At 65.4% G+C, this 54,371-nt stretch carries 59 protein-coding genes, 1 tRNA gene and 1 CRISPR repeat array (1 of these 61 running past the window's edge); of the genes, 31 read left to right on the plus strand and 29 right to left on the minus strand.

The window, feature by feature from the left end; genetic code table 11:
* Positions 1-540 precede the first annotated feature (540 nt).
* On the minus strand, positions 541-1,176 hold the full coding sequence (locus DDZ14_RS10725) for a hypothetical protein (protein ID WP_109424980.1): 636 nt from the start codon (positions 1,174-1,176) through the stop codon (positions 541-543).
* A gap of 681 nt (positions 1,177-1,857) precedes the next feature.
* On the opposite strand from DDZ14_RS10725, the gene DDZ14_RS10730 reads away from it, so the two are divergent.
* The 10 genes from DDZ14_RS10730 (at position 1,858) to DDZ14_RS10775 (ending at position 13,718) form a co-directional block, all read left to right on the plus strand.
* Entirely contained in the window at positions 1,858-2,535 is a 678-nt protein-coding gene (locus tag DDZ14_RS10730; RefSeq protein WP_109424981.1) for a UPF0149 family protein, read from the plus strand.
* A 314-nt stretch (positions 2,536-2,849) separates the two neighbouring features.
* Entirely contained in the window at positions 2,850-5,330 is a 2,481-nt protein-coding gene (gene cas3 / locus DDZ14_RS10735; protein ID WP_158275505.1) for a CRISPR-associated helicase Cas3', read from the plus strand.
* Between the two features lie 74 nt (positions 5,331-5,404).
* Positions 5,405-6,880, plus strand: coding sequence for a type I-E CRISPR-associated protein Cse1/CasA (gene casA, locus DDZ14_RS10740; protein WP_158275506.1), 1,476 nt, complete (start codon positions 5,405-5,407; stop codon positions 6,878-6,880).
* On the plus strand, positions 6,877-7,353 hold the full coding sequence (gene casB, locus DDZ14_RS10745; RefSeq protein ID WP_158275507.1) for a type I-E CRISPR-associated protein Cse2/CasB: 477 nt from the start codon (positions 6,877-6,879) through the stop codon (positions 7,351-7,353). The genes casA and casB overlap by 4 nt, the downstream gene beginning before the upstream one ends.
* Positions 7,350-8,423: a type I-E CRISPR-associated protein Cas7/Cse4/CasC gene (gene cas7e, locus DDZ14_RS10750; protein ID WP_109424985.1), complete on the plus strand. Its 1,074-nt coding sequence runs from the start codon at positions 7,350-7,352 to the stop codon at positions 8,421-8,423. Before casB ends, cas7e begins: the two co-directional genes overlap by 4 nt.
* On the plus strand, positions 8,420-9,109 hold the full coding sequence (cas5e, locus tag DDZ14_RS10755) for a type I-E CRISPR-associated protein Cas5/CasD (RefSeq protein ID WP_109424986.1): 690 nt from the start codon (positions 8,420-8,422) through the stop codon (positions 9,107-9,109). Before cas7e ends, cas5e begins: the two co-directional genes overlap by 4 nt.
* Positions 9,110-9,111: 2 nt before the next feature.
* The gene (gene cas6e / locus DDZ14_RS10760) at positions 9,112-9,777 is read left to right on the plus strand and encodes a type I-E CRISPR-associated protein Cas6/Cse3/CasE (protein ID WP_233252550.1); all 666 of its coding nucleotides are present in this window, start codon (positions 9,112-9,114) and stop codon (positions 9,775-9,777) included.
* Positions 9,778-9,815: 38 nt separating this feature from the next.
* Positions 9,816-10,712, plus strand: coding sequence for a type I-E CRISPR-associated endonuclease Cas1e (cas1e, locus tag DDZ14_RS10765; protein ID WP_233252551.1), 897 nt, complete (start codon positions 9,816-9,818; stop codon positions 10,710-10,712).
* A complete protein-coding gene (cas2e, locus tag DDZ14_RS10770; protein WP_109424988.1) occupies positions 10,709-11,002 on the plus strand; it encodes a type I-E CRISPR-associated endoribonuclease Cas2e in 294 nt (97 codons plus the stop codon). Before cas1e ends, cas2e begins: the two co-directional genes overlap by 4 nt.
* Before the next feature lie 84 nt (positions 11,003-11,086).
* A CRISPR array of direct repeats spans positions 11,087-13,311; the repeat unit is 29 nt; unit sequence CTGTTCCCCGCACCCGCGGGGATGAACCG.
* Positions 13,312-13,415: 104 nt separating this feature from the next.
* Complete coding sequence (locus tag DDZ14_RS10775) at positions 13,416-13,718, plus strand: transposase (protein WP_109424989.1); 303 nt, start codon at positions 13,416-13,418, stop codon at positions 13,716-13,718.
* A gap of 45 nt (positions 13,719-13,763) precedes the next feature.
* On the opposite strand, the gene DDZ14_RS10780 is transcribed toward DDZ14_RS10775, so the two are convergent.
* Positions 13,764-13,840 (minus strand) — tRNA-Met (locus DDZ14_RS10780).
* Positions 13,841-14,030: 190 nt separating this feature from the next.
* Here DDZ14_RS10780 and DDZ14_RS10785 point away from each other — a divergent pair.
* Positions 14,031-15,665 carry a GMC family oxidoreductase gene (locus DDZ14_RS10785; protein WP_109424990.1) on the plus strand — a complete coding sequence of 545 codons (1,635 nt, stop codon included), beginning with the start codon at positions 14,031-14,033 and terminating at the stop codon, positions 15,663-15,665.
* A 48-nt stretch (positions 15,666-15,713) separates the two neighbouring features.
* On the opposite strand, the gene DDZ14_RS10790 is transcribed toward DDZ14_RS10785, so the two are convergent.
* From DDZ14_RS10790 to ffh, 18 genes are all read right to left on the minus strand, one after another.
* Complete coding sequence (locus DDZ14_RS10790) at positions 15,714-16,490, minus strand: glycosyltransferase family 25 protein (protein ID WP_233252552.1); 777 nt, start codon at positions 16,488-16,490, stop codon at positions 15,714-15,716.
* On the minus strand, positions 16,487-17,545 hold the full coding sequence (locus DDZ14_RS10795; RefSeq protein WP_109424991.1) for a glycosyltransferase: 1,059 nt from the start codon (positions 17,543-17,545) through the stop codon (positions 16,487-16,489). The genes DDZ14_RS10790 and DDZ14_RS10795 overlap by 4 nt, the downstream gene beginning before the upstream one ends.
* On the minus strand, positions 17,542-18,297 hold the full coding sequence (locus DDZ14_RS10800) for a glycosyltransferase family 25 protein (protein ID WP_109424992.1): 756 nt from the start codon (positions 18,295-18,297) through the stop codon (positions 17,542-17,544). Before DDZ14_RS10800 ends, DDZ14_RS10795 begins: the two co-directional genes overlap by 4 nt.
* A gap of 75 nt (positions 18,298-18,372) precedes the next feature.
* Complete coding sequence (locus tag DDZ14_RS10805) at positions 18,373-19,137, minus strand: sulfotransferase family 2 domain-containing protein (RefSeq protein ID WP_109424993.1); 765 nt, start codon at positions 19,135-19,137, stop codon at positions 18,373-18,375.
* Complete coding sequence (locus DDZ14_RS19685; protein WP_158275509.1) at positions 19,121-19,756, minus strand: FkbM family methyltransferase; 636 nt, start codon at positions 19,754-19,756, stop codon at positions 19,121-19,123. Before DDZ14_RS19685 ends, DDZ14_RS10805 begins: the two co-directional genes overlap by 17 nt.
* 128 nt (positions 19,757-19,884) lie before the next feature.
* Positions 19,885-20,928, minus strand: coding sequence for a glycosyltransferase family 2 protein (locus DDZ14_RS10815; RefSeq protein ID WP_233252553.1), 1,044 nt, complete (start codon positions 20,926-20,928; stop codon positions 19,885-19,887).
* A gap of 10 nt (positions 20,929-20,938) precedes the next feature.
* Positions 20,939-21,670 carry a sulfotransferase family 2 domain-containing protein gene (locus DDZ14_RS10820; protein ID WP_109424996.1) on the minus strand — a complete coding sequence of 244 codons (732 nt, stop codon included), beginning with the start codon at positions 21,668-21,670 and terminating at the stop codon, positions 20,939-20,941.
* Complete coding sequence (locus tag DDZ14_RS10825; RefSeq protein WP_109424997.1) at positions 21,667-22,731, minus strand: glycosyltransferase family 4 protein; 1,065 nt, start codon at positions 22,729-22,731, stop codon at positions 21,667-21,669. Before DDZ14_RS10825 ends, DDZ14_RS10820 begins: the two co-directional genes overlap by 4 nt.
* Before the next feature lie 92 nt (positions 22,732-22,823).
* Positions 22,824-23,633: a division plane positioning ATPase MipZ gene (locus DDZ14_RS10830; protein WP_109425123.1), complete on the minus strand. Its 810-nt coding sequence runs from the start codon at positions 23,631-23,633 to the stop codon at positions 22,824-22,826.
* Between the two features lie 246 nt (positions 23,634-23,879).
* A complete protein-coding gene (gene rpmE, locus DDZ14_RS10835) occupies positions 23,880-24,101 on the minus strand; it encodes a 50S ribosomal protein L31 (RefSeq protein WP_109424998.1) in 222 nt (73 codons plus the stop codon).
* Between the two features lie 11 nt (positions 24,102-24,112).
* Positions 24,113-24,496 carry a 50S ribosomal protein L19 gene (gene rplS, locus DDZ14_RS10840; RefSeq protein ID WP_109424999.1) on the minus strand — a complete coding sequence of 128 codons (384 nt, stop codon included), beginning with the start codon at positions 24,494-24,496 and terminating at the stop codon, positions 24,113-24,115.
* Between the two features lie 269 nt (positions 24,497-24,765).
* Entirely contained in the window at positions 24,766-25,569 is an 804-nt protein-coding gene (gene trmD / locus DDZ14_RS10845) for a tRNA (guanosine(37)-N1)-methyltransferase TrmD (RefSeq protein WP_109425000.1), read from the minus strand.
* On the minus strand, positions 25,562-26,098 hold the full coding sequence (gene rimM / locus DDZ14_RS10850) for a ribosome maturation factor RimM (RefSeq protein ID WP_109425001.1): 537 nt from the start codon (positions 26,096-26,098) through the stop codon (positions 25,562-25,564). The genes trmD and rimM overlap by 8 nt, the downstream gene beginning before the upstream one ends.
* Positions 26,095-26,235 carry a hypothetical protein gene (locus DDZ14_RS19875; RefSeq protein WP_199221333.1) on the minus strand — a complete coding sequence of 47 codons (141 nt, stop codon included), beginning with the start codon at positions 26,233-26,235 and terminating at the stop codon, positions 26,095-26,097. The genes rimM and DDZ14_RS19875 overlap by 4 nt, the downstream gene beginning before the upstream one ends.
* Before the next feature lie 60 nt (positions 26,236-26,295).
* Positions 26,296-26,712 (minus strand): 30S ribosomal protein S16, encoded by a 417-nt coding sequence (gene rpsP, locus DDZ14_RS10855; protein WP_109425002.1) that lies wholly within the window; start codon positions 26,710-26,712, stop codon positions 26,296-26,298.
* 46 nt (positions 26,713-26,758) lie between these two features.
* On the minus strand, positions 26,759-27,055 hold the full coding sequence (locus tag DDZ14_RS10860) for a chorismate mutase (protein WP_109425003.1): 297 nt from the start codon (positions 27,053-27,055) through the stop codon (positions 26,759-26,761).
* The gene (locus tag DDZ14_RS10865) at positions 27,052-27,576 is read right to left on the minus strand and encodes a GNAT family N-acetyltransferase (RefSeq protein ID WP_109425004.1); all 525 of its coding nucleotides are present in this window, start codon (positions 27,574-27,576) and stop codon (positions 27,052-27,054) included. Before DDZ14_RS10865 ends, DDZ14_RS10860 begins: the two co-directional genes overlap by 4 nt.
* Positions 27,573-29,063 carry a signal recognition particle protein gene (gene ffh / locus DDZ14_RS10870; protein WP_109425005.1) on the minus strand — a complete coding sequence of 497 codons (1,491 nt, stop codon included), beginning with the start codon at positions 29,061-29,063 and terminating at the stop codon, positions 27,573-27,575. The genes DDZ14_RS10865 and ffh overlap by 4 nt, the downstream gene beginning before the upstream one ends.
* 286 nt (positions 29,064-29,349) lie before the next feature.
* On the opposite strand from ffh, the gene DDZ14_RS10875 reads away from it, so the two are divergent.
* The gene (locus tag DDZ14_RS10875) at positions 29,350-30,231 is read left to right on the plus strand and encodes a LysR family transcriptional regulator (RefSeq protein WP_109425006.1); all 882 of its coding nucleotides are present in this window, start codon (positions 29,350-29,352) and stop codon (positions 30,229-30,231) included.
* A gap of 5 nt (positions 30,232-30,236) precedes the next feature.
* Positions 30,237-31,142: a DMT family transporter gene (locus DDZ14_RS10880; RefSeq protein ID WP_109425124.1), complete on the plus strand. Its 906-nt coding sequence runs from the start codon at positions 30,237-30,239 to the stop codon at positions 31,140-31,142.
* 8 nt (positions 31,143-31,150) lie between these two features.
* On the opposite strand, the gene DDZ14_RS10885 is transcribed toward DDZ14_RS10880, so the two are convergent.
* Positions 31,151-31,486: a metalloregulator ArsR/SmtB family transcription factor gene (locus tag DDZ14_RS10885; RefSeq protein ID WP_109425007.1), complete on the minus strand. Its 336-nt coding sequence runs from the start codon at positions 31,484-31,486 to the stop codon at positions 31,151-31,153.
* A 230-nt stretch (positions 31,487-31,716) separates the two neighbouring features.
* Between DDZ14_RS10885 and DDZ14_RS10890 the strand changes: the two genes are divergently transcribed.
* The 5 genes from DDZ14_RS10890 to DDZ14_RS10910 all read left to right on the plus strand — a co-directional run bounded on the left by DDZ14_RS10890 (position 31,717) and on the right by DDZ14_RS10910 (position 34,308).
* Entirely contained in the window at positions 31,717-32,094 is a 378-nt protein-coding gene (locus tag DDZ14_RS10890; protein ID WP_109425008.1) for an AtpZ/AtpI family protein, read from the plus strand.
* A gap of 28 nt (positions 32,095-32,122) precedes the next feature.
* Positions 32,123-32,833 (plus strand): F0F1 ATP synthase subunit A, encoded by a 711-nt coding sequence (locus DDZ14_RS10895; protein ID WP_233252559.1) that lies wholly within the window; start codon positions 32,123-32,125, stop codon positions 32,831-32,833.
* Between the two features lie 50 nt (positions 32,834-32,883).
* Positions 32,884-33,126, plus strand: a complete 243-nt coding sequence (locus DDZ14_RS10900; RefSeq protein ID WP_109425010.1) for a F0F1 ATP synthase subunit C — start codon at positions 32,884-32,886, stop codon at positions 33,124-33,126.
* An 85-nt stretch (positions 33,127-33,211) separates the two neighbouring features.
* Complete coding sequence (locus DDZ14_RS10905; RefSeq protein ID WP_109425125.1) at positions 33,212-33,739, plus strand: F0F1 ATP synthase subunit B'; 528 nt, start codon at positions 33,212-33,214, stop codon at positions 33,737-33,739.
* A gap of 5 nt (positions 33,740-33,744) precedes the next feature.
* Positions 33,745-34,308 (plus strand): F0F1 ATP synthase subunit B, encoded by a 564-nt coding sequence (locus DDZ14_RS10910; protein ID WP_109425011.1) that lies wholly within the window; start codon positions 33,745-33,747, stop codon positions 34,306-34,308.
* 72 nt (positions 34,309-34,380) lie between these two features.
* Here DDZ14_RS10910 and DDZ14_RS10915 read toward each other — a convergent pair whose 3' ends face one another.
* Positions 34,381-34,959, minus strand: a complete 579-nt coding sequence (locus DDZ14_RS10915) for a TetR/AcrR family transcriptional regulator (protein ID WP_109425012.1) — start codon at positions 34,957-34,959, stop codon at positions 34,381-34,383.
* A 207-nt stretch (positions 34,960-35,166) separates the two neighbouring features.
* Here DDZ14_RS10915 and DDZ14_RS19690 point away from each other — a divergent pair, with 207 nt between their 5' ends.
* The gene (locus DDZ14_RS19690) at positions 35,167-35,343 is read left to right on the plus strand and encodes a hypothetical protein (RefSeq protein WP_158275511.1); all 177 of its coding nucleotides are present in this window, start codon (positions 35,167-35,169) and stop codon (positions 35,341-35,343) included.
* A 35-nt stretch (positions 35,344-35,378) separates the two neighbouring features.
* Positions 35,379-35,843: a nuclear transport factor 2 family protein gene (locus DDZ14_RS10920; protein ID WP_109425013.1), complete on the plus strand. Its 465-nt coding sequence runs from the start codon at positions 35,379-35,381 to the stop codon at positions 35,841-35,843.
* A 146-nt stretch (positions 35,844-35,989) separates the two neighbouring features.
* Here DDZ14_RS10920 and DDZ14_RS10925 read toward each other — a convergent pair whose 3' ends face one another.
* From DDZ14_RS10925 to DDZ14_RS10935, 3 genes are all read right to left on the minus strand, one after another.
* Positions 35,990-36,757, minus strand: coding sequence for an FCD domain-containing protein (locus DDZ14_RS10925; RefSeq protein WP_109425126.1), 768 nt, complete (start codon positions 36,755-36,757; stop codon positions 35,990-35,992).
* A gap of 82 nt (positions 36,758-36,839) precedes the next feature.
* On the minus strand, positions 36,840-37,490 hold the full coding sequence (locus tag DDZ14_RS10930; RefSeq protein WP_109425014.1) for an OmpA family protein: 651 nt from the start codon (positions 37,488-37,490) through the stop codon (positions 36,840-36,842).
* 78 nt (positions 37,491-37,568) lie between these two features.
* Positions 37,569-38,423: a bifunctional helix-turn-helix domain-containing protein/methylated-DNA--[protein]-cysteine S-methyltransferase gene (locus tag DDZ14_RS10935; protein WP_109425015.1), complete on the minus strand. Its 855-nt coding sequence runs from the start codon at positions 38,421-38,423 to the stop codon at positions 37,569-37,571.
* A 121-nt stretch (positions 38,424-38,544) separates the two neighbouring features.
* Here DDZ14_RS10935 and nth point away from each other — a divergent pair, with 121 nt between their 5' ends.
* Both nth and DDZ14_RS10945 read left to right on the plus strand, forming a co-directional pair.
* A complete protein-coding gene (nth, locus tag DDZ14_RS10940) occupies positions 38,545-39,189 on the plus strand; it encodes an endonuclease III (RefSeq protein ID WP_109425016.1) in 645 nt (214 codons plus the stop codon).
* The gene (locus DDZ14_RS10945) at positions 39,186-40,181 is read left to right on the plus strand and encodes an adenosine kinase (protein WP_109425017.1); all 996 of its coding nucleotides are present in this window, start codon (positions 39,186-39,188) and stop codon (positions 40,179-40,181) included. The genes nth and DDZ14_RS10945 overlap by 4 nt, the downstream gene beginning before the upstream one ends.
* A 9-nt stretch (positions 40,182-40,190) precedes the next feature.
* Here DDZ14_RS10945 and DDZ14_RS10950 read toward each other — a convergent pair whose 3' ends face one another.
* The gene (locus DDZ14_RS10950) at positions 40,191-41,009 is read right to left on the minus strand and encodes a sulfotransferase family protein (protein ID WP_109425018.1); all 819 of its coding nucleotides are present in this window, start codon (positions 41,007-41,009) and stop codon (positions 40,191-40,193) included.
* 145 nt (positions 41,010-41,154) lie between these two features.
* Here DDZ14_RS10950 and DDZ14_RS10955 point away from each other — a divergent pair, with 145 nt between their 5' ends.
* Both DDZ14_RS10955 and DDZ14_RS10960 read left to right on the plus strand, forming a co-directional pair.
* Positions 41,155-42,732, plus strand: coding sequence for a DUF5928 domain-containing protein (locus DDZ14_RS10955; protein ID WP_109425019.1), 1,578 nt, complete (start codon positions 41,155-41,157; stop codon positions 42,730-42,732).
* 8 nt (positions 42,733-42,740) lie between these two features.
* Positions 42,741-43,115 (plus strand): HIT domain-containing protein, encoded by a 375-nt coding sequence (locus DDZ14_RS10960; protein WP_109425020.1) that lies wholly within the window; start codon positions 42,741-42,743, stop codon positions 43,113-43,115.
* 19 nt (positions 43,116-43,134) lie between these two features.
* On the opposite strand, the gene DDZ14_RS10965 is transcribed toward DDZ14_RS10960, so the two are convergent.
* Complete coding sequence (locus DDZ14_RS10965; RefSeq protein WP_109425021.1) at positions 43,135-44,082, minus strand: ABC transporter ATP-binding protein; 948 nt, start codon at positions 44,080-44,082, stop codon at positions 43,135-43,137.
* Between the two features lie 105 nt (positions 44,083-44,187).
* Between DDZ14_RS10965 and DDZ14_RS10970 the strand changes: the two genes are divergently transcribed.
* The 4 genes from DDZ14_RS10970 to DDZ14_RS10985 all read left to right on the plus strand — a co-directional run bounded on the left by DDZ14_RS10970 (position 44,188) and on the right by DDZ14_RS10985 (position 48,747).
* Positions 44,188-44,379 (plus strand): zinc-finger domain-containing protein, encoded by a 192-nt coding sequence (locus tag DDZ14_RS10970; protein WP_109425022.1) that lies wholly within the window; start codon positions 44,188-44,190, stop codon positions 44,377-44,379.
* 82 nt (positions 44,380-44,461) lie between these two features.
* On the plus strand, positions 44,462-47,269 hold the full coding sequence (gene polA, locus DDZ14_RS10975; RefSeq protein WP_109425023.1) for a DNA polymerase I: 2,808 nt from the start codon (positions 44,462-44,464) through the stop codon (positions 47,267-47,269).
* 43 nt (positions 47,270-47,312) lie between these two features.
* On the plus strand, positions 47,313-48,221 hold the full coding sequence (locus DDZ14_RS10980) for a cation diffusion facilitator family transporter (protein WP_109425024.1): 909 nt from the start codon (positions 47,313-47,315) through the stop codon (positions 48,219-48,221).
* Between the two features lie 115 nt (positions 48,222-48,336).
* Positions 48,337-48,747: a universal stress protein gene (locus DDZ14_RS10985; RefSeq protein WP_109425025.1), complete on the plus strand. Its 411-nt coding sequence runs from the start codon at positions 48,337-48,339 to the stop codon at positions 48,745-48,747.
* Between the two features lie 79 nt (positions 48,748-48,826).
* Here the strand turns inward: DDZ14_RS10985 and DDZ14_RS10990 are convergent, their stop codons facing one another.
* Positions 48,827-49,528 carry an SDR family NAD(P)-dependent oxidoreductase gene (locus DDZ14_RS10990; RefSeq protein ID WP_109425026.1) on the minus strand — a complete coding sequence of 234 codons (702 nt, stop codon included), beginning with the start codon at positions 49,526-49,528 and terminating at the stop codon, positions 48,827-48,829.
* Positions 49,525-50,127, minus strand: coding sequence for a DUF1285 domain-containing protein (locus DDZ14_RS10995; RefSeq protein WP_109425027.1), 603 nt, complete (start codon positions 50,125-50,127; stop codon positions 49,525-49,527). The genes DDZ14_RS10990 and DDZ14_RS10995 overlap by 4 nt, the downstream gene beginning before the upstream one ends.
* A gap of 79 nt (positions 50,128-50,206) precedes the next feature.
* On the opposite strand from DDZ14_RS10995, the gene DDZ14_RS11000 reads away from it, so the two are divergent.
* The 3 genes in view from DDZ14_RS11000 to DDZ14_RS11010 are tightly spaced (at most 2 nt apart) and all read left to right on the plus strand, a layout consistent with a single transcriptional unit that may run on beyond the window.
* The gene (locus tag DDZ14_RS11000; RefSeq protein WP_109425028.1) at positions 50,207-51,229 is read left to right on the plus strand and encodes a MoxR family ATPase; all 1,023 of its coding nucleotides are present in this window, start codon (positions 50,207-50,209) and stop codon (positions 51,227-51,229) included.
* Positions 51,226-52,113, plus strand: coding sequence for a DUF58 domain-containing protein (locus tag DDZ14_RS11005; RefSeq protein ID WP_109425029.1), 888 nt, complete (start codon positions 51,226-51,228; stop codon positions 52,111-52,113). The genes DDZ14_RS11000 and DDZ14_RS11005 overlap by 4 nt, the downstream gene beginning before the upstream one ends.
* Positions 52,114-52,115: 2 nt before the next feature.
* Positions 52,116-54,371, plus strand: the 5' portion of a protein-coding gene (locus DDZ14_RS11010; RefSeq protein ID WP_109425030.1) for a DUF4159 domain-containing protein. Its footprint extends 510 nt past the window's final position; 2,256 of the gene's 2,766 nt are visible here — the first part of the coding sequence; its start codon is at positions 52,116-52,118; the stop codon falls past the right edge of the window.

The following is a 54,371-nucleotide window of genomic DNA, read 5'->3' on the forward strand; positions in this document are numbered from 1 at the left end:
CGGTAAAGGCCCAGATCGATGTCCGGCTCCAGCAACATCCGACCCGCATACAAGGGCTGCTTGTTCTTATGTGGAGAGATCGAATATCCACATTCCGGTGGCTCCAAGTCGGAGGGCCAGTCGAAAGATTCCCCGAACTTCAGCGGGAAGGTTTCACGCGAACTGCTCGTCATCTGTGGTTATCTCCAGCATCCCTGAATGGCTTCAGATTAGCGCCACAGAGCGGCGCTGCGTATTTTGGCTCGTCACGGGTCCCGGCAGCCCCTCAACGCCCTCCAGCGCGCCCTACAGGGGCGCTCAGGGCACGCCTGTCAGTCATCGTAAGGAAGGCCGGCAGTATCGACCGGAAAAGGCGGCGTTCTGCGATCCTTGATGGACCCCGAGATCGTTCGACGGACGCCGTCGAGCGCGGCTATGGTTCAGGGCCGCATGGGACCGGCCTTTTGCCCTCGCTGCCCATATTTGATTCTCTTGTCGGATAGTTCATCGCGTCACAGGATTTGGACGCAGGCACGGAAATCTGTGAAGCCGGCATGGAGACTACAGCCCCGTGATCCACGGATCCGATGTGCCGGATATTCTCCTGCAGGCTGCGCTCCAGAGCATGCTTGTGCACTCTATGGCTTCCCTGGACCTGTAGCTTTTCGCGCCGGCATTCATGGCGTGCACCGCCCATCTCAATGCGTCCGCAGGTGTACTGATCAGCTCGAACCCGACGGCCTGGCCTGGTTGTGTGTGGAAGGTGCTGAAGCCCTGGAAGGCAGATTGCACCCGTGCTTCGTATTCGGGGCGGAATGCCACCATGCCACGGAGGCAGGGGGCGAGCTCGCTTCCGTCCCGGCATTGGAGGTCGAGCACATTCCAGTGGATGCCGGCAATGTCTTCTTCCGTGTCACGTTGCAGGTTTCGTTTCAGCGTCCTTGCCAATTCCTTTCTAAGCGCATGGGAATCGAGGTCCCCATCGCCGTCGGTGTACTTTCCGAGGCGTTCGGGCGCTAGCCGGACGGAAAACGCGTAGATCGCATCCGGATGATCCTCGGTGAGCAACTCGGACGTCAGCTCAGCACTGAGAAACGCGATGCGGTTTGCATCCCCGATATCCTTGACGCGTCTCCCTGCCTGAAGGTTGACCTGGATGTCCTTCGCGACGCGGGTCGCCTCTTTCGCAAGTCTCATGCTCCGGTTCCAGCCCGGATTGGACGCGCATCTGCCATGAGCGTATGGACAGCATCACGACATGGGGACCCACGCCGCGCCGTCCCTTGAATGCCTGTCCCCTTGGTCGTCATCGCACCTGCCTGTCCGCTGTGATTTGTTCGTCCGATCGAGATAGGGTCAGGTGCTCTGCTTGCAATGCCCAGGATGCGGGAAATGTTTGCCAACAAAAGGGAATGTTCTTGCCGGTACAGTTTGGGGACATGCTCAAAGGCGCTGTACAGCGTGAATCAGCGAGACATTCGCGGATCCGCCGCAGTTGCACGAAGTCCTAGGGCCGGCAGCGAACTATAGGGTGCATAGCCTCGGAAGAAATCCGCCAAGGACGTCTATCCTTATAGAGGCGGTACTCTGACCTTGGTCCGGAAAGGGCGGGAGCGGGCGCTTGACTTCCTTTCAGTTTGGAACGCCGCGGTGCAGCTTACGCACAGCAGCCCTTGGTGCGCAACGCAGCACCCCACGGCCGACCTCCAATCCCGGCATTCGCCTGAATAATGCCATGAAGCTATTCAACCGGAATGACCGGGGCTTAGCTAGTGGTCGTGACGATCACCGTGAACGTACAGGACTCTTGAACGGTGGCTGGATTGCGATTTGGCATTTGTGCGGATACGCAAAGGTTCGAAATGAAGGAGACGCGCCATGAGCAGTTCGGATCAGGACCTCGATCGCCTCGACGAGTGCTTGTCGGCTTTGCCGCAGGAAAATCTGCCGATGACTCTGAGCGAATTCGATGGCTATGTCACCGGCATCCTTGCCTGTCCCGATCTCATCCCGCCTTCCGAGTGGCTTCCACATGTCTGGGGAGAGATCGGTGATGCCTGTTTCCCTGATTTGACGACGGCCGAAGCAACGATCGCGGTGGTAATGGCGCATTATAATTCAGTCGCCTCGGAGGTGACAAAGACCCCATGGATCGAACCGATCTACGAGGTGGACCCGAGCAGTGACGAGACGCTATGGGAGCCGTGGGTCGATGGATTTACCCGCGCGATGCGCTTGCGTCCCGAAGCCTGGCAAGTGGTGCTCGAACAGGCCGATGACGAGACGAAGTCATCGTTGATATTCTTGATGTCCCTGCAGGAACTCAACGAGGGGATAAGCAGATTCACCGAGGAAGAGATCGACGAGATCGACATCCAAGCCCCTGATCTGATCCCCATTTGCGTTGCTGCGATCCTGCTTGTGTCGCGCCCGGAGCTTGTCATGGAGGTCGACAACATCTCCCGCGCGCCCATCCAGAGCAAACGCCCCGGGCGGAATGATCCCTGTCCCTGCGGTTCAGGACGCAAATTCAAGCAATGCTGCGGGAAGAACTGACAAACCCGCAAGGCCCCACATTCTACGAGATCGGCCCAGAACTGACTCGGGGACCGCGAGCATAACCGTGGTGCAGCTACGCCAGACCGGACCAGTTTGCACCCTAGATCATGCATATGTCAGCCTGCAGATGCCGGAAGCGGCAGCGGAATAACCAAGGCGGCAATCCACTTGGGAACCGCCCAGAAGCTGTCCCAACAAACCGAACACTGCTCTTGGCTGCCTCAGCCCGATGGAGTTCGAGGCCCGTGCTATGCTAGCTTTACCTGTTGTCCGCGAAATCGGCAGCATCTCACTTGGGACGACAATAGAAAATGGTGGTTAATCTCGAAGTCATTGGGCGTTGGCCGGGAAAAAGTGCGGATTGTTTTGGCACTGAGCACCCTGCACTTTATCACATGCTGGATGTGGCTGCGGTCGCTGAACATCTGTTGGAAGCAGTTCACTTACCGGCTCCGCAGTACCAAGCGCTTGTCTTTCTGACGGCCCTGCACGACCTTGGAAAAATTAGCGCTACTTTCCGGTCAATGTTGCGCGGGGCAGGGCGTCAGACCTACAGGCACTGGGAACTGACCGAGGTTCACTTGAACGCAAACATGTCTCTCCTTGCCTCGATACTAACGCCGGAGAGAGACAACCGCTTGCCCCCATTGATCGGCGCAACCGCTGGCCATCACGGTCGCCCGTCAACGCTTGACCAGAGCAAATTGGGGCGAGCTGCGCTGACGCTCACAACCGAGGCGAAGGCAGACGCGCAAGATACGATCAAAGCGTTCGCTTCCCTTTGGCCGGAGGCTTCGATCGCCGGCCTGACCTCGAAAGATGTCATGCGTTTGTCCTGGTGGCTTTCGGGACTGGTGACGACGGCGGATTGGATCGGATCAAACACCGATTGGTTCCGGGCCCAAAGCAATCAGTTGTCCTTGGCTGACTACCTGACCCAAAGCCGTGACACTGCCGAAAGGGCGCTCGTGGGTACGGGTATCATGGCGCCGCTCCCATCAGACAGGCGCATCTTCAACTGGCCAGAACTCAGGCCCATGCAGAACGCCAGTGCCGCGGTTCCCCTGCCAGACGGATCGACTCTTGCCATCATCGAGGATGAGACTGGCGCTGGAAAAACCGAAGCTGCCCTGTTGCTTGCCCAACGGATGCTGTTGGCCGGAAAGGGGCGAGGTTTATACTTTGCCCTGCCTACAATGGCAACAGCGGATGCCATGTTTTCGCGTGTCAGCCAGAGCATCGGAAAGATGTTCGATTCGACGCCTTCCGTGACGCTCGCGCATGGGCGCGCGGGATTGTCCGAAGACTACAGGGACATTGTCGAAGGCAGCCCGAACGCGCCCGAGGATATCAGTTGCACCGAGTGGCTGGCCGACAACCGGCGTCGGGCATTGTTGGCAAATGTAGGGGTAGGCACCATAGATCAGGCGCTTCTGGCGGTGCTGCCGGTCCGGTTCCAGACACTGCGGCACTTCGGCCTGTCTTCGAAAATCCTGATCGTGGACGAAGTTCATGAGTTGGGCGAAGGCTATGTCGCTGAAACGCTCTGTCACCTGCTTCGGATGCATCGACAAGCGGGGGGATCGGCCATTCTATTGACCGCGACCTTGCCGCTCGACCTTCGGCGAAAGCTGCTTGCGGTCTATGACGGCGTTGACGATGCTGATCTAGCCTATCCGGCCTTGACCATTGCAGGCGGCGAGAGGCGTCGCGACCTGCCGCAGGACACCGGCCCGAAAGGTACGGTGCGGGTGGAGCGGCTGACAAGCCCGGATGCAGCGATCGATCTGATTGCAAAAAAGACTGGGCAGGGCGCGGCCAGCGTCTGGGTGCGCAATGCGGTGGACGATGCGATTGCGGCTGTTCAGGCGCTCCGAGCGGCGGGGATCAGGGCGGACCTTCTGCATGCGCGCTACACTTTGGGGGACCGGAAACGGATCGAGAAGACGGCACGCGAAAGATTTGGCAAAGGCTCAACTGACACGGCGGGGCGCGTGCTGGTCGGAACGCAGATTTTGGAATCCTCGCTGGATATCGATTTCGATGTGATGGTTTCCGATCTCGCTCCGATGGCGGGTCTGGTGCAACGCGTGGGACGGCTATGGCGGCATATGGACAAACGACCCGCCGCTGATCGCCCAGTGTCTGAACCAGTTCTCCATGTTCTGGCGCCCGATCCGGCGCAGGTGGAAAACAGTCGCTGGCTTTCTGACACACTGGACAAGGGCGCTTATGTCTATTCAGCCGATTTGATGTGGCGGACTGCGTGTCACCTGTTCGATGAAGGCCGGATCGTCGCCCCATCCGGTATTCGGTCCTTGATCGAGCGCAGCTATTCAAATACGCCCGCCCTGCCCGAAGTTCTGGAGACGTTTGAAATGGAGCGTCTAGGGGTTGAGGCCAGTCACGGGGCTCTTGCGTCCCAGAATGCCGTCAATCTCGACGAAGGGTATCGCGCGGGCGGACGAGCAAATGACGATGCCTCATACCCGACACGGCTGGGGCCAGAGGAACGCATTCTTGTCCTCGCGCGGGAACGGGGTGGAGGCCTCGTCCCCCTGATCGACGGCGCCGATGGGTGGGCAATGTCCGAAGTCTCAGTTGCGCGACACAAGCTTGAAAAGCTGGACCTTCCTGATCAAGGTCTGCCCGAGATAGCTAGTGTTACGGATACCTGGCCGGACTGGAAAAAGGCATCCCACGTTATTTGCCCGGTTTCCGATGATGGAAAGATTTGCGCTGACTTGCGGTATGATTCTGACATCGGTCTGGTTTTTGCGACTGCAGATTGAAAGCCTTGATACAAATAGAACTCGCTCCTAGTGTGGTCGAATAACGGTGTTTTGTTCGTAGACTGGATTTTCTAGTGACCCTGAATCTAATTTCCGACCCATGGATTCCGGTCGTTGATAGATCTGGCCACAGACGGGTGATTGCGCCCTGGCAGATGGCGGACGAGGCTATCCTGGGGCCGGACTGGCCGCGCGCGGATCTGAATATCGCCTGTTATGAGCTGTTAATCGGCCTCGTCCACATGGCCGACCCGCCGGAAGACATCGATGATTGGGAAAACCGCGAAGCGCCTGACCCCGATCGCCTTCGCGCGAAGCTTACAGCGTATGAAAATGCCTTCAACCTGACCGGTGATGGCCCGCTTTTCTTGCAGGACCTTGAGCCTCTGGAGGGCGCCCCGAACCCGCCAGACATGCTGTTCATCGACAGTGCTGGGGCCAATACCGCCAAGAACAATGCTGACCTCGTGGTGCATCGTGGCCGCTATCGCGGGCTTGACCTCCCTCTGGCGGCGATGGCGCTGTTCACGTTTCAGGCCCACGCGCCTTCGGGCGGGAAGGGGAACCGAACCTCTATGCGCGGGGGCGGTCCGATGGTGACACTTGTCGATCCTCAAGACGGGCTTTGGTCGCTTGTTTGGGCGAACGTCCCTTATGGCGTGTCCGCATCCCTGACCGAACTGCCTTGGATGAACCCGACCCGCGTGTCGGATAATAAACAGGAAGCTCACCCTCCGCAGGGTCAGACCTTTTCTGTCGAAGCGTTTTTCGGTGCGCCACGCCGACTACGGCTTGTTGCGGAACATGACGTGGTGACGGGCGTCATTCAGAAACCCTATGGCGCCAATTACGCGTCATGGGTGCATCCACTCAGCCCTTACTACCGACAGAAAGCCGGTGACGTGGCGCTGCCTGTCCACCCCAGAGCGGGGACATTTGGTTATCGCCATTGGTTGGGCATCCTTACTCAGCCCCACGACGCCGAATTGGCGCAAAGGGCTGCTTGTCTGGACACTTGGGAAAATGGACGTTCAGGTCAACGACCTGCGCATGTCATCGTTGCCGGTTGGGCGATGGACAACATGAAACCCCGCGATTTTGTCTACTCCGTCCAACCCTTCATCGAACTGTCCGAGGATAGTCGCCTCGTTCTGAGCGGCCTGGTTGATGCAGCTGACAATGCGGCCGTCGCCTTGCGCAATGCCCTGACCCCGATTTTGGCCAGAGGGGAAGCGCGAGAGGCAGAGCGAGAAGCCTTTTATATCGCTACTGAACCGGCATTTCTCGCCCGTCTGGAGGCGCTTAAATCCGATGTTGACCCGTCAAAGGTTTGCGCAGGCTGGCGCGATGATCTCAAATCCGAAGCCCTGCGCCGATTTGATGCCTTGGCTCTGCCGGCGCTGGCTCAGCGCCACAGCACTGATATCCAGAAGATTGTCACCGCGCGCCGGAACCTGACAGGAACATGCGCGGGCTACGGGAAATATGGAAAACAACTCTACCAGGCGCTCGGACTGGATCTCCCTTCGACCAAAGGAAAAGCAGCATGAGCGATAAAGGTAAAGCAATCCTGTCGTGGTGGAGCAGGGCGCTCGACCGCAAGACCGCGCGGGGCCGGGCGCTTTCGGCCCGATTGCGGCGCGCAAGCCCGATCGAGCTGCTGTGTGAACCCGAGGTGCACGAGCTGGCGAAGGATTTGGAGACAAGGGACGCAGAGCGGCTTGTCCGCATCGTCACTGTTCTGGCCGAAGTGCGCGAAAACAGCGGTGCCCATTTGGCGCGCGTTCTTGGCGGGTCAGAGCCGATTTTGTCCCACCTGCGGTTTCAGCGCCTGATGCGGTCAAACGACAATGAACTGGCCAGCGGTCTGCGCCGCGCAATCCGCATGGCGGACCACCGGTGCAATGTCGCGGCCTTGGGCGAAGACCTCATGTTCTGGAATGAACGCACGCGCACGCGCTGGTGTTTCCAGTATTTCGGCGCCGATGCGCCCCAGTCGATTTCCGAGGAGAAAGTCGAATGACCACCTTTGCGCAATTTCACGTGCTGACCAAATACGGTCCATCCAATCCGAACCGTGATGACCAGGGTCGACCCAAACAGGCCAATGTCGGTGGTGCACCCCGGCTCCGCCTGTCGTCGCAATCGGTCAAGCGGGCGATCCGTGAAAGCGCGTTCTTTGCGCTCGATCTGGCCGATCATCGGGGAACGCGCACCAAGCGACTGTTTGGTGGATTGCGGGACACTTTGGTCGCGGAGGGGGCAGAACCCGGTGCGGCGGTCAACGCGGCGGAACAGGTGGCGGCCATTTTCGGCAAGCTGGAAACGCCGGACAAAAAGGCCCCGGAAAGGATGATCGGAACAACGCTTGCGTTCATTTCACCAGATGAATGGAAACTGGCCGAGGATCTCGCCCGGAAAGTTCTGGTTGGCGAAGAATTTCCCAAGGACAAGGAACTCAAGAAACTGGTTCTGCGCAAGGCGGATGGGGCGATTGATATCGCGATGTTCGGGCGCATGTTGGCGGATGACGCTGATTTCAACCGCGACGCTGCCGTTCAGGTCAGCCATGCAATCACGACCCACACGGCCGTGGCCGAGGATGACTGGTATTCCGCCGTCGATGACCTGAACAAGGCCGAAGACAGCGGTGCCGGGCATCTTGGCGAGAGCGCGTTCGGGTCTGGCATCTATTATCAATACGTCTGTGTGAATGTCGATCTCCTGGTCGAGAATTTGAACGGGGATCGCGATCTTGCCGCCAAAGGGGTCGACGCTTTGGCCCGCGCCATTGCTGTGGCCACACCGACCGGCAAACAGAACAGCTTTGCCCACCGGCCGCGCGCCTATTACATTCGCGCTGAGATCGGTCCGCAGCAGCCCCGCGACCTGACGGGCGCCTTCTTTGCTCCGGTTAGGACGCAGCCTTGGGAAGAGACATCGGTGCAGGCACTGGAAAATGCCGTCGAGACCATCGACCGTGCCTATGGTGAAGCCTATGCGGAGCATAAAGTGATGAACATTCCGGCAGGCGTGGGTACGCTCGATGACATCGCCGCGTTCGCAGCAAAGGCGGTAAAGGCGGGCGCATGACCGACTATTTGGTCTTCACCTTGTCGGCCACGATCGGTGCAATGGGCGATTTGGCCGGTCACGAACGGCGCGGGTCTCACCTCTGGCCGGGACGATCGGCGGTGACCGGATTGCTCGGTGCCGCATTGGGATTGCGTCGAGAGGATGATTTCTCCGATCTCGATGAGCTTGGGCTGGCAGTGGCCCCTTTTGTTTCAGGTTCCGAACATGTGGTTCGGGATTATCACACTGTCGAAACCGTGCCTTCGGCCAAGGCAAGGCACCCAAATTCCCGCCCCGAAGCCCTTCGCATGGCTGGGCGCACCACCAACACCACGATCACCTTGCGCGACTACAGGACCGGCCTGCTGTTCGGAGTCGCCCTCTGGGGCGGTGGAAAGCTTGAACATCTGCGCGCGGCATTGGAAGAACCGGTCTTTGCGCTCTATTTCGGTCGAAAATCCTGCCCCTTGTCGGCCCCGGTCGCGCCGCGGCTCATCTCCGAGCGTTCTCCAGAGGCGGCTTTGGCTCATGTGCGGCTCCCTTATTGGCAGGACGGGGCGTTTGCGACCCACCTCATCACCGATTTCGAAGAGGGCGACACCCATATCGAGACCCGCCACGATTGCGCCGTGGATCGCGAGAAATGGCACTTTGCAGCGCGCCGTGTGGCCTATCGCCCCGTCGATATCCGACCGGAGACCTGATCATGTATATGTCTCGTGTCACGCTGTCCCGTCAGCCCTCGGTACAGGCCCTGAACGCGCTGCTGCTGCCCCAGGATGCCGGCGCACGAACGGATGCGCATCACCGCGTGCTCTGGACCTTGTTCGCCGATGATCCTGATCGCCGCCGCGATTTTCTTTGGCGCGAGATCCGTGAGGGCGAATTCCTTGTTCTGTCCGAACGGGAACCGGTGCAGACCGATCTGTTTTCGCGCGTTTCTACAAAGTCCTATGCGCCGAAAATCTCGCCCGGGGATCGGTTGTTCTTTTCACTCCGTGCCAATGCCACCCGTACCAAGAAAGGCGGAAAACGCGTCGATGTGGTCATGGACGCCCTCTACACTGTCCCTAAGGACGAACGCTCCGCCCGGCGAATGGAGATTGCCGGGAGCGTGGGATCTGCGTGGCTCACACGTCAGGGCGAACGGACCGGGTTTTCGGTGAATGAGTGCGCGGTGACGAATTACTCGGTTCATGCGCTGCCGTCGCACCAAGGGCCGCGGGACCGTCAGCCGCAATTCGGTATCCTTGATTTTCAGGGTGAGATCGAAGTCACCGATCCCGTTGCTTTCCTGCAAGGGCACACCAAGGGGCTGGGACGGGCCAAGGCCTTCGGATGTGGCCTGATGCTTGTCCGTCGCGCGAGATGAGCAACCTACCCGGTCTTCCGCCGCCACGTCCCATTCCAATGAAGGATCGCGCGCAGCTCGTTTTTGTCGAACGGGCCCGGCTTGATGTGGCAGATGGGGCATTCGTTGCTGTGAATGCGGATGGGACCAGAACCCAGATTCCGGTTGGCGGTCTCGCGGGTCTCATGCTTGAGCCCGGCGCGCGTATTTCACATGCGGCCATTTCGCTTGCAGCCCGTGTCGGCACCCTGATCACATGGGTGGGGGAGGGCGGTGTGCGCCTTTATTCCGCAGGTCAGCCCGGTGGGGCGCGCTCTGATAAACTCCTTTGGCAGGCCTCAATTGCCCTTGACGACGCCGCCCGTCTGCGCGTCGTGCGTAAAATGTATGAACTACGCTTTGATGAGGACGCCCCGAACCGCCGGTCGATCAACCAACTGCGCGGGATCGAGGGGGTGCGCGTGCGTGAAACCTACGCCAAACTCGCCCAGCAATATGGTGTCACCTGGAAACGACGATCCTATGACGTGACGAATTGGGAGGCCGGCGATATCCCCAATCGCTGCCTGTCTGCCGCCACTGCCTGTTTGCATGGCCTGACCGAGGCTGCAGTGCTTGCTGCCGGATACGCGCCTGCGATCGGATTTCTCCACACCGGAAAACCTCTGTCATTCGTCTACGACATCGCCGATCTGTACAAACTCGCCACCGTCGTGCCGGAGGCGTTCCGCATAGCGGGCCAAGCCGCCAGGGGTAAACTTGACATGTCATCCGACCGGGCGGTGCGGTTGGCCTGTCGGGACATGTTCCGCCGTACCGGGCTGCTCTCCAGCATCATTCCGCGCATCGAAGAGGTTCTCGACGCCGGAGAAAAGCCCAAACCGGACCCCCCTCCCGAGGCTCTCGGGCCCGCCTTCGAAGACCCAAAGCGGTCCGGTGATGAGGGGCACAGATGATGGTCGTTGTCATCTCAAATGGCCCGCCCCGGTTACGTGGCCGGTTGGCGGCATGGCTGGTCGAGGTTCGGGCAGGGGTCTATGTTGGCAATTACAGCGCTCGCACCCGTGAGATGATCTGGGCGCAGGTCGAAGCGGGGATCGACGGCGGTGACGGCGTGATGATTTGGAAAGCGGCGACTGATCAGGGCTATGATTTCGCCACCATTGGCCGAAACCGCCGAATGCCGGCGGATTTCGGTGGGTTGAAGCTGGTGAGCTTCTTTCCGCAAGGCCATTCGAAGCCCTGACGAGACCTCTTTGCCCGACGAGAAAACACCGGTGCGCTCTTTGACAATTGAAAAACTACGGTAGATCAAGCATCTACAGCAAGTCTGTTCCCCGCACCCGCGGGGATGAACCGGAGGCAGCCGAGAGAATTCTGCATGAAGCGGGCTGTTCCCCGCACCCGCGGGGATGAACCGCGGACTTCAGTCCGGTTGTTAATCTCTGAACCCTGTTCCCCGCACCCGCGGGGATGAACCGATGTCCCGGCTGATTTCCTCGCTCATGTCATGCTGTTCCCCGCACCCGCGGGGATGAACCGCGGCAGGTGGCTTTCCTCGAAGATCGTGCCCTCTGTTCCCCGCACCCGCGGGGATGAACCGGGACGGGATTGAAACCCCAATGGAGGATTTCACTGTTCCCCGCACCCGCGGGGATGAACCGAACCTGCGGTATTATCCGTGGTACGGGCGCGGCTGTTCCCCGCACCCGCGGGGATGAACCGTAGCTGCCGCGTTTGATCGACTTGATCCCCGTCTGTTCCCCGCACCCGCGGGGATGAACCGATCGCGAGCGAGGCGCGGGAACGGGAAGCGAGCTGTTCCCCGCACCCGCGGGGATGAACCGCCCCAGCTTCACGTCTCCGCCTCCGCCAGCTCCTGTTCCCCGCACCCGCGGGGATGAACCGGCCAGGCGCTTCCACCAGACGCTGGACGCCACCTGTTCCCCGCACCCGCGGGGATGAACCGGAGGCAGTCGGCTTCGAGATGCTGGCGCCGATCTGTTCCCCGCACCCGCGGGGATGAACCGGCCGACGGAAACTTGTGGTACTTGCGCAGATGCTGTTCCCCGCACCCGCGGGGATGAACCGAGGCGTGCGGGCATCGCATGTACCGGGAGGCCCTGTTCCCCGCACCCGCGGGGATGAACCGTGTCATGATTTGTTACAGGTAACAGGTTAAGTCTGTTCCCCGCACCCGCGGGGATGAACCGCTGCCTGTCGGTGGGCCAGTCTGCCATGGCTACTGTTCCCCGCACCCGCGGGGATGAACCGGCAGGCAGAACAGGCAGTTGCGGGGCAGACATCTGTTCCCCGCACCCGCGGGGATGAACCGGCGGACGGCAATCCCTACGAGGCGCTGCCCGACTGTTCCCCGCACCCGCGGGGATGAACCGATTGATCCAGGTGCTTGAGCCAATAGGCCGAACTGTTCCCCGCACCCGCGGGGATGAACCGTTAGGAGGCAGGTTGAATCGCTGAAGTATGGACTGTTCCCCGCACCCGCGGGGATGAACCGGCTGGAATGACGGTCGGTCAGGCGGCGGAGTTCTGTTCCCCGCACCCGCGGGGATGAACCGCTCGACGCCTACGCGGTTTTGATCGCGGCCACCTGTTCCCCGCACCCGCGGGGATGAACCGTCGTTGTTATTCTTGGCTATCGTCTTCAATAGCTGTTCCCCGCACCCGCGGGGATGAACCGACATAACCCACCGGGTTGGTGCGGGGCGAGGCCTGTTCCCCGCACCCGCGGGGATGAACCGTCCAGGTCGGTGCCAGAGATCGTGACACGGCCCTGTTCCCCGCACCCGCGGGGATGAACCGGCCACGAAGAGCGTGCCGTAGACGATGGCGCGCTGTTCCCCGCACCCGCGGGGATGAACCGCAGACGGACAAGCCTATCAACGCGGCGATGCACTGTTCCCCGCACCCGCGGGGATGAACCGCAGAACCGATGCCGCGTTTCCGACCAGAACGGCTGTTCCCCGCACCCGCGGGGATGAACCGGGCGTGGTCTGGGAAGAGTACCTGGCCGAGGGCTGTTCCCCGCACCCGCGGGGATGAACCGAAATTTGCCGTCTTCGTAGGGATCGCGCTGGTCTGTTCCCCGCACCCGCGGGGATGAACCGGATGGTGGCGGGCTGGATGGCGCTTATAACGCCTGTTCCCCGCACCCGCGGGGATGAACCGGGATGCGCGATGGAGATGGTTGCCCTCTGGGCCTGTTCCCCGCACCCGCGGGGATGAACCGCTGACGACCGCGCAGAGCGGCATCGCCTCGACCTGTTCCCCGCACCCGCGGGGATGAACCGGCCCCGAAACAGGTCATGGACGATCTCTGCACCTGTTCCCCGCACCCGCGGGGATGAACCGCTGCAGGTTCTCCGCGACGTCTTCATGGACACCTGTTCCCCGCACCCGCGGGGATGAACCGCTCTCCTCGCTGTGCCCGCGACGCAGCCACATCTGTTCCCCGCACCCGCGGGGATGAACCGATCAGCCAGGCGGGATATTCCTGCACCACCACCTGTTCCCCGCACCCGCGGGGATGAACCGTGAGGGAACGTCAGGCGATTAGGCCAGAATTCCCTACAACAACATGGCCGGTTCGATGGGTTTGCCAGCAAGGTCAAGACGAAAGGCCGCACGGAGGCCTCACCATGAGGGTGCCCGCCGAAGCCTATGCGCCTTCTTCAAGACCCTATGACGGCCTGCCGGATGTGGAATACCCCTTCCACGACCGCGACATCATCGTCACCGCATGCGGGCGCATCTGCATGCAGCGAAAGAAGATCAACGTCTCGACCGTGCTCGCCGGTCAGAGACTCGGAGTGAAGGAGGTGGACAATGGCATTTGGATCGTGAGCTTCATGCAGTACGATCTGGAATATATCGACCTGGAACAGAGAACCTTGCAAACCATCGACAATCCGTTCGGCACGAGATTGTCACCCATGTCTTAGGTACGATCTGTTACCCATGTCTCCGGGTCGTACACATTGGGAAACTGGTAGCGGAGGAGGGACTTGAACCCCCGACACGCGGATTATGATTCCGCTGCTCTAACCGACTGAGCTACTCCGCCACAGGCGAAGGCTAGGTAAGCGACCGGGCGCATGCCGTCAAGTGCGAAGATCAGGGCTCCGGCTTGGGTATTTCGTGCGGCCCGTCGCGGCGTGCGGAAGGGGCCGTTCCGCTGACCTGCGTGAGGGCAGCATGCCCCTTGGACTTCCCGCATCCCTGGGGCAGTCTGTGGCGCGAGGGAGGATCGCGCGATGCTGGATGCGGGCGAATACGACTACGTGATTGTCGGCGCAGGTTCGGCGGGTTGCGTGCTGGCCAACCGGTTGACCGAGGACGGCGCAACGCGTGTGCTGCTCTTGGAAGCCGGCGGCCGCGACGATTACATCTGGGTGCATATCCCGGTGGGCTATCTCTACTGCATCGGCAATCCGCGCACCGATTGGGGCTTCACGACGCGGGCGGAGTCGGGACTGAACGGGCGCGCGTTGGGCTATCCGCGCGGGCGCATCCTGGGGGGCTGCTCCTCGATCAACGGGATGATCTACATGCGCGGACAGGCGCGTGACTACGATCAGTGGCGCAAAATGGGCAATACCGGCTGGGGCTGGGACGACGTGCTGCCCTGGTTCCGCAAGTCCGAGGATCACTACCGGGGCGCGGACGGGATACATGGCGCGGGCGGCGAGTTTCGGGTGGAGAAACAGCGCCTCTCCTGGGAGATACTCGACGCCTTCCAGGCCGCCTGCGTGGCCGCGGGCATTCCCGCCACTGAGGATTTCAACACCGGCACGAACGAGGGCGTCGGTTACTTCCAGGTCAACCAGCGCGCGGGCTGGCGCTGGAGCACGGCGCGTGCCTTCCTGCGTCCGGCGCGGGGCCGGCGCAACCTGCGTGTCGTCACCCATGCGCAGGCCGAGCGTCTGGCCTTCGACGGGCGGCGCGCCACCGGTGTCGTCTTCAGCCGAAAGGGTGTGCGGCACGCGGCGCGGGCGCGCGGAGAGGTGATCCTGGCCGCGGGCGCCATCGGTTCGCCGCAGATCCTGCAGCTCTCGGGGATCGGGCCGGGCGCACTTCTGCAGGCTCATGGCGTTGAGACCCGCCACGAATTGCCGGGGGTCGGCCAGAACCTGCAGGACCACCTGCAACTGCGCTGCGCCTTCCGGGTCTCGGGGGTGAAGACCCTGAACCAGCAGGCGGGCAGCCTGGCGGGCAAACTCGGCATCGCGCTGGAATACGCGCTGAAACGATCCGGCCCGATGTCGATGGCGCCCAGCCAGCTCGGCGCCTTCACCCGGTCGGACCCGGCGCTGGAGACGCCCGATCTGGAGTACCACGTACAGCCGCTCTCGCTCGATCGGTTCGGCGAGCCGCTGCACGATTTCCCGGCCTTCACGGCCTCGGTCTGCAACCTGCGACCCGAAAGCCGCGGGCATGTGGCGATTACCGCGCCCGACCCGTTCGCGCATCCGGAGATCGCCCCCAACTACCTGTCGTCCGCGCGCGACCGGCAAGTGGCGGTGCGCGCCATCGAGCGCACCCGCGAAATCGTTTCGCAGGCCCCGCTGGCGCGCTACCGCCCCGAGGAGTTCCGTCCCGGCCCGGAGTACCGGACGGAAGAGGAACTGGTGCGCGCGGCCGGCGAAATCGGTACGACGATCTTCCATCCGGTTGGCACGGCGAAGATGGGTGACGACCCGCAAGCGGTCGTCGATGCGCGGCTTCGCGTGCACGGCATGGCGGGGCTGCGGGTGGTGGATGCCTCGGTCATGCCGACGATCACCTCGGGCAACACCAATGCGCCGGTCATCATGATCGCCGAGAAGGCCGCGGCGATGATCCGCGCGGACGCGCGGCAGGCGCAGGAGACCAGCGTCGGCACGGGCTGAGGCCGTGGGTCCAATGAGTATTTGTGGAAAGATGAAGGGTTCGGACGGTCAGGGAGAGAGGCCGGGCGCGCGGGCCATATCGGGGGTGGGCGCGATCAGGCGTCGCTCCGCGCCGGGCAGGCGGGCGAGCTGGCGCACGCCCATGCGGATCTGGGCGGCCAGCCTGCGCAGCGGATAGGCCCGTTTGCCGGGGCGGCGCTCGCGTCCGATGGCGGAAGCGGTCGGGATGGGCGGCGTCAGCCCGTGCGCGGCGCATTGGTCGAGCTGGATCGCCAGCGCCGGGTCGGCCTGCCAGGAGCTGAGGTCATAGGCCGCGCAGAGCACCGCATCGGCCAGTCCCGGCCGGCGGCGCGTGCGTTCCAGGAGTTTCCGCGCCCCGGCGGGCCAGAGAAGGTAGGCCGCGGCCCCGGTCCGGTCCTGCCAGAGCCTGCGCATCGGCGCCGCGGGATGGGCGCGGCGGGCCACGAGCTTGCGGCGGCCGCGCGTCTCCAGCGTGATGTGGTCGATTCCCGCGAGCGGCGCCACGCGCTCCAGGAAATCCGCGGTGCCCGGCGCGAGCAGCGCGTCGTCTTCGAGCACCAGCATCGGCGCGGTTCCCGTGGCGATCCGTTCCCAGGCCGCGCGGTGGGAGGCGAAGGCGGCCATCTCGGTCTGCCGGAGCGGCCGTTCCCAGCCGGTCCAGTAGCGCGCATCGGCGGGCGGGGAAAGCGTTGCGGGCGTGGCCGCTTCCAACCGTTCAAAGGCCAGGCCGAGCGCCGAAAGCTGCGCCGCCTGAAATGCCATGCGGGCGGTCTCGGTGTCCAGATTGATGACCAGCGCCTTCACTCCGCGCGCTCCAGCGGGTCGGTGAAATCCCCGGCGAAGAGCGCAAGATAATTGCGCACGACCCGGTCCTCGCTGAAGAGTTCTCCAAGCCGTGCGCGCCCGCCTTCGGCCAGCCGCGCGCCCAGGGTACGGTCGGCCTGAAGTCCGGCCAGGGCGGCGGCGAAGGCGTCGAGGTCGTCGATCTCCACCAGGCGGCCGTCGATGCCGTCGCGCATGTACCAGCCCGGCCCTTCGGAGCGGGTGGAGACGACCGGCACGCCGGCCTGCCAGGCCTCCAGCACCACGTTGCCCAACGGCTCGTGACGCGAGGCCATGCCAAGCGCGTCGGCGGCGGCGATATGATGGATCGGCTCGTCTACCCAGCCGATGAAGCGGGTGCGATCGGCGATGCCTTCGGCGCGGGCCAGATCTTCGAGCGCCGGGCGTTCCTTGCCGTCGCCGATAAGCCAGAGCCAGGCGCCGGGCAGGCGGGCGGCCGCGCGGATCACCAGATCCATGCCCTTGCGATGGACGAACCGGCCGGCGGCGGCGATGAGGAAGGCGTCCTCGGGCGTGTCATGGGCGGCGCGGCGCACCGGACTCGGCGGCACCGGGCGGGCGAAATTGCTGATTGTGAGCATCGGCTTTTCCCAGCCCAGCGCGCGGCAGTGCCGGCCGATATCCGGCGTGTTTCCGACCAGCGCGTCGCAATGGCCGAAATGGTCCAGGTGGCGCGGGAAATCGCCCAGGCGGGTGAATTTCACCGCCTCCGGCCAGTCGGGGATCAGCCGCGCGGCGCGTGGCATCCAGGCCATGATCGCATCGGGGTGCCAGGTTCGGCAAATCCGGCGCACGTGCCATTGAAGGATCAGGCTGGAGATCGAGAGATAGCGGTAGTTGTTCTCGACGATCAGGCCGAAGGGCGCGATCTGGTCGCGCCAGCTTCGGTTCGGGCGGATCACGAAGCGCTGCTCGACGCCGCGCGCGCCGAAGGCCCGCACAAGGTTCACGAAGAAGCGTTCGGCGCCGCCTTCCTTGCCGAAATGCAGGTGCAGGACCTTGGGCGCGGCGCTCATGACCCGGTCCCCCGCGCCCGGTGCCAGTGCAGCGCCGCGCGGTAGTGGGCCTGGTATCTCAGCCCGCGCCAGAACCGCGCCAGCCCGCCCGCCTCTCCGGCGCTCCGGCGGGCCTTGCCGATCGTGCCGGTCACGGTCTGCTGATCGCCCACGCTGACCGGCGGGGGCAGCACCAGCGCCACGCGCAGCCCGGTTTCCCAGAAGAATTTCTGGTCCTCGTCCACGGGGCGGAAGAAGGGCCGGGCGCGCGCCGCCAGGTGCCGCGCCGCGTCGCGCGTCAGCCCATAGCCGATCAGGCAGGTCGGCACGCGGTAGGGGATGACGAGTTCATGCGCGCGGTCGAGCGCGCGGCGGCGCACGCATTTCGGGGCGCGATCGAAGGAGAAGAGCTTGACCATATCCCAGTCGCTGCCGCTGTCCTGCGATAGCAGGCCGAGCACAGCGGCGAGATCATCGCCGGCCTGAAAATCGTCCTCGAAGACGAAACCGCCCGCGGCCTCGGCCTCCGCGATCCGCTCCCACGCCGCGATATGGCTGAGATAGCAGCCGATCTCGGGGCGCACCAGCGGATGACGGGCGCGGCGGCGGTTGGCGGCGGCGTCATAGACCTGCACGACCTCCGCCTCGTCCATCTGCCAGCCGTTGACGGCCTCGATCCGCTCGAAGGGCAGGCCCTGCGCGGTGAGCGCGGTGGCGCTGTTCTCCATCCGTCGGGTATTATCGGCAAGGTTGATGACGAGCGAGGGCCACATTGCGCCCGCTCCGGCCATGTGCCCGCCATCTGTGTGGCAGGAAATTGATGCAGGATTGCCCATCACGCCGTAGCCCTATCGCATGCAATATCCGAAGCGTAGGAAATCTTCACGGTAGATGCGATTGATGAGTGAAATCTCCTCGGACGTGAGCGAGACTGCGCCGCCCGCTCCGGTCCCGGTCGCATGGCCACGCAGGACGGTCAGATTGCTTGCCGGAAGATTTAACCGGTCGAGCACCTTACCAAAATCGCCATCGAAATGCTCGAACTTGCCAATGAAATCCATTGGCAACGAGGGAGGCAGCAATCGTGCTTGCGGACGCCAATGCCGGTTCATGGCGCCCGGACGTTGCCGGGCAATGGCTTTCAGGAAGGCGGAGAATGCCACTTCGCCGGTTTCTGGCAAGCCGAGGGCGCGGCGGAACCTTTCCGCGTTCTGAGCCTGCACGATTTTGTCCTTGTAGCAGGACAGAAGCCGGGAATAGGGGTCGCGCACGAAGCTGAACTTGAGTACGGCCGGATCGTTCAAGGCAGACCAGAACGCCATTGGGTCATGTTCCGAACTGATCCGCCTGCGTGCCGCGAGGGTGTTGAGATCTCCCAGTTCCCGGGCAAGGTCAGGATCGTCGCTGCGCACCAGCGTGCCGATGATGGTGGAGCCCGCGACCTTTGGATTGCAGAAATAGATCACCTTGAGTCGCGGTGAGAAAACCGACCGCAGGGCCAACTCGTTTCGCAGAATACGAAACAAAATGGCGATGCGCCATCGGTAGTAACTTTCAACCGCTTTCCGGGACATTGCCTGGAAACGGTCGGTCCCATCAGGCTCTACCGGCATTGTCCCGCACGAAGAGCGCGTTCTTGTGGCGGCTGCCGTCCAGCCGGAAGCCTTGGCCCAGGATATGCTCTTTCAGCGCCTCGATCTTTTCGGCCCCGACGATATGGGGGTGAAGTTCCACGAGTATGCCCGACACGCCCGACAGGTGGGCCGTGGCAAGAAGGTCGATCTCGGCGCCCTCGACATCCATCACGATGACATCGGGCCGGTGCGATTCGATGACGTCGTGGATCGAAGCGCTTTCCACCTCGATCTCTTTCGCCTCGATATCGCGGGCCATCAGCGAGGAGGAGATGATGTTGTCGTTCTGGAAGAACCGGATCGGTTTGCCGTCGGTCGTGACGGCCTTCATTTCCAGTCTGGGGCGGACCCCGTTGAGGGCATAGTTTTCCTCGATCACGCGGCGCAGCGCCGGGTTCGCTTCGAAGGAGAGGACGTTTCCTTCGCCCGCGATCCGGGTGCAGAGCAGGCTGATGAAGCCGATCCCGGTGCCGATTTCGAGGACCCGGCTGCCGGGTTTCACGATCTCCTTCACCAGCAGCCGTTCGCCCAGTTCGTAGGTGCCCTTGAACAGGTAGTTGCGTACAGAATCCGGCAGATCGTCCGGTCCGCAGCGCAACCGCACACCATCGATGGAGATGATCCTTGTGCCAATCGACCGATGCCAAAGTCTCCGGAGGGTTCTGAATCTGGGTTTAATGGCTCTTCTCCTGTCGGCGAGGCGGCGGCTAACGCGCTTTGTACCCTCTAGCGCAATAGCATGCCAAGGGAATCCGCCCCGGTGAAGCGGCGGGTGTGTGCCGATATCGGTGATGCCGTCAAGATATCCTGGTTTTCCAGGATTTTGCGGTAGTAGCGCCCGCCACCAGCGTGCTGGCCACGCTTCGCGATGTATTCCAACCCGGCCTCGCCGCGTGTGAACTTGAAATGCAGCAGGACCGCCGACCGCTCGGACAGTTTCAGCCTGCCGGTCACGGCATGCGAGCCGCCGGAGAATGTCATACCCTTGCGCCACTTGATCAGGGCGAGCTTGGTGCATGTGAACGGATCGCGCGGAAGATGCGCGCGCGCCGCCCGCCGGGTGACTCTGGCCAGCACCCGGCGGGCCGGACCAGGGTTGAACGGGGCGTTGAGGCCCCCGAAACGCTCCATGAGCAGCCTGGGAAACCGGCCGGCAATGCCATGCCGGCCGAAGAAGAGCCGGTCCCGCATGCCGCCATACGCCATCATGAACGGGGTCGGGTATTTTCTGCGAAACCGGCTGGCGGCGGGGAGCATGAAGTAGGAGTCCGGTCCGTCGAAAAGCGGAAATGCCTCAAGCAGACCGCCGCCACGATATTCGTGCTCTGACAGCGGCAAGTCCGCATACATGTCGACCATGGTGCAATGTAGCGCTTCGGCCCCTTCTGCATCGAGGGTGTCCACCAAATCCGCTAGCGCGGACGCGCTGGAGCACCGATAGACGAAATGCTCATCGATATCCGGTGCGATGCACCAGCGCCCATTCGCGAAATGATCCAGTAGCTCGCAGCGCCACTGTTTCTTATGTGCAGCGTAGGTCGATCCGTCGCGCGGGCAGAACAACGTGACGCCATTTTGTTCCAGAAGGAATTCACGCGTGCCATCATCGGATCGGTCATCAACCATCAAAAAGCGCCGGACCCCGAGTCCGCGGTAATGCGCCAGGAAGTCGGGCAGAATATCCAATTCATTGTGAGCGAGTGCCACGCAGGCCAGATCCTGCGGCGGCGGCAGATCAGGCGAAAGGCATTTCAGGTACTCGAAGGACATACCGGTCAAGTCACTCTGAATCCGGGAGAACAAGGTTCCGCCGCGCGGGCGTGTCGAAATCGAAGCCGAACATCTCGATATCCGCGGCATACCAGTCCGCGACGATCTGGATCGTCCGGTCGGTGTAGAACTCGCGGTAATCGGTGCGCTTCTTGGTGCTCACATTACGTTTGCGCACCGGCTGGTCGAGGCCGAAATAGCGCATGCTGTCCTCGGCCAGCGACTCGAAGCGCAGCAGGTCGACCCGGACCGTGCCGGCCTCGTCGGTTACGTAATCGGCCTGCGGGTACCAGCCGCGGATGACGCGGTGCCAGTAGAAGGGTTCATGGCCGTAGATGTGGCGTTCCTCCAGGAACTCCTCCAGCCGCATGTCGCGGTAGCGCGGGTCGTCCTTGCCCTGGGTTTCTGCCAGCCGCGCGAATTGCCAGCGCGACACGGTGCGCGCCCAGGGGTTGCGGAGGATGCCCACCGCGGTCAGCCGCGATGTTACCTTGGGATGAATATCGCGCCAGCGGGCATGCTGGAAGCCGTGATGCTCGCCGCCGGCGCGCATCTTGGCGGCCACGGCACGGGTATAGGCGCGGCTCTTGTGGAAATAGGGCTCGGCCGAGATCATCCGCCCCGACAGCGCCGGCGCCTTGCGCAGCGACACGCCGGCGTTCTTGGGGATATGGATGAAGAGCCACTCCGCCCGGCCGGTATGCCAGTTCAGGATGGCGCGGGCTTCGCGCAGCGTCGTCATGGCCGGGCCTCCAGAAGGTCGCGATAGATGGCGGTCAGAGCGGCGGCCTCGCCCTCGATCCGGAAATTCTGCTCCACATGGCGACGGGCGGCGGCCGACTGGCGCGCCAGCGCGGCGGGATCGTCGAGCAGCCCGGCTATGGCGCGGGCCATGCCCTCCGCGTCGCCCGGCGCGATCAGGTGGCCCGTCTCGCCCTCGGCGATCAGTTCCTCGAAGGCGCCGACGCGGGTGGCGACCACCGGCACGCCGCAGGCCATCGCCTCCAGCGGGGTGAGCCCGAAGCCTTCCCAGCGCTGCGGCGCCACGAAAAGGTCGAGCGCCTGGTACCAGCGGGCGATCTCATGCACCGGCACCTCGCCGCAGAAGCGCAACCGGCCGGCCAGCCCCGCCGCCGCGACCTTGTCGCGCAACTCACGCTCGAAGCCCTGGTGTTTCTCGGTAGCCCGGCCCAGGATCACGCCGCCCGCATCCGGACGGTTGCGCAGCACCTCGATCATCGCCTCGATGAAGACATCGGTCCCTTTCTGCGCGCGGATACGCCCGAAACAGCCGACCAGCGGCCCGGCGGGCAGGCCGAGTTCGGCCTTCAGCGCGGCGCGGTCGGGGGCGGGGTGAAAGGTGTCGGTGTCGATGCCGTGACGGATCACCTGCGCGTCGCGCTCCAGGTATTGCGCGGTCTTGCGCGAGGTCGCCACGATCGCGTCCATGCGCCGGATCAGCCATTTCGTCAGCCCGGTATGCCGACGCTGCGACGCCGATGTGAAAAGCAGCCGCAGCTTCTTGCCCAGCAGGTATTTCAGCGCCAGCCCGCCCAGCATCTCGGTATTGCGGCGCGCGTGCCAGACGCGCGTGCCCGACGGACCGCGCCGCGGCATGGTCACGAGCGCCAGCAGGCGGATCTGCGGCACATGGCCGGGCAGGACGGGACCGGCCGCCGCGATGGCGATCTCGCGCGCCTGAAGCGGCACCAGCCGGACGATCGTGGCCGTCACGCCCGACAGGCGGCGCTTGAAATTCGGCGCGATAACATCGACCCCGGCAGGGTCAAGATAGCTGACCATGGGCGCGGGGTTCCTTCACGCGGACGGCAGACTTGCGCCCGGATACCGAATTGCCCCCCGCCGCGCAAGACGCGCGGGTCCGGCGCAGGCGGTCAGACGGTGACGCTGACGCCCGGCAGGTCGAGCGCCTTCATCAGGTCGCGCAGCTCCTGCCGGGCGGCGATGTTCGACAGGTTCAGGCTGGTGACGCCAGTATCCTTGAGGTCGAGCAGCGTCAGCCCGCTGGGGAAAAGCTCGCGGAAGACGACGCGCTCGGAAAAGCCCGGCGCCACGCGGAAGCCGATCCGCCGCGCCAGATCGGTCAGCGCGGTGCCCACCTTGCGTTTGTTGTGCATGTTCTGGCTGCCCAGCCGATTGCGCAGCACGATCCAGTCGATCGGCTTGAGCCCGGCCTCGGCGCGCAATTGCCGCGCGTGCCAGACCATCTCCGAATAGACCGACGGCCCCGTGACGCGCCCGGTCGCCCCGTCGATCCGCGCCAGCATGTCGAAATCCACGAAACTGTCGTTGAGCGGCGTGATCAGCGTGTCGGCCAGCGAATGCGCAAGCTGGCTGAGCCGCGTATGCGATCCGGGGCAGTCGATGACGATGAACTCGGTCACCGGCTCCAGCCCGCGGATCGCCTCGCCCAGCCGGCGGTCCCAGATATTCTCGCCCGGCGCGAGATCGGCTTCGCTCAGATCCGGCAGGGCGCCCATCAGCGGGGTCGGCAGATAGATGTCGCGGCGCGCACCGAAGGCCAGGCGGTTTTCCACATAACGCGCGAAGCTGCGCTGGCGCACGTCCAGATCGAGCGCGCCGACCCGGTGGCCCATGCGCGAGAGCGCGGTCGCGACATGCATGCAGGTCGTCGATTTGCCCGAGCCGCCCTTCTCGTTTCCGGTGACGATGATATGGGGCACGCGCAACCCTCCAGAGCGGAACGAAAAAGCGCGCCCCGCGGGGCGCGCTTCTCTATAGGCATTTGGAAACGGCCCGAAAAGGGGGCGTGTGTCCGGGCGCGGATCGGTTTCGAGGGTCGCGGACAGCAACTCATTGCAAGACGTGTTTCGCGCAGGCATGCGCGCCCCGCAAAGAAAAAGGCCGCACCGCCATCCGGCGGCACGGCCCTTGTTTCGTGTCCAGTCGTCAGACGTGCAACGCCGCGTTCAGAAACCGAAACCTTCGTATTTCTTCTTGAACCTCGAAACGCGCCCGCCGGTGTCCATCAGGCGGTGGCCGCCGCCGGTCCAGGCGGAATGCACGGTCGGGTCGATATCGAGCTGCAGCGTGTCGCCATCCGCCCCGTAGGTGGAGCGCATCTTGTAGACGGTGCCATCGGTCAGCTTGACGTCGATGAAGTGGTAGTCGGGATGGATATCCTTTTTCATCGCTCTTCTCCTCAGGCCTCGGCGCCGGATTTGGGTTTGTAATTGGTCTGTTCGGCGATACGGGCCGATTTGCCCCGGCGCGCGCGCAGATAGTAGAGCTTGGCGCGCCGCACCTTGCCGCGCCGGATCACGGTGATGCTGTCGATATTGGTGGAGTAGAGGGGGAACACGCGCTCCACGCCCTCGCCGAAGGAAATCTTGCGCACTGTGAAGGAGGCGCCGATGCCGCTGCCGCCGTTGCGCGCGATGCAGACGCCTTCGTAGTTCTGCACGCGGGACCGGGTGCCCTCGGTCACCTTGTAGCCCACGCGGATCGTGTCGCCGGCCTTGAAATCGGGGACCGTCTTGCCGAGTTCGGCAATCTGTTCCGCCTCGATCTGTTCGATCAGGTTCATGTCGTTCGTCCTTTCAGCTCACGGTTTTCCCGTGAAGGTGTCGTGCGGGCTCAGAGCTCTTGGTCTTCTTCCGGGTCCGCGTGCCGCGCCCGCCAGAGATCAGTCCGACATTGCCTTTCAAAGCCGCGCCGTTTTCCCTGCCGCGCCCCGAAGAAAGGGTGCCATGCGGAAAAAGACGACGGGTCCGGACGGCCGATTCAGCCGCGGACGGGCGGGGTATAGGTCCAATCCCGCCCGCGATCAAGAGCCGATGCGTCGGCGCGGTGGCGTCAATCGTCCTTCTTGTCCGCGTTACGACGCCGCCACAGGTCCGGGCGCCGCTCGCGCGTCAGCTTCTCGGACATCTCGCGGCGCCATTCGGCCACCTTACCGTGATCGCCGGAGGTCAGCACCGCGGGGATACCACGGCCCTTCCATTCGGCGGGGCGGGTGTATTGCGGATGTTCCAGCAATCCGGCGGAATGGCTTTCGTCGGCGGCGCTCTCGGCATTGCCCAGAACGCCCGGCAGCAGGCGCACGGTGGCGTCGATTACCGCCTGCGCGGCGATCTCGCCGCCCGTCAGGACGAAGTCGCCGAGGCTGACCTCCGCCACGCCGTAATGGTCGAGCACCCGCTGATCGACGCCTTCGAACCGGCCGCAGAGCAGCGTGATCCCCGGCGCTTCGGTCCAGCGCCGCGCCATGGCCTGATCGAAGGGCTTGCCGCGCGGACTGAGATAGACGATGGGCCATCCGGGCGGCGTGCCGGCCTGGACCTCGTCGATGGCGCGGCCCACCACGTCGGCGCGCAGCACCATTCCCGCACCGCCGCCCGCCGGGGTGTCATCGACATTTCGATGCCGGCCCTCGCCGAACTGTCGCAGGTCCACCGTCTCCAGCGCCCAGAGCCCTTCCTGCAACGCCTTGCCGGTCAACGACAGGCCCAGCGTGCCGGGGAAGGCTTCGGGGAAGAGCGTGATGACCTTCGCCGTCCAGGCGCCGCTGAGCCGCGGCGGCCCCTCCATCAGGCCGCGCGGACGCGCGGAGGCCGAGATCGACAGCCGGCCGTGGGATTTGCGCGGCGTCTCAGTCATCGGCCCGGTCCGGGAAGAGCCCGTCCGGCGGGTCCGCGACGATCCGGCCCGCGGCCATGTCCACGGTCGGCACGGCTTCGCGCGTGAAGGGCAACAGCACGGTATCTTGCAGCCCCGGCCCGCCGATTTCCAGCAGGTCCGTGGCGCCGTGGTTGAGCACCGCGCGCACGGTGCCAAGCGCGGTCCCGCCGGTATCGAGTACCGTCAGCCCGATGAGATCGGCGTGGTAGAACTCGTCCTCGCCCAGATCGGGCAGCAGGGCGCGGTCGGCATGCAGGCGCACCCCGCGCAGCGCGTCCGCGGCCTCCTTGCCGGTCACGCCCGAAAGCCGCGCGGCGAAGCCGTTCTTGACGGGGCGCGTCAGCGTCACGGTGAAACTGCGGCTGCCGTCCTCGGTCGTCAGCGCGCCATAGGTGGCGATGTCGGCGGGGTTGGCGCAGAAGCTCTTGAGCCGCACCTCGCCGCGCACTCCGAAGGCGCCCGCGATCGCGCCGACGCAGACCCGGCCTGTCTTGGTATCCCCAGTCATGGCAGCCCCCTGCAAAGGCCGCTTTCGGCGACGCGGCCCCCGGCATCCTGGCAGCGGTCGGCGGCGACGGCGCGCTGGAACTCGATTCCGGCATAGAAGGCCGCCGCGATCAGCGCGGCACTCACCGCGCGTCGCATCAGGCCCCATCCCGGAATCATCGCCCAGAGCATCGCGTCACCGCCGATGGCCGCGGCGGATCACTCCGCCGCAGAGTCTTCGGTCTCGGGCTCCTCGGCGGGGGCTTCCTCAACCGGTGCGGCGGCGGCTTCGGCGGCGGCGGCAGCCTTGGCGGCCTTCTCCTCGGCGCGCTCGGTGGCTTTCTTGCCTGGCACGGCCTTATTCGGGTTGTTGCGTTCCTTCTTCTCCAGAACGCCCGCGGCTTCCAACATGCGGCTGATCCGGTCGGTCGGCGTGGCGCCTTCGCCCAGCCAGTATTTCACCCGCTCGAGGTCCATCTTCACGCGATCCTCGCTGTCCTTGGGCAGCAGCGGGTTGTAGATGCCCAGCTTCTCGATATAGCGGCCGTCGCGTGGCATGCGGCTGTCGGCCGCGACGATGCGGTAAAAGGGGCGCTTTTTCGAGCCGCCGCGAGCGAGACGGATTTTCATTGCCATGGTTTGATCTCCTTGTGTCCTTGGCTTGGGGCCGGGAAAATCCCGGTCATTTCTGGTGTTTCTCGTGGTGTTGGATGACTTCGCCGATGATGAAGTTCAGGAATTTCGCGGCGAACTCGGGATCCAGGTCGGCCTCCAGCGCCATGCGCTGAAGCCGGGCGATCTGCTGTTCCTCGCGGGCCGGGTCCGAGGGCGGCAGGTCGTGCTCGGCCTTCAGTCGGCCCACGGCCTGCGTGTGCTTGAACCGTTCGGCCAGCGTGTAGACCAGGATCGCGTCCAGCCGGTCGATGCTGTCGCGATGTCCGGCCAGGATCCTGGCGGCGCGGGCGGTCGGGTCGATCATGCGAGTGCCTCCAGGTCATGCCGGATGACGACGTCGCCGGGGCCACTGCCCGGCAGGCTGTCGTCGCGCACCCCGCCCAGACGCAGCGCCAGCGCGATGGAGCGCGCGTTGCCCGCGTCGATGTAATTCACCAGCCGGGTCCAGCCCAGCGGGTCACGCGCCCAGGCCATGACCGCGCGCGCGGCCTCCCCCGCGATACCGCGGCCTTCGGCCTCCGGCACCACGAACCAACCCAGTTCGGGTGCGGGATAGGCCGACGGCTCGTAGATGCCGACCTCGCCCAGATAGGCGCCGGTCGCCCGGTCCTCGACGGCGAAGGGGCCATAGCCCATCAGCGTCCATTGCCCGACTTCGGAGGCCCAGACGCGCCAGGCCGCCGCCCGATCCATCGGCCCGTCTTCCCAGATCGAGCGGTCGGAGGCGTAGAAGGCCGCACGCGGCTCGAAATCCTCCAGCCGCGGCGCGCGCAGGATCAGCCGGTCGGTCTCCAGCGCGGGAATATGGACGACCGTGTCGGTCACTTCTTCTTCCCCAGCCCGCTCAGGCCCGGCGGCAGGCCCGCGCCGCCGCCGAGACCCGGCAGCTTGCCGCCCATTTGCTGGGCCGCCTGTTCCAGCGCCTTCTGGTCCATGCCGCCCATGCCGCCGGGCATGCCACCCTTGCCGAACATCTGACCCATCGCCTGTTTCATCAGGCCGCGGCCGCCCTTCTTGCCCATCTTCTTCATCATGTCCGCCATCTGGCGGTGCATCTTCAGCAGGCGGTTGAGCTCCTGCACCTCCTGTCCGGCACCCGCGGCGATCCGCTTCTTGCGGCTGGCCTGGAGGATCTGCGGATTGGCGCGTTCCTTCTTGGTCATCGACTGGATCAGCGCGATCTGGCGTTTGAGCACGCTGTCGTCGAGACCGGCCTCCTGCACCTGCTTGGCCATCTTGCCCATGCCTGGCATCATGCCCATGATGCCTTCCATGCCGCCCATCTTCTGCATCTGCTCGAGCTGGCCTTTCAGGTCGTTCATGTTGAACTGACCCTTCTGGAAACGCCGCATCATGCGCTCGGCCTGTTCGGCCTCGATGGTCTCCTGCGCCTTCTCGACCAGCGACACGATATCGCCCATGCCCAGGATGCGGCCGGCGATACGCTCGGGCTCGAAGGTCTCCAGCGCGTCCATCTTCTCGCCGAGGCCGACGAACTTGATCGGCTTGCCGGTGACCGCGCGCATCGAAAGCGCCGCGCCGCCGCGCCCGTCGCCATCCATCCGCGTCAGCACAACGCCGGAGATGCCGACCTTGCCGTCGAACTCCTCGGCCACGTTGACGGCGTCCTGCCCGGTCAGCCCGTCGACGACGAGCAGGGTCTCGCGCGGGGTCGCGACATCGCGTACCGCCTGCACCTCGTCCATCAGCGCTTCGTCGATATGGAGTCGCCCGGCGGTGTCCAGCATGTAGACATCGTAGCCCGCCAGCGTCGCCTGCTGCTTGGCGCGTTTGGCGATCTGCACGGCGGTCTCGCCCCTGACGATGGGCAGGGTATCGACGCCGATCTGCTTGCCCAGGATCGCGAGCTGTTCCATTGCGGCCGGGCGGTTGGTGTCGAGCGAGGCCATCAGCACGCGCTTGCCGTCGCGATCGGTCAGCCGCTTGGCGAGCTTGGCGGTGGTCGTGGTCTTGCCCGAGCCCTGAAGCCCGACCATCAGGATCGGCGCGGGCGGGTTGTCGATCTTGAGCGCGCCGGGTTCTTCGCCCGCCGACAGGACCGCCACAAGCTCGTCATGGACGATCTTGACGACCTGCTGGCCCGGCGTGACCGATTTCGTGACCGCCTGGCCGGTGGCCTTTTCCTGCACCGCGCGCACGAAGTTGCGGGCCACGGGCAGCGACACGTCGGCCTCCAGCAGCGCCACGCGGACCTCGCGCAGCGCTGTGGCGACGTCGTCGTCGCTCAGCGCGCCCTGTTTGGTCAGCCGCTCGAAAACGCCGGAGAGGCGTTCTGACAGGCTTTCGAACATGCTCCCGGCCCTCCTCGGCGGTTTCCGTTGCACCTGCCCCCTCATGTAGGAGGCGGGTCTCCAAACACCAATCTCCCCCGTGGGCGAAACTCGCTGACGGGGGGCGATCCCGGACATGACCGGGACCGGACGGCTTGCACCTGTCCGGATCAGGAGGGGCCTTAGCGGCGGGGCGGGCGGCTGTCAAGGCCGGCAGGCCCGCCGCCGGGCACGGGCGCTGGAAATCGTCCTTGCCTTACCGCGCGGCTTGGTCGCAAATAGGGGCGCGTTGTGCACAGGTGCGCGAATGGAGAACTGGGACGAGATCAGGACAGCCTATCACGTCGCGCGGCTGGGCACGGTAAGCGCGGCGGCGGGCGTGCTGGGCGTGCATCATTCCACGGTCATCCGGCATGTCGATGCGCTGGAGGACCGGCTGGGCGTCAAGCTCTTCCAGCGCCACCAGCGCGGCTATACGCCCACCGAGGCGGGCGAGGATCTGCTGCAGGTGGCGGCCGCGACCGACGATCAGTTCGGTCAACTCGCCGGGCGCCTGCGCGGACGCGGGGCCAGCGTCTCGGGCGAGCTTGTCGTTACCACCCTGGCGGAGATGGTGGGGCTCTTGACCCCGGTGCTGGCGCGTTTCCAGGTCATGCACCCGGACGTGACGGTGCGGATCATCGCGGGCGAACAGCTGCTGAAGCTGGAGTATGGCGAGGCGCATGTGGCGATCCGCGCGGGCGGCGCCCCGCAGGAGCCCGACAACGTGGTGCAGCGGCTGGCCGACATGCCCGCCGCCGCCTACGCCCACCGCGATTACCTGCGCAGCCATGGCGGCCCGGTCACAGACGGGGCGCTGGACAGGCACCGTTTCATCGCCGTGGCCGATCCCGCGTCGCGCGCGCCGACCAGCATCTGGATGCGCGAGCATCTGCCGGAGGAGCGCGTGACCTTCCGCGCGCCCAACCAGCTCGGCATTCTGGAGGCCGTGCGCGCCGGTGCGGGGATCGGCTTCCTGCCGGTCTGGCGCGGCCGATCGGACCCCGACCTGATGGAGGTCATGCCGCCGCGCCCGGAATGGGTGTCGCCGCTCTGGCAGGTCACGCATGTGGACCTGCACCGCACCGCGAAGGTGCAGGCCTTCACCAAGCTGCTGCGGGCCGCGGCGGAAGACTGGCCCGCGGCGTGACCCGCCTGCCGCCGTCCATGCAGGGGCATCTGGCGATGCTTCTCTTCTCGGCGCTGGTCGCCGGGTCGTTCTCCTTCGGCTCGATGATCGCAAACGAGATCGCCCCGCTCGCCCTGACCGCGGCGCGTTTCGTGATCGCGGGCGCGCTGATCGGGACCGCTGCGGCGCTGGGGCCGGGGTTGCGGTGCGGGCAGTTTCGCGCGCCCTGGCGCTACGTGGTGCTCGGCGGGCTCTTCGGGGCCTATTTCGTTCTGATGTTCGAGGGGCTGAAGACCGCGCCGCCGGTTTCGGCCGCAGCGGTCTTCACGCTGACGCCGGTGATGGCGGCGGGTTTCGGCTGGCTGGTTCTGCGCCAGATCACCACGCCGCGCATGGCGCTGGCGCTGGCGCTGGGTGCGGCGGGCGCGCTCTGGGTGATCTTCCGCGCCGATCTGGGCGCGCTGCTGGCCTTCGATGTCGGCCGGGGCGAGGCGGTCTATTTCCTGGGCTGTGTGGCCCATGCCGTCTACCCGCCGCTGATAGCGCGGCTGAACCGGGGCGAGCCCGCGCTGGTCTTCACCTTCGGCATGATGATGGCGGCGCTGGTGCTGCTGGTCGCGGTCGGCTGGTCCGACATCCGCGCCACCGACTGGGCGGCGCTGCCCTGGCTGGTCTGGGCGGTGCTGGGCTATGTCGCGGTCTTCGCCAGCGCGCTGACCTTCGTGCTGCTGCAATTTGCGGCGCTGCGGCTGCCATCGGCCAAGGTAATGGCCTACACCTACCTGACGCCGAGCTGGGTTCTGTTGTGGGAGATCGTGCTGGGCCGCGGGACGCCGCCGGCGCTGGTGGCGGCGGGGCTGGGCCTGTCGGTTCTGGCATTGGTGCTGCTGCTGAAGGACGAGGGCGCCCGCCGCGCCGCGGCACGCGCCTGACGGCGGGGTCAGGGTAGGCGGTCCTCGGACAGCTCGGATTCCAGGAACCGCTCGAACGCGTCCAGATTGATCGGCTCGAACTGGCCGAACCCCTGCATCCAGACTGAGGCCGCACGCAACGCGTCGGGTTCCAGCTTGCACCACTTGACCCGGCCGCGCTTCTCCTGGCTGATGAGCCCGGCGCGCGTCAGGATCGCCAGATGCTTCGAGATTGCGGCCAGCGACATCTCGAACGGCTCGGCCACGTCGGTCACCGCCATGTCGTCCTCCAGGAGCATGGTCAGGATGCGCCGCCGGGTGGCGTCGGACAGGGCCGCGAAGGCAAGGTCGAGCGGATCGGTCATCGCCGTGCAGTTACGCCGGGGTGCCGGGTATCGTCAACCGTTTGGTTGAATATGGCTTGGGTCGGGTTTTCGCGACGGCGCGGCGTTCCGGGCGATGTGCCTGCTTGTCGCATGTCTTGAAAATAGAAATAAAAACAGTTGCTTATCAAACATCTGCCGATCTTCCATCGCGCTTGACTCACCCCGTCCCCGTTTCTAGTGTCCGCGCAACCGTCGAAGAGGTATGGCGCATGTCGGACGGGCAGGATCCACGCAAGCTGGACGCCCTACAGGAGCGGATCGACAAGCTCCGCGGCACGAAGCCGGTACGTCCTCAGATCGACGATCACTACAGCCAGACCCATGCGGGCTGGCGGATGATTACAGAGCTTGTGACGGGCATCGTCATGGGCGTTGGCATCGGATGGGGGCTGGACAGTCTCTTCGGCACGAAGCCGGTCTTCCTGGTGCTGATGACATTGCTGGGTTTCGCGGCGGGCGTGCGGGTCATGCTCGGCACCGCTAGGGAAATGCAGCGCAAGTATGAGAGCGACGCCGCGGCCGCGCGCGACGCAGGCGATAACGGCCCCGGCGGGGGGCAGGACAAGGGGAACGGACGTGGCGACTGAAGGTGGCAGCGGTTTCAACATTCACCCGATGGACCAGTTCGTGGTCAAACCGCTTTTCGGTGACGGCCCGATCGCGTGGTACACGCCGACCAATGTGACGCTCTGGCTGGCGATCGCGATCCTCGCGGTGATCGCGCTGCTCGTACTGGGCACGCGCGGACGCGCCATCGTGCCGTCGCGCACACAGTCCATCGCGGAACTGGCCTATGGTTTCGTCTACCAGATGGTCGAGGACGTCGCCGGCAAGGACGGGGTCAAGTACTTCCCCTATATCATGACGCTTTTCATGTTCATCGTCTTCGCCAACTTCCTTGGCCTGCTGCCGATGAGCTTCACCACCACGTCGCATCTGGCGGTTACCGGGACGATGGCGATCGCCGTCTTCGTCTCTGTCACCGTGATCGGCTTCGTCAAGCATGGCGTGAGTTTCCTGAGCCTCTTCTGGATTACGGCCGCGCCGCTGGCGCTGCGGCCGATCCTGGCGCTCATCGAGGTGATCTCCTATTTTGTGCGCCCGGTCAGCCACTCCATCCGACTGATGGGCAACATGATGGCCGGCCATGCGGTGATGAAGGTGTTCGCGGGTTTCGCCGGGGCGCTGGGCATCGGCGCCGTCGCCCCGATCGTGGCAATCAGCGCGGTCTACGCGCTGGAAATCCTGGTGTCCTTCATCCAGGCCTATGTCTTCGCGATCCTGACCTGTGTCTACCTCAAGGATGCGCTTCATCCGCATCACTGAGGCCCGCAAACAAACTCTAATCCAGCCATTCAAATCCAAGGAGTGAACAAATGGCAGTCGAAGGTGATCTGGTTCAAATGGGTGCTCTTGTCGGTGCCGGTCTTGCTTGTACCGGCATGGGCGGCGCCGCCGTCGGTGTGGGCCACGTCGTGGGCAACTACATCGCGGGCGCGCTGCGCAACCCGTCGGCTGCGGCCAGCCAAACCGCGACGATGTTCATCGGTATCGCGTTCTCGGAAGCGCTGGGGATCTTCTCGTTCCTCGTGGCACTTCTGCTGATGTACGCTCAGTAACCCGCGCACGCAGGGCGGCACATGGCGTGCCGCCCGTGGTTGAGGGGCGCGCCTTGCGCGTGCTCCGGGGTTGCAGGAGGCGAAGATGGCAACAGAAGCACAAGGGGCCGTGGAACATGCCGATGGCATGCCGCAGCTCGATTTCTCGACCTACCCGAACCAGATTTTCTGGCTCGTGGTCACGCTGGTCGTGATTTACCTGGTGCTCACCAAGATCGCGCTGCCGCGCATCGCCAGCGTTCTGGCCGAACGGCAGGGGACCATCGCCAACGATCTGGCGGCGGCCGAGGATCTGAAGCAGCAGGCGGTCGAGGCGGAAGAGGCCTATAACAAGGCGCTGGCCGATGCGAAGGCCGAAGCCGGGCGCATCGTCGCCGGGGCGCGGGCCGACATCCAGAAGGACCTGGACGACGCCACCGCCAAGGCGGATGCCGAGATCGCGGCTAAATCGGCGGAGTCGGAGAAGCGCATCTCCGAGATCCGGGCGAGCGCGCTGGAAAGCATCGAGGCGGTGGCCAACGACACGGCGGTCGAGGTGGTCAAGGCGATCATGCCGGGCGCCGAGGACGGCAAGGCGGTCAAAACCGCCGTGACGGCACGGATGAAAGGGTAGGGATCATGCGCAGACTTTTCCCGATCAGCGCAGCCTTCGCGCTTTCCGGAACGCCGGTTCTGGCCGCGAGCGGCCCGTTCTTCTCGCTCAACAACACCAATTTCGTGGTGTCGATTGCGTTCCTCCTGTTCATCGCGGTGCTGCTTTACTACAAGGTGCCGGGCATCCTGGCCGGCATGTTGGACAAGCGCGCCGACACGATCCGGGCCGAGCTTGACGAGGCCAAGGCGCTGCGCGAGGAAGCACAGGCAGTGCTGGCCTCCTATGAGCGCAAGCAGAAGGAAGTGGCCGAGCAGGCCGAGCGGATCGTGAAGTACGCGCGCGGAGAAGCCACCGCCGCCGCCGAGGAGGCGAAGGAGGAACTCAAGCGTTCCATCGCGCGCCGGCTCCAGGCCGCCGAAGACCAGATTGCCTCGGCCGAAAACGCTGCCGTGCGCGATGTGCGCGATCGCGCCGTGGCCGTGGCCGTGGCCGCCGCGCGCGATGTCATCGCCAGGCAGATGTCTGCGGATCAGGCGAATGGGCTGATCGACGACGCCATCGGCGAGGTGGAGAAGAAGCTGCACTAGGCGCAGCGGATCATGGAACTGTAAAAGCCCGGCCACGTGGCCGGGCTTTTTCGTTGCCGATCCCGCCGCGGCTCACCGGGCGGTGTCGGGCCCCAGGGCATGCTCCAGCAGGATATCCGCGGCGGCCCGCGCATCCGCTGCCGCGTCGCCTGCATTGCCCATCACGCGGGTGACGATCGCGCCCTCCTTGAGCAGCAGGATCGACCGCGCCAGGCGGTCCGGCTCGGCTGCCCCGGCCTTGCGCGCGAGGGCGGTGAAATGCTCTGCCAGCAGGCGCTTGTGTTCGGCGGACTGGGCATGGATCGGATGTTCCGGCTCCTGAAACTCGGCCACCGCCTTGATGAACATGCAGCCGCGGAAATCCGGCGCGGCGAACCATTCCGCCAGCGCGTCGAACATGGCCAGCATCTGTCCGCGCGGGCATTCGGAGAGCGCCTCCATTCGGCGGTAGAGCCAGTTGCGGAAACTCTCGTCGCGCAGGCGCAGGGCGGCCAGGATCAACTCGTCCTTGTTGCGGAAATGCTTGTACATCGAGGTCTTGGAGACCCCGGTTTCGGCCACCAGCATATCCATCCCGGTGGCGTGAAAGCCGTTCCGATAGAAGACAGCCAGTGCCTTGCGGACCAGTTCATCGCGTTTGTTCGGTCGCATGCCTGCTCCAGATTAGACAGATCGGTACATAAGAGATTTGTCTGAAAAGATCAATTAAGACCTAAATATATCAGGACGAAAGTGTGAAATCCGCAAGAGAAAGAGAAGAAACTTTTTGACAAAAGTTACTGATCGGTACATTTAAGCAGTCAGAAAGTGTACAGATCGGTAAGCACACTTCGCTGTCAGGTAACTGGAGGTCACACCATGTCTCTCTCTCGCCTTCCCTTCCGGGTTCCGGCCGGTGCGCTCGGCTTCGCGATCCTCTGCGAATTGTCAGTGCCGGCTCCCGGCAGCGACGACATGAGCACTCAGGCTTCGGCCGAGCGCGCCGTGCCGGCCGCCGCGTCCCACGCCGCATTGCCGGACCTGCCGTTGCACTGATCCTGCTCTCACACTCTTTCCTGATAGGACACGCCATGACCCGCCCCCCGCTGCCGCCGTTCACCGAAGAGACCGCCCGCCAGAAGGTGCGGATGGCCGAGAATGCCTGGAACAGCCGCGACCCGGAGGTCGTCACACCCGCCTATACCGACGACAGCCAGTGGCGGAACCGGGCCGAGTTCCTGACCGGCCATGACGCGATCCGCGCCTTCCTGCGCCGCAAGTGGCAGCGGGAGCTGGAGTACCGCCTCATCAAGGAGCTTTGGGCCGTCGCCGGTACCCGGATCGCGGTACGCTTCGCCTATGAGTGGCACGACGCCGAGGGAAGCTGGTTCCGGTCCTACGGCAACGAGAACTGGGAGTTCGCCGAAGACGGCCGGATGCGCCGGCGGATCGCGTCGATCAACGATCTGCCGATCGCGGCATCGGGGCGGCTTTTCCATTGGCCGCAGGGTCCGCGTCCCGACGACCATACGGGGTTGAGCGACCTCGGCCTTTGAACATTTCCGGCAAGGGAGATACGCAATGGCACGCGTATTCGCGAAACTCGCCTTCACGCTATCGGTCCGCGCGCAGCAGGAGCGCATGGGATCGGCCCGTACCTACGCGACATTTCTCGATGGGGCGGAGACGGAGGGTGGCAGGCTCAGCGCGAGGATTCGTGCTGGAAGCGCAGTCGCGCGATCTCCTCGTGCTTCTCGGTGCGCTTCTGATCGGTCAGCGCCTGTTTCACGAAGTTCAGATGCGCCTCGATCGCAGCGCGGGCGCGTTTGGGATCGCGCGCCTGAAGCGCGGTGTTGATTGCCCGGTGCTGGTCCAGCAGCGCGCTGCGCGTCGTGCGCTGGCGGAACATGACCTTGCGGTTGTAGAAGACGCCCTCGCGCAGCATCTGGAACATCGAACGCATCATGTGGACCATTACGACATTGTGCGAAGCTTCGATGATCGCCATGTGGAACTCGGCGTCGAGCGCGGCCTCGTCCGCCGGATTGCGCTTGGCATGGGCGGCTTCCATCTTGCGGAAGACGGCGTCCACCACCGCCAGATCGGTGTCCGATCCCAGCCGCGCGGCGCGCTCGGCGGCCAGCCCCTCCAGATCGCGACGGAAACTGATATAGTCGAAAAGCGCCTCGTCATGGCTGGCGAAGAGCCGGATCAGCGGCTCCGAGAAGGCCGAACCCAGCACATCCGCGACGAAAACCCCCGAGCCCGCCCGGCTGGTCAGCAGCCCGCGCTCCTGCAATTCCGAGATCGCCTCGCGCAGGCTGGGGCGCGAGACGCCCATGCGGTCGGCCATCTCGCGTTCCGAGGGCAGCCGCTCGCCCGGACGCAGGATGCCGCGCAGGATCAGCAATTCGATCTGCCGGGTGACGGCAGTCGAAAGTTTCTCGGACTGGACTTTACGGAATGGCATGCGTTCCCCCATTGGCCGGTAAGATGATATGACCAGTCAATGGGGGGCGCAAGACAGGGGCCGTGCCGGCCCGCCGTTCAGGTCAGGCGTTGGGCCGGATCACGATTTCCACGCGCCGGTTCTGCCGGCGGCCCTCCGGGCTAAGGTTGGAGGCAACGGGTTGGCTCTCGCCCCGACCATAGGCGCGGATCCGGCTGGACCGCACGCCGGCGCCGGTCAGGATGCCGGCCACCGCGTCGGCGCGCCGGCTGGAGAGGTTCTGGTTATAGGCGGCGGTGCCGGTATTGTCGGTATGGCCGATCACGTCCACCGTCGTGTTGGGGTAGTCGTTGAGGCTGCCCGCCAGGGTGCGCAGGTCGTCGCGCAGCACCGGGTTCACATAGGTGCTGTCCACATCGAAGAGGATATCCTGCGGCATGGTGACGATCAGTTCGTTGCCGGTGTTGACGACCGATACGCGGCTGTCCATCGAGGCCTCCAACTCGCGCGCCTGCTTGTCGAGCTGCGAGCCGATCAGGCCGCCAGCCGCGGCACCGATGGCGGCGCCGCCGATCGCGCGGCCCAGTCCGTTATCGCCGGTCGCGGCGCCGGCGACGCCGCCGATCAGGCCGCCGATCACCGCGCCTTCCGCAGTGCGGTTACGCTCCGGCTGGGGGTTGTTGGGATCGACGCAAGCGGTCAGGGTCAGAAGGCTGGCCGAGGCGAGCATCAGGGGGGTACGTGCGCGTAACATATTGAATTCCCGTGAACGTGGTTATCGTTGACGGCAATATATGCATGGCGGCGAGAACTTGCACGACCTGCGTCACATTTAAGCGGTTTCCCGCGCGTCGGCGCGCGCACTTTCCCAGGCCAGAAGGGCGCGCTTGACGGGCAGTCCCCAATGATAGCCGCCCAGCCCCCCGGACTTGCGCAGCGCACGATGGCAGGGGATGAGCCAGCTTACCGGATTGCGCCCCACCGCATTGCCCACCGCGCGCACCGCCCTCGGGTGGCCGATCCGCCCGGCCAGCGCCGAATAGGTGGTCACATGGCCCTCGGGGACCTGCAACAGGGCTTCCCAGACCTTGATCTGGAACGGTGCGCCGATCAGGTGCAGGCGCGCTTCGCCCTGATGGCCCAGCGCGGCCTCGACCCAGGGTGCGATGCGCTCGGGTGCATGGGTAAACCGCGCGTCCGGCCAGCGCGACCGCAAATCCTCCAGCGCCGCCGCGCGCCCGCATTCGGCGCTGAACCCGAGGCCGCAGAGCCCGCGATCGGTGCCCATCGCGACGATCTCGCCGAAGGGGCTGTCGAAGGCGCCCCAGGCGATGTCGAGCCCGGCGCCGCGGCGGGCGTAGTCGCCGGGGCTCATAGCCTCCCAGCGCAGGAAGAGGTCGTGCAGACGCCCGGTGCCCGAGAGGCCGGTTTCAATCGCCGTGTCCAGCAGCGTCGCCCGCGCCCGAAGCAATTCGCGCGCGTGATCCAGCGTCAGATATTGCTGGTACCGCTTGGGCGACACGCCGACCCAGCGCGAGAAGACGCGCTGAAAATGCGCGGGACTCATGCCGAGCCGGCCTGCCAGCGTCTCCAGCGGCAGGTCGCGTCCACCATCGGCGTCGATGATCTCGATGGCGCGGGCCATCACGCCGTAATGGTAGCTCTGCGGTTCCCGGTCGGTTGTCATGTCGTCTCTCTCACCTGATCTTGCGGCCCGTGTCCCAGACCTAGCGCCTGCGTGCGCCGTGCGCGACCCGGAACCTGCGCAACCCTCTTGCCCATCGGGGGCGGACGAGGCATGAGAGGGCATGGCAAGCCCGCTCGATTATCACACGATCCGAGAGATTTTCACCCGGTTTCGCGCCAGCGTGGCGGAGCCCAAGGGCGAGCTGGAACATATCAACGCCTACACGCTTCTGGTGGCGGTCACGCTCAGCGCGCAGGCAACCGATGCGGGTGTGAACAAGGCCACGCGCGGCCTTTTCAAGGTGGCCGACACGCCCGAAAGGATGCTCGCGCTGGGCGAGGCGGGCCTGATCGAGCATATCAGGACAATCGGGCTCTACCGCAACAAGGCGCGCAACGTGATGAAGCTCTCGCGCATCCTGGCCGAGGAATTCGACGGCGAGGTGCCGTCCTCCCGCGCGGCGCTGCAAAGCCTTCCCGGTGTCGGGCGCAAGACGGCAAATGTGGTGCTGAACATGTGGCTCCGCCATCCCGCGCAGGCGGTGGACACGCATATCTTCCGGGTCGGCAACCGCACCCGGATCGCACCCGGCCGCGACGTGATGGCCGTAGAGCGCGCGATCGAGGACAACGTGCCGGTGGAATTCCAGCTTCACGCCCATCACTGGCTGATCCTGCATGGCCGCTATGTCTGCAAGGCGCGCAAGCCCATCTGCGCCAATTGCATCATCCGCGACCTCTGCCCCTATGAGGAGAAGACCGTATGACGAAGAAATATCAGGTTGTCGGGATCGGCAACGCGCTGGTGGACGTGCTCTGCCATACCGACGACGCCTTCCTGACCGAAAACGGCATCGGTAAGGGCACGATGCAACTGATCGACCGGAACCGCGCGGTGGACCTCTATGGCCGCATGGGCCCATCCGTCGAGGTCTCCGGCGGCTCGGCGGCCAACACCATTGCGGGCATCGCGGCGCTGGGCGGGCGCACCGCCTATGTCGGCAAGGTCAAGGACGACCAGCTTGGTGCGATCTTCGCGCATGACCTGCGCGCGCAGGGCGCCGATTACGCGGTCCCGCCCGCGCCGCAGGATGCTGGCGCGGAAACCGGGCGCTGCATGGTGCTGGTCACGCCCGACGGCGAACGCTCGATGAGCACCTATCTGGGCGTCTCCGAGCACCTGGGCCCCGAGGATATCGACGCGACAATGATGGCCGAAGCCGAATGGCTTTATCTCGAAGGCTACCGCTTCGACGGCCCCGAAAGCCACGCCGCCTTCGAGCGCGCCATTGCCTCCTGCCGGTCGGCGGGCGGCAAGGTGGCGTTGACGCTCTCGGATCCGTTCTGCATCCAGCGCCACCGCGATGCGTTCCGCCGGATGATCGTGGACGATCTGGACCTGCTTTTCTGCAACCGGGCCGAGATGCTGGAAATATACGGCACACCCGATCTGGACGCCGCGCTGGGACAGGCCGCGCGGGAGGTGGAGACGGTCGTCTGCACCGACAGCGAGAACGGCGCGCATGTGCTTGCGGGCGGGGAACGCTGGCTTGCGCCCGCGGTGCCCACGCAAATCGTCGATGCGACCGGGGCGGGCGATCTCTTCGCGGCGGGCTTTCTCTGGGGCGTCACGCATGGCCACGGCCCGATGACGGCCGCGGAAATGGGCAATGTCGCGGCCTCCGAAGTGATCGGCCATATCGGCGCGCGGCCCGAGGCCGACCTGATGCAGCTCTACCGCACGCATGGGCTGGTCTGAGGCCGCGCCTCAGTCCTTCAGCTTGGCATGCACCTCGCCCAGGTCGATCTCGGCCAGGGGCATCTTGTTGGCGGGATTGTCGAAATCGTATTTGAACAGTTCGAAATCCCGGTGGTACATTTCCTTGACCAGGTGCATCGACAGGTCGTCGAAATAGGCTTCGACCGGGTGGGCGCGCTTGGGGCCGTGGCCTTCGGACTCGTTGAAGCGCGGAATATTGTCCAGCTTGACCTTGTGCGCTGTCTCAACATGGTCGAGCACGTCCTGCATGCCGTCATTGAACCGCTCGGTGAAGAATATCCGGTCATAGGTCCCGCCATTGGCGATGAAGGTCGAGACATGGCCCGACATCGCGGACCAGTGAATGTCAGGGTCCATCGGGCGGCGCCAACGGATCGTATCGCGCGCGAAGAGCAGGAAGCGGCGGAAGGAGGCGATCTGATCGAACTCCGCCTTGCCGTCCTCGCCGCCCACGTCGATCCCGTATTTCTGGATCAGCAGCGGCACCAGCTTGCCGCGGTAGCGTTGCCCGTTGCGCTGGATGCCGCAAATCTTGTCGAAGAAGGAGGACAGGATGCGCGTATAGGGGTTGCGCACGCAGGTGAAGGCATAGGATCGGTGCGCTGTCACATTGTCGGTGATCACCGGCTGGCTGGCCTCGATCGCCCATTTGTGCAGACCGTCCGTGGCATCGTGGATGTCGCCGTCGAAGAATCGCCCGTGATCGGAATAGAACATGATCTGGCCGATGGTCGAACAGGCGCATTTCGGCACGACCCGGTAGACCATGCTTTCGCTTTCCGTCATCCATGTGCCGGGGAAGCCCATCGTCCTGCCACCTGTCCCTGATCCGCGCCCGCCTCAGCCGGGTATAACGGCAAACTGGGGCGAAAATGCAAACAAAATCTGTTTTTTCAACCGGGCTTTAGCTTTAAGGAACACAGAGTGCCTTCGGAACGACCCAGGCAGGTTGATGGTCAAGATCGCTTTCATATTGCTGTGCCACAAGAACCCGGAGGCCATCGTCCAACAGGCCGAGCGGCTGACCGCGGCGGGCGACTGCATCGCGATCCATTTCGATGCGCGCGCCGACCCGGCGGACTATCGCATGATCCGCGATGCGCTCGACCCGAACCCCAACGTGGCCTTCGCGGCAAAGCGCGTCAAATGCGGCTGGGGGGAATGGTCGCTGGTGCAGGCCACGCTGAACGCGGTTGACGCCGCGGTGCGCAGCTTCCCGCGCGCTACGCATTTCTACATGCTCTCGGGCGATTGCATGGCGATCAAGTCGCACCGCTTCGCGCATGACTTCCTGGAGGCGGAGGATGTCGATTACATTGAATCCTTCGACTTCTTCGAAAGCGACTGGATCAAGACCGGCATGAAGCGCGACCGGCTCGTCTATCGGCATTTCTTCAACGAGCGGATGCAGAAACGGCGCTTCTATGCCAGCTACAGGCTTCAGGCGCGGCTGGGGCTGGAACGCGGCATACCCGCTGACATCCAGGTGATGATCGGCTCGCAATGGTGGTGCCTAAGGCGCCGCACGATCGAAGCGATCCTCGACCTTGCCCGCAAGCGGCGTGACGTGATGCGCTTCTTCCGCACCACATGGATCCCCGACGAGACCTTTTTCCAGACCCTTGTCAGCCATCTCGTGCCGGACCACGAGATCCGCAAGCGCACGCTGACCTTCCTGATGTTTTCCGACTACGGCATGCCGGTCACGTTCTTCAACGATCATTACGACATGCTGCTGAGCCAGGATTTCCTCTTTGCCCGCAAGATCTCTCCCGAGGCGCTGGACCTGAAGGCCCGGCTCGGCGATCTCTACGCCAGCGAGCGGCTGGATTTTCAACTCTCCAACGAGGGGCGGAGCCTCCACAAGTTCCTGACCGGCCGCGGCCGGATCGGGCGCCGGTTCGCGCCGCGTTTCTGGGAGCGCGAGAGCACGATCGGACGCGACCGCGAACTGATGATTATCAGCTGCAAGAAATGGCACGTCGCCAAGCGCCTGCTGCAATCCGCGCAACGCATCACCGGCCTGCACGGGGTGGAATATCTCTTCAACGAGGAAGGCACCGGCTTGCCCGATCTGGGCGGGATCGAGGCCACGATGGAAAAGCGCACCCGTCACCGCCGTTCGTTGATGCGGATGCTCTTCGACTATTACCGAACCGACAGGCTGGTCATGTGCCTCGATCCCGGCGATCTTGACCTGATGCGCGACTTTTATGCCGACCGCTGCGCGACGCGGCTGCTGGAGGTCGAATGCAACTATGACCAGGACTATCTTCTGGGCCATGCCAGGCGCGTGGGACTGGCCGGTGAAAATACGCCGCCCGACACGCTGGCGCGTCTCGTGCCCACGGTGGAGGCCGATTTCGCCTTCGAGGCCGACCAGTTGCGCGACGAGGGTTTCCCCGGCTATTTCCGGATCAGCGAGCGGCTCTCGCCCGAGGAGAACACGCCGCCGCTTGCGTCCTTCTTCGATATATCCGAGGAAAAGGCGCGGGCGATTGCCCGGACCAACCATCTTTTTGCGGAATGAGAGGGGCCATGGCCTACGCATATGACGACCAGAACATCTTCGCGAAAATCCTGCGCGGCGAGATCCCGAACGACACGGTGATGGAGACCGAGCACACACTGGCCTTCAACGATATCGGGCCGAAGGCGCCGGTGCATGTGCTGGTGATCCCGAAGGGGCAATACGTCAATTACGATCATTTCGCGCTCGACGCCTCGGATGCGGAGATCGCCGATTTTACCCGGACAATCGGCGCCATCTGCCGCGAGGCCGGCATCCAGCCGGGCGAGGGCGGGGGTGGCTACCGGCTGATCGCCAATTCGGGGGAGGCGGGCGTCCAGGAAGTGCCGCATATGCATGTGCATCTCCTGGCCGGACGTCCGCTGGGCCGGATGCTGCAATAGGCCCGAGCGCGCGGCCCCATCAGGCTGCGGGCACGGTGCGCTTGCTGGTCAGCGATACGAAGACATCTTCCAGATCGGGCTCTTCGGTGCTCAGGTCGCTGATCGTGATCCCGGCCTTGCGCAGGGCGTCCAGGATCGCCTCGGTCGGGGTCACGCCGCGCCGGTAGCCAATGGCGAGCCGCCCATCGGCGCGCAACTCGGCCTCCACCCCGGTGGGCAGGGCCGGGACCGTAGCGATGGGCGCCTCGGCCCGCACAAGGAGCGTCTTGGCATCCATCCGCGCGACCAGATTCGCGGTCCGGTCGCGGGCGATCAGGCTGCCTTCGTCGATGATCGCGATCTCGGCGCACATCGCCTCTGCCTCCTCCAGGTAATGCGTGGTCAGGATGATGGTCATGCCCTGCGCGTTCAACGCGCGCACATTGTCCCACAGCATCCCCCGCAATTCGATATCGACGCCCGCGGTCGGCTCGTCGAGCACCAGTACTTGCGGCGCGTGCACCAGCGCCTTGCCCAGCAGCAGCCGCCGCCGCATTCCGCCCGACAGGTTGCGCGCATAGGCTTCGGCCTTGTCCTCCAGTCCGATCATGCGCAGGATCTCGTCGGTCCGGCGCTGGCGGCGCGGCAGGCCGTAAAGCCCCGCCTGGACCTCCAGCGCGCCGCGCGGCGTGAAGAACGGGTCGAGGTTGAGCTCCTGCGGCATCACCCCGATGGCGGCGCGGCTCTGGCGCGGGTTCACGTCCTGGTCGAAGCCCCAGATACGCACCTGGCCCGCGCTCTTCACCACCAGCCCCGCAAGGATGTTGATCAGCGTGGACTTGCCCGCGCCGTTGGGGCCCAGAAGGCCGAATATGCTGCCCTTCGGGATGTCGAGCGAGACGCCCTTCAGCGCCTCCTTGGCCGCGGACTTGCGCGTCGCGGCATAGGTCTTCGCGAGATCGTCGATCTCGATCGCGTTCTCTTGCATCGGGAACTCCTGGCGGCGTCTCCGGCCTTGTCGGCGCCCTGCGGATCGTTATCATGGCGCCCGAGACGGGGTCAATCGACCCGGCCAGAACAGCGGAGCCAGACCATGCCCCTCGACGCACCGGAAACCGAGATCGTGACCAAGACCCGCATCTTCTGCGATGGCGGAGCCGAGGCGCTGGGCCATCCGCGCGTGTGGTACACGATCCCGCCCGAGACCGGTTTTGTCGAATGCGGCTATTGCGACAAGCGCTTCATCCTGAAGGGCGGCCCGGCCGACGACGGCAGCGCCTCCTGAGCGGGCGCCGATACGGCCCGGACCCTCGCCGCCGCGGGGGCGCCGGAGTATGTTCCGCCAAGCCACGAGACGGGAGCGCCAGATGGGCAAGTTCGGCAAGGGTCACCACCTGCATCTGATAGATGGCTCGACCTTCATCTTCCGCGCCTACCACGCGCTGCCGCCGCTGACGCGGAAATCCGATGGACTGCCGATCGGTGCCGTCGCGGGTTTCTGCAACATGGTCCACAAATATATCGAGGACAACAAGGGCCCCGACGCACCGACCCATGCGGCGGTGGTCTTCGACCATTCCGGCATCACTTTCCGCAACGAGATCTATGACCAGTACAAGGCCAACCGCCCCGAGATGCCGGAGGATCTGCGCCCGCAGATACCGCTGACGCGGGAGGCGACGCGCGCTTTCAACCTGCCCTGTCTGGAGCTTGAGGGTTTCGAGGCCGACGACATCATCGCCACACTCGCCCGCCGGGCGCGGGAGGCGGGCGGACGCGTCACGATCCTGTCGTCGGACAAGGACCTGATGCAGCTTGTCGGCGGCGGGGTGGAAATGCTCGACCCGATGAAGTCGCGCAGCATCGGCGTCGAGGAAGTGGAGGAGAAGTTCGGCGTCGGGCCGGACCGCGTGGTGGATGTGCAGGCGCTGGCCGGCGACTCGGTCGACAACGTGCCCGGCGCGCCCGGCATCGGGATCAAGACCGCGGCGCTGCTCATCAACGAGTTCGGAGATCTGGATACGCTCTTGGAACGCGCGGGCGAGATCAAGCAGCCCAAGCGACGCCAGACGCTGCTGGATTTCGCCGAGCAGATCCGCATCAGCCGCGAGCTCGTGACGCTCGACACCGAGATTGCTCTGGACTTCTCGCTCGACGATCTGGAAGTGCGGGAGCCGGAGACCGGCCCGCTGATGGAGTTCCTGGGCCGGATGGAGTTCCGCACGCTGAGCAAGCGGATCGCCGATACGCTGGGGGTGGAACCGCCAGTCATCGCCGATACCGATCCCGGCGGCGCCGAGCCCCGGCAGGAGGCGGAGCGCGTTCCCTTCGACCACGACAAGTACGAAACCGTGACGGATGCCGATGCACTGGTCCGCTGGGTGGAGGCGATCCGTCAGCGCGGCTGGGTCGCGGTGGATACCGAGACCACGAGCCTCGACGAGATGCGGGCCGAACTTGTGGGCATCTCACTCGCCGTGGAGCCCGGCACCGCCTGCTACATTCCGGTCGGCCACAAGGGCGGCGATGGCGGCGGCGGGCTCTTCGGCTCCGATGCGCTGGCCGAGGGCCAGATGGCGCTCGGGGACGTGCTGGACGTGCTCAAGCCGGTTCTGGAGGATGAGGCGATCCTCAAGATCGGCCAGAACATGAAATACGACGCCAAGATTTTTGCCCGCTACGGGGTGGAGATCGCGCCGATAGACGACACGATGCTTATGTCCTACGCGATGAACGCCGGGCTGCACGGCCACGGCATGGACGCGCTCAGCGAACGCTACCTGTCGCACAACCCGATCCCGATCAAGGAGTTGATCGGCTCCGGCAAATCGGCGATCACCTTCGACCGGGTGGAGATCGGCAAGGCCGGGACCTATGCCGCCGAGGATGCCGATATCACGCTCCGGCTCTGGACACTCTTCCGTCCGCAACTGCACCGCGCCCGTGTCACCACGGTCTACGAGACGCTGGAACGCCCGCTGGTGCCGGTTCTCGCGCGCATGGAAATGGCGGGCGTCAGGGTGGACCGGGACACACTGTCGCGCATGTCCAATGCGTTTGCGCAGAAGATGGCCGGGCTGGAGGCCGAGATCCACGAACTCGCGGGCGGTAGTTTCAACGTCGGTAGCCCCAAGCAGCTTGGCGAAATTCTCTATGACAAGATGGGGCTGGAGGGTGGCAAGCGGGGCAAGACCGGCGCCTATGCCACCGGCGCGGATGTGCTGGAGGATCTGGCCGCCGAGGGTCACGACCTGCCCGCCCGCGTGCTGGACTGGCGTCAGCTTGCCAAGCTGAAATCGACCTATACCGACGCGCTTCAGGAACATGTCAACCCGGAGACGGGCCGCGTCCATACGTCTTACGTGATCGCCGGGGCCAATACCGGGCGCCTTGCCTCCACCGATCCGAACCTTCAGAACATCCCCGTGCGGACCGACGAGGGGCGCCGCATCCGCGAAGCGTTCGTGGCGGAGAAGGGCAAGCTGCTGCTCTCGCTCGATTACAGCCAGATCGAGCTGCGCATCCTGGCCCATATCGCCGGCATCGACGCCCTGCGCGACGCGTTCCGCGACGGCCAGGACATCCACGCCATGACCGCGAGCCAGATGTTCAACGTCCCCATCGACGAGATGGACGCGGCCACGCGGCGCAAGGCCAAGGCGATTAATTTCGGGGTGATCTACGGCATCTCGGCCTTCGGGCTGTCGCGCAACCTGCGCATCCCGCGGGGCGAGGCGAAGGATTTCATCGACACCTATTTCGAGCGGTTTCCGGGCATCAAGGACTACATGGACGACACCGTGGCCTTCGCGAAGGAACACGGCTTCGTCCAGACGCTCTTCGGGCGCAAGATCCACACGCCGGAGATCTCGTCGAAAGGGCCGGCCGCCGGGTTCGCCCGCCGCGCCGCGATCAATGCGCCGATCCAGGGTACCGCCGCCGACGTGATCCGCCGCGCCATGATCCGGATGCCCGACGCCATCGCCGATCTGCCCGCGACCATGCTGCTGCAGGTGCATGACGAGTTGATCTTCGAAGTGGACGAGGACGCGGTGGCGCCCGTGACCGAGGCCGTGCGCGGCGTAATGGAAGGTGCCGCGCTGCCGGTGGTGGAGCTTTCGGTGCCGCTGACGGTGGATGCGGGCCAGGGCCGCAACTGGGCCGAGGCGCACTGACGGCCGGCCGTGCGGGGACATTCCGCTCAACGCAAGGACCGCAATGCCACATGACCACCATCACCATCTGAGCCCCGATGCCGGCGACCGGCGGGTGGCGCTGGCGGTTGGGGTCAACCTGGCCCTGACGCTGGTGCAGATCGCGGGCGGGATCGTCTCGGGCTCCGTCGCGCTGATCGCCGACGCGGTCCACAATCTTTCCGACGCCCTGTCGCTGGGTATCGCCTTCGCGGCGCGCAAGATCGCGCGGCGCCCGTCGGACGGGACCATGACCTTCGGCTATGGCCGGGCCGAGGTGGTGGCCGCGCTGGTCAACTACACCACGCTGATCGTCATCGGGCTCTACCTCGTCTACGAGGCCGCGTTCCGCATGATCGACCCGCCCGGCGTCGATGGCTGGCTGGTGGTGATCGTGGCCGGCGTGGCGCTGGCGGTCGATCTGGTCACGGCACTGCTGACCCTGCGGCTGTCGCGCGAGAGCGTGAATATCCGCGCCGCCTTCCTGCACAACCTGGCCGACGCGCTGGGCTCGGTCGCGGTGATCGCCGCGGGCAGCCTGATCCTGCTCTATGACTGGCGGCTGGTCGATCCGCTGGTGACGTTGGGGATCGCGGGCTACATCCTGTGGATGGCGTTCCGCGAAATCGGCCCGGTGATCCGCATCCTGATGCTGGGCAGCCCGCCGGGGCTGGAGACCGGCGAGGTGCTGGCCGAGATGGAGGCGGTGGCCGGGGTGGAGAGCGTCCACCACCTGCACCTGTGGCAGTTCAGCGAACACAGCACCTCGCTGGAGGCACATGTGGTGGTCGCGGTCACCGAGCTTGCGGCGGGGCGCGAGATCGGTGACCGGCTGCGCGCGCATCTTGCGGACCGGTTCGGCATCCGCCACGTCACGCTGGACATCGAAAGCGCCGAGACCGCCTGCGCCGAGCCCTCGCGGATCGGCGGCTGAGGCGCGGACCGGAGCGGGCCGACGTAATGTCGGATGCGTCCGCCTTCCGGTCGCTGGCGGGTCAGCGCGTGCGCCCACGCCTGCCAGTCTGGTGCGAAACAAGGAGGCCAACGCCATGTCCAGCCCGATCAAGACCATTCTCTGCCCGGTGAACCTGCGCCACGCCGCCCATACCAGCGCCGCCTACGACACGGCATTGCGACTGGCACGGTTGCATGGCGCCGAGCTGATCGTGGTGACGGTCGCCCCCGAAATGGAGCGCAACCTCAACATCTACGATTCCGAGAAATACTGGGGCGGCAAGCTCGACGAATTCCTGGCCGCCAACACGGCGGAGGGCGTCACGGTGCAGAAGAAGGTGCTGAAAGGCGCCGTGCACCGCCAGATCGTGAAATACGCCAATGGCGCGCCGGTCGATCTTGTGGTCATGGAGGCCGCCAACCCGCGCATACAGGACTACCTTCTGGGCACCACGGCGAGCCATGTCGTCTCCCATGCCGAATGTTCGGTCTACGTGGTCCGCTGATCCCGCGGCGGCGCGTTCCGCGCCAGGTCCGGTCCCCCCATCGCCGGCTGCCGCCGGCGCCGGGGCCCTGCCGCGCGGGTCAGAACCGTTCCACCCAGGGGCGCAGCGTCAGCTCGTCGCTCCAGGCGGAGCGGTCCTGGCCGATCAGGTGCAGGTAGCTGCGCGCGATCGCGTCGGGGTCCAGCATGCTGTCCGGGGCGTCGGGCGGCTCGGTCCGGCCGGGGTTGCGGATCGCCCCGTCGATATTGATCCAGGCCACATGTATGCCCTTCGGGTGCAACTCGCGCGCCATCGATTGCGCCAGACCGCGCTGGGCGAACTTGCCCATCGCGAAGGTTGCGGAGTTCGGAAAGCCTTTCACCCCGGCAGAGGCCCCGGTGAAGAGGATCGTGCCGCGCACGCCGTTCGCGTCGGGTTCGGCCGCCAGCATCCGCCGCGCCGCTGCCTGGCCCATCAGGAAGGCGCCGAAGGCGGTCGTCTCCACCGCGCGGCGCACCTCCTCCGGGTCGAGTTCGGCGATCCCGCCGCGCACCCGTGCCGAGGGGTTGTAGACCGCCACGCGCGGCGCCGCCGCCAGCCCGTCGAATAACGCGGCCATGGCGGCCGGGTCGCGCGCGTCGAGCGCCTGTGTCGCGGCCCCGGTCTGTGCCGCGAGATCCTCCAGCTTGGCGGTGTCGCGCGCGGCCAGCGTCAGCGCGTATCCGTCGGTGGCCAGGGCGCGGGCGAGCGAGGCCGAAAGCCCCGCCCCCGCGCCGACGATGACGGCCAGTGGCGCGCTCATGCGGGCATCTCCGCCGAGGGGATGATCGGGAAAAACACCCCGTCCGAGCGCAGGCCGAACCAGCTTTTCCCGGCGGCTTCCTCGTGGGTGCCGATCTCCACCAGCCGGTAGAAGCTCTTGCGGTCGATCAGCGCCTCCAGATTGTCACGGATCAGCACGTAGGGCGAAGGTTCCCCGGTTTCGGCGTCGCGTTCTACGCGGATCGGGTGTTGCGGCCCAGCCACCGCCATGTCGCCGACATTGGTGACGAAGGTCAGGGTCTGATCGGGGCCGGGGTTCTCCAACTCGAAATCCACCGCCAGGAAAGGCGCGTCATCGACAGTGATTCCCACCTTCTCGACCGGGGTGACGAGGAAATAGTCGTCGCCCTCCCTGCGCAGGATCGAAGAGAAGAGCCTGACCAGCGGTTTCCGGCCAATCGGCGAGCCGAGATAGTACCACGTGCCGTCGCGCGCAATCCGCATGTCGATATCGCCCGAGAAATCCGGGTTCCACTCATGCACCGGCGGCCTGCCGGCTTTCGATGCCGCACGTGCCGCTTCGGCGAGGCTTTCAGCCGAGGGTTTCGGCGGAGTTTCTGTCACTGACGGTTTTGCCATTTGTCGATGCCGCTTTATCTCGATCCAATGAATGATAGGCTGGTTTCAACAGACCACAATTCCGAAGGGAAGGGGAGTCATGGCCGCGACCGACACCGAAACCGACACCGCGCTACTGGCAGAGATCGAGGCGCTGGGTGAAAGGCTGGCCCGCGCCAGGGCCAGCATCGGCATGCGCATCATCGGCCAGCCCGAGGTCGTGGACCTGACGCTGACCGCGCTTTTGTGCGGCGGGCACGCATTGCTGGTCGGTCTGCCGGGGCTGGGCAAGACGCGGCTCGTGGACACGCTCTCGACGGTGATGGGGCTCGACGGCAATCGCGTCCAGTTCACGCCCGACCTGATGCCGGCGGATATCCTGGGCTCCGAGGTGCTGGAGACGGGCGAGGACGGCAGCCGCGCCTTCCGTTTCATCGAGGGGCCGATCTTTTGCCAGCTTCTGATGGCCGACGAGATCAACCGCGCCAGCCCGCGCACGCAATCGGCGCTCCTGCAGGCGATGCAGGAACGCCAGGTGACGGTGGCCGGGAAGGATCGCGCGCTGGCCCGGCCTTTCCATGTACTGGCCACGCAGAACCCGATCGAGCAGGAAGGCACCTATCCGCTGCCCGAGGCGCAGCTCGACCGGTTCCTGCTGCGCGTCGATGTCGACTATCCCGACCGCGAGACCGAGCGGCAGATCCTGCTGACCACGACCGGGATCGATGAGGCCGAGGCGACGCCGGTCTTCACCGCGGCGGAGCTGATCGCCGCGCAGGAGGTCGTGCGCCGGATGCCGGTGGGCGAGGCGGTGCTGGAGCTGATCCTCGACCTGGTGCGCGCCTGCCGGCCGGACGAGCCCGAGGCGCTGCCCGACGTGCAGGACACGGTCAGTTGGGGTCCCGGCCCGCGCGCCGCGCAGGCGCTGATGCTGACGGTGCGGGCACGGGCGCTGCTGGACGGTCGGTTGGCGCCGGGGCCGCAGGACGTGATGGCGATGGCGCGGCCGGTGCTGATCCACCGCATGGCGCTCAGCTTCGCCGCGCGCGCCCGCGGTGAAAGCCTGCCCGACCTGATTGACGCCGTGGCCGCCCATGTGACGCAGGTCGAGGCCGCGGCGTGAGCGACCCCGCCGCCATACCCGCTGCCTGGCTGCGGCAGCGCGCCGAGGCTGCGGCGAGCGGCTTGCCGCCGCTCTTGGCCGAGGCGGAGCATCTGGCGGCGACGGTCATCCTGGGCGAACACGGGCGGCGGCGCGCGGGGCTGGGCGACCAGTTCTGGCAATACCGGCACGCCCATGCCGGCGACGCCTATCGCGAGATCGACTGGCGGCGTTCAGGCCGCGCCGACGCGACCTTCGTGCGCGAGAAGGAATGGCAGGCCGCGCAGAGCGTGCTCTTCTGGATCGACACCGCCCGATCGATGAGCTTCACCTCCGATGCCGACAGGCCGTCCAAGGGCGCGCGCGCCCGGCTGCTGGGCCTTGCCGCGGCAGTCCTTCTCAACCGCGGGGGAGAGCGGATTGGCCTCATGCAGGATCCCGAGCCGCCGCGCCACGGCGAGGCGCAATTGATCCGCGTCGCGGCGGAGTTGGCGAAGGAGGACAGCGCCGATTACGGTATCCCCGCGGAGCGCGCCATGCCGACGGGCGCGCGGGCCGTGCTGATCTCGGATTTCCTGGGCGACTGGGCACAGGTCGAGGGCGTGCTCGCCCATGCTGCCGATCGCGGTGTGAAGGGCGTGATCCTCCAGGTGCTCGACCCGCAGGAGGAGGCGTTTCCCTTCGACGGGCGCACGATCTTCCAGAGCATGGCGGGCGTGCTGGAATTCGAGACGCTCAAGGCCGGGGAACTGCGTAACCGCTACCTGGAACGGCTCGCCGAACGCAAGGCGCGGCTTTCCATGCTGGCTGACCGGACTGGCTGGCAATACCAATGCCACCACACGGGCGAGAGCGCGCAGGCCGCGCTGCTCTGGCTCTACGGGGCGCTGGAAGGGGTGCGCTGAGCATGTGGTCCATCGGTCCCGTCGCCTTCACCGCGCCCTGGCTTCTGCTGGGGCTCGCCGCGCTGCCGGTCCTGTGGTGGCTGCTGCGCGCCGTGCCGCCCGCGCCGGTGCGCCGGCTCTTCCCGGCTGTGACGCTGTTGATGGGCCTCAAAGACGACGAAAGCGAGAGCGACCGCACGCCCTGGTGGCTCCTGCTGCTGCGCTGCCTCGCGGTGGCGGCGGTGATTATCGGCTTCGCCGGTCCGGTGCTGAATCCCGAAGAGACGCAAGGCGGCGCGGGGCCGGTGCTGATCCTGACCGATGCGAGCTGGGCCTCGGCCTCCGACTGGCGGCTGCGCCAGGGCAAGATCGCCGCGCTGGTGGATGAGGCCGGGCGCGCCGGGCGGCCGGTCGCGGTGGCCGCGGTCAGCGACCCGCCTGCCGGCGGCGTCGAGTTCCAGAGCGCGGACGCCTGGTCCGGCCGGATCTCAGGCCTGACGCCGGCGCCATGGGCAATGCCCGCGACCGATCCGGGCGAATGGATCGCCGGGCTTCAGGGCGGCGGTTTCGACACATGGTGGCTTTCCGACGGGCTGGCGCGCGACGGCCGCGCGGCGCTTCTGGAGATACTAAGGGCACGCGGCACGGTGCGGGTCTTCCAAAGCGGCTCGGAACGGCTGGCGCTGCGGCCGCCCGTGTTCCGCGACGGCGTAATCGTGCTGGAGGCGCTCAGGTCGGAAAGCGACGGCGCGCGCGAGGCGACGCTGCGCGCGATCGGCCCGGACCCCGCCGGGGTTGAGAGGGTGCTGGCGGAACTGCCGGTCGCCTTCGGCGCGGGCGAGAAATTGGCCACGGCTGAATTGTCGGTGCCCGCGGAGTTGCGCAACCGCATCCGCCGCTTCGAGATCGCGGGCCTGCGCTCGGCCGGGGCGGTGGCGTTGACCGACGATGCGCTCAAGCGCCGCAAGGTCGGCCTCCTTGCCGCACGCGACGACAGCGAGGGGGCGGAGTTGCTCTCGCCGCTGCATTACCTGCGCCGGGCCCTGGAGCCGACCGCCGACACGGTGGAAGGCACGCTTGACGACATCCTGCTTTCCGGACCGGACGTTGTCGTGCTGGCCGATGTTGCCGGGCTGACGGCGCTGGAATCCGACGCGCTTGAGGACTGGGTTTCGGAAGGCGGGCTGTTGCTGCGTTTCGCCGGGCCGCGGCTGGCGGCCTCCGACGTCTCGCGCGCCGCCGAGGACCCGCTGATGCCGGTGCGGCTGCGCGCGGGCGGGCGCAGCGTGGGCGGCGCGATGAGCTGGGGCGCGCCCAAGCGGCTGCGCCCCTTTGCCGAAGGCACGGCGTTTCACGGGCTGGATATTCCCGACGATGTGACGGTGACCAGCCAGGTCATGGCGCAGCCCGATCCGTCGCTTTCGGGACGGGTGATCGCGGCGCTGGCCGACGGCACGCCGCTGGTGACCGGCAAGACGCTGGGCCAGGGGCGGGTCGTGCTCTTCCATGTCGCCGCCAACGCGGAATGGTCCACATTGCCGCTTTCCGGGCTCTTCGTGCAAATGCTCGAACGGCTCGCCGTCTCCACCCGGCCGACCCAGCCTTCGGCCGAGGAGCTTGACGGCACGACCTGGGCGCCGGAGCGCGTGCTGGACGGCTTCGGGGCCGAGCGCGACGCGGGCACGCTGCCCGGCGTGCCGGGCGAGCGGCTCGCTGAAGGCGGCGTCGGGCCGGATCTGCGACCGGGGCTTTACGCCAGCGGGGACCGGCGCGTGGCGGTCAACGTGATCGGAGACGACGAGATGCTGGCGCCCGCCGAGTGGCCCGCAGGGTTGGTGGTCGAAGGGATGGCGGTCCAGGAGGAGGCGCGGCTCAAGGGCGGCTTCCTGACCGCGGCGCTGATGTTGCTTTTGGCCGATATCATGGCCACGCTGGCGCTGGGCGGACGGCTGGCGCGTACGGGGCGCGGCGGCGCGGCGGCGGCGCTGGTGCTGGCGCTGGCGCTGCCCGGCGCGGGCGAGGCGCAGCAGGGCAGCGACGCGCGCGCGGTGCAGGCCACGTCCGAGACGGTGCTGGCCTATGTGCAGACCGGCGATGCCGCGCTCGACCGGATTTCCGAGGCCGGGCTGCGGGGCCTGTCGCGCACGCTGACGCGCCGCACGGCGGTCGAGCCTGCGGACCCGATCGGCGTCGATCTGGAAGAGGACGAACTGGCCTTCTTCCCGCTGCTCTACTGGCCGGTCGGCGCCGGGCAGCCGCGCCCGTCGGCCGAAGCCTAT

This window comes from Maritimibacter sp. 55A14 (assembly GCF_003122205.1).
Classification (GTDB): domain Bacteria; phylum Pseudomonadota; class Alphaproteobacteria; order Rhodobacterales; family Rhodobacteraceae; genus QEYE01.

Excerpts from the sequence above, each read along its gene's own strand:
- DDZ14_RS10725 (WP_109424980.1), bottom strand. The coding sequence starts at position 1,176 with ATGAGACTTGCGAAAGAGGCGACCCGCGTCGCGAAGGACATCCAGGTC.
- DDZ14_RS10730 (WP_109424981.1), top strand. The coding sequence starts at position 1,858 with ATGAGCAGTTCGGATCAGGACCTCGATCGCCTCGACGAGTGCTTGTCG.
- cas3 (WP_158275505.1), top strand. The coding sequence starts at position 2,850 with ATGGTGGTTAATCTCGAAGTCATTGGGCGTTGGCCGGGAAAAAGTGCG.
- casB (WP_158275507.1), top strand. The coding sequence starts at position 6,877 with ATGAGCGATAAAGGTAAAGCAATCCTGTCGTGGTGGAGCAGGGCGCTC.
- cas7e (WP_109424985.1), top strand. The coding sequence starts at position 7,350 with ATGACCACCTTTGCGCAATTTCACGTGCTGACCAAATACGGTCCATCC.
- cas5e (WP_109424986.1), top strand. The coding sequence starts at position 8,420 with ATGACCGACTATTTGGTCTTCACCTTGTCGGCCACGATCGGTGCAATG.
- cas6e (WP_233252550.1), top strand. The coding sequence starts at position 9,112 with ATGTATATGTCTCGTGTCACGCTGTCCCGTCAGCCCTCGGTACAGGCC.
- cas1e (WP_233252551.1), top strand. The coding sequence starts at position 9,816 with ATGAAGGATCGCGCGCAGCTCGTTTTTGTCGAACGGGCCCGGCTTGAT.
- cas2e (WP_109424988.1), top strand. The coding sequence starts at position 10,709 with ATGATGGTCGTTGTCATCTCAAATGGCCCGCCCCGGTTACGTGGCCGG.
- DDZ14_RS10775 (WP_109424989.1), top strand. The coding sequence starts at position 13,416 with ATGAGGGTGCCCGCCGAAGCCTATGCGCCTTCTTCAAGACCCTATGAC.
- DDZ14_RS10785 (WP_109424990.1), top strand. The coding sequence starts at position 14,031 with ATGCTGGATGCGGGCGAATACGACTACGTGATTGTCGGCGCAGGTTCG.
- DDZ14_RS10795 (WP_109424991.1), bottom strand. The coding sequence starts at position 17,545 with ATGAGCGCCGCGCCCAAGGTCCTGCACCTGCATTTCGGCAAGGAAGGC.
- DDZ14_RS10800 (WP_109424992.1), bottom strand. The coding sequence starts at position 18,297 with ATGTGGCCCTCGCTCGTCATCAACCTTGCCGATAATACCCGACGGATG.
- DDZ14_RS10805 (WP_109424993.1), bottom strand. The coding sequence starts at position 19,137 with ATGCCGGTAGAGCCTGATGGGACCGACCGTTTCCAGGCAATGTCCCGG.
- DDZ14_RS10815 (WP_233252553.1), bottom strand. The coding sequence starts at position 20,928 with ATGTCCTTCGAGTACCTGAAATGCCTTTCGCCTGATCTGCCGCCGCCG.
- DDZ14_RS10820 (WP_109424996.1), bottom strand. The coding sequence starts at position 21,670 with ATGACGACGCTGCGCGAAGCCCGCGCCATCCTGAACTGGCATACCGGC.
- DDZ14_RS10825 (WP_109424997.1), bottom strand. The coding sequence starts at position 22,731 with ATGGTCAGCTATCTTGACCCTGCCGGGGTCGATGTTATCGCGCCGAAT.
- rpmE (WP_109424998.1), bottom strand. The coding sequence starts at position 24,101 with ATGAAAAAGGATATCCATCCCGACTACCACTTCATCGACGTCAAGCTG.
- rplS (WP_109424999.1), bottom strand. The coding sequence starts at position 24,496 with ATGAACCTGATCGAACAGATCGAGGCGGAACAGATTGCCGAACTCGGC.
- trmD (WP_109425000.1), bottom strand. The coding sequence starts at position 25,569 with ATGACTGAGACGCCGCGCAAATCCCACGGCCGGCTGTCGATCTCGGCC.
- rimM (WP_109425001.1), bottom strand. The coding sequence starts at position 26,098 with ATGACTGGGGATACCAAGACAGGCCGGGTCTGCGTCGGCGCGATCGCG.
- DDZ14_RS19875 (WP_199221333.1), bottom strand. The coding sequence starts at position 26,235 with ATGCGACGCGCGGTGAGTGCCGCGCTGATCGCGGCGGCCTTCTATGCC.
- rpsP (WP_109425002.1), bottom strand. The coding sequence starts at position 26,712 with ATGGCAATGAAAATCCGTCTCGCTCGCGGCGGCTCGAAAAAGCGCCCC.
- DDZ14_RS10860 (WP_109425003.1), bottom strand. The coding sequence starts at position 27,055 with ATGATCGACCCGACCGCCCGCGCCGCCAGGATCCTGGCCGGACATCGC.
- ffh (WP_109425005.1), bottom strand. The coding sequence starts at position 29,063 with ATGTTCGAAAGCCTGTCAGAACGCCTCTCCGGCGTTTTCGAGCGGCTG.
- DDZ14_RS10875 (WP_109425006.1), top strand. The coding sequence starts at position 29,350 with ATGGAGAACTGGGACGAGATCAGGACAGCCTATCACGTCGCGCGGCTG.
- DDZ14_RS10885 (WP_109425007.1), bottom strand. The coding sequence starts at position 31,486 with ATGACCGATCCGCTCGACCTTGCCTTCGCGGCCCTGTCCGACGCCACC.
- DDZ14_RS10890 (WP_109425008.1), top strand. The coding sequence starts at position 31,717 with ATGTCGGACGGGCAGGATCCACGCAAGCTGGACGCCCTACAGGAGCGG.
- DDZ14_RS10895 (WP_233252559.1), top strand. The coding sequence starts at position 32,123 with ATGGACCAGTTCGTGGTCAAACCGCTTTTCGGTGACGGCCCGATCGCG.
- DDZ14_RS10900 (WP_109425010.1), top strand. The coding sequence starts at position 32,884 with ATGGCAGTCGAAGGTGATCTGGTTCAAATGGGTGCTCTTGTCGGTGCC.
- DDZ14_RS10905 (WP_109425125.1), top strand. The coding sequence starts at position 33,212 with ATGGCAACAGAAGCACAAGGGGCCGTGGAACATGCCGATGGCATGCCG.
- DDZ14_RS10910 (WP_109425011.1), top strand. The coding sequence starts at position 33,745 with ATGCGCAGACTTTTCCCGATCAGCGCAGCCTTCGCGCTTTCCGGAACG.
- DDZ14_RS10915 (WP_109425012.1), bottom strand. The coding sequence starts at position 34,959 with ATGCGACCGAACAAACGCGATGAACTGGTCCGCAAGGCACTGGCTGTC.
- DDZ14_RS19690 (WP_158275511.1), top strand. The coding sequence starts at position 35,167 with ATGTCTCTCTCTCGCCTTCCCTTCCGGGTTCCGGCCGGTGCGCTCGGC.
- DDZ14_RS10920 (WP_109425013.1), top strand. The coding sequence starts at position 35,379 with ATGACCCGCCCCCCGCTGCCGCCGTTCACCGAAGAGACCGCCCGCCAG.
- DDZ14_RS10925 (WP_109425126.1), bottom strand. The coding sequence starts at position 36,757 with ATGCCATTCCGTAAAGTCCAGTCCGAGAAACTTTCGACTGCCGTCACC.
- DDZ14_RS10930 (WP_109425014.1), bottom strand. The coding sequence starts at position 37,490 with ATGTTACGCGCACGTACCCCCCTGATGCTCGCCTCGGCCAGCCTTCTG.
- DDZ14_RS10935 (WP_109425015.1), bottom strand. The coding sequence starts at position 38,423 with ATGACAACCGACCGGGAACCGCAGAGCTACCATTACGGCGTGATGGCC.
- nth (WP_109425016.1), top strand. The coding sequence starts at position 38,545 with ATGGCAAGCCCGCTCGATTATCACACGATCCGAGAGATTTTCACCCGG.
- DDZ14_RS10945 (WP_109425017.1), top strand. The coding sequence starts at position 39,186 with ATGACGAAGAAATATCAGGTTGTCGGGATCGGCAACGCGCTGGTGGAC.
- DDZ14_RS10950 (WP_109425018.1), bottom strand. The coding sequence starts at position 41,009 with ATGGGCTTCCCCGGCACATGGATGACGGAAAGCGAAAGCATGGTCTAC.
- DDZ14_RS10955 (WP_109425019.1), top strand. The coding sequence starts at position 41,155 with ATGGTCAAGATCGCTTTCATATTGCTGTGCCACAAGAACCCGGAGGCC.
- DDZ14_RS10960 (WP_109425020.1), top strand. The coding sequence starts at position 42,741 with ATGGCCTACGCATATGACGACCAGAACATCTTCGCGAAAATCCTGCGC.
- DDZ14_RS10965 (WP_109425021.1), bottom strand. The coding sequence starts at position 44,082 with ATGCAAGAGAACGCGATCGAGATCGACGATCTCGCGAAGACCTATGCC.
- DDZ14_RS10970 (WP_109425022.1), top strand. The coding sequence starts at position 44,188 with ATGCCCCTCGACGCACCGGAAACCGAGATCGTGACCAAGACCCGCATC.
- polA (WP_109425023.1), top strand. The coding sequence starts at position 44,462 with ATGGGCAAGTTCGGCAAGGGTCACCACCTGCATCTGATAGATGGCTCG.
- DDZ14_RS10980 (WP_109425024.1), top strand. The coding sequence starts at position 47,313 with ATGCCACATGACCACCATCACCATCTGAGCCCCGATGCCGGCGACCGG.
- DDZ14_RS10985 (WP_109425025.1), top strand. The coding sequence starts at position 48,337 with ATGTCCAGCCCGATCAAGACCATTCTCTGCCCGGTGAACCTGCGCCAC.
- DDZ14_RS10990 (WP_109425026.1), bottom strand. The coding sequence starts at position 49,528 with ATGAGCGCGCCACTGGCCGTCATCGTCGGCGCGGGGGCGGGGCTTTCG.
- DDZ14_RS10995 (WP_109425027.1), bottom strand. The coding sequence starts at position 50,127 with ATGGCAAAACCGTCAGTGACAGAAACTCCGCCGAAACCCTCGGCTGAA.
- DDZ14_RS11000 (WP_109425028.1), top strand. The coding sequence starts at position 50,207 with ATGGCCGCGACCGACACCGAAACCGACACCGCGCTACTGGCAGAGATC.